This window comes from Streptococcus varani, from assembly GCF_001375655.1.
GTDB classification, from domain to species: domain Bacteria; phylum Bacillota; class Bacilli; order Lactobacillales; family Streptococcaceae; genus Streptococcus; species Streptococcus varani.
The window spans coordinates 115,344-173,014 of record NZ_CTEN01000003.1; the positions used below are offsets into that span (position 1 = coordinate 115,344).

The 57,671-nt window shown below is 39.1% G+C and carries 53 protein-coding genes, 1 pseudogene and 1 other annotated feature (1 of these 55 only partly in view); of the genes and pseudogenes, 7 read left to right on the top strand and 47 right to left on the bottom strand.

The window, feature by feature from the left end:
- The 5 genes from BN1356_RS06640 to BN1356_RS06660 form a co-directional block, all read right to left on the bottom strand.
- Positions 1-617, bottom strand: partial view of an LCP family protein gene (locus BN1356_RS06640; RefSeq protein WP_093650625.1) — the 5' end (the start) only. Its footprint begins 757 nt before the window's first position; 617 of the gene's 1,374 nt are visible here — the first part of the coding sequence; it begins with the start codon at positions 615-617; the stop codon falls past the left edge of the window.
- A gap of 15 nt (positions 618-632) precedes the next feature.
- Entirely contained in the window at positions 633-1,460 is an 828-nt protein-coding gene (pheA, locus tag BN1356_RS06645) for a prephenate dehydratase (RefSeq protein ID WP_093650626.1), read from the bottom strand.
- Positions 1,451-1,942, bottom strand: a complete 492-nt coding sequence (locus BN1356_RS06650) for a shikimate kinase (protein ID WP_093650627.1) — start codon at positions 1,940-1,942, stop codon at positions 1,451-1,453. Before BN1356_RS06650 ends, pheA begins: the two co-directional genes overlap by 10 nt.
- The gene (gene aroA / locus BN1356_RS06655) at positions 1,935-3,218 is read right to left on the bottom strand and encodes a 3-phosphoshikimate 1-carboxyvinyltransferase (RefSeq protein WP_093650628.1); all 1,284 of its coding nucleotides are present in this window, start codon (positions 3,216-3,218) and stop codon (positions 1,935-1,937) included. The genes BN1356_RS06650 and aroA overlap by 8 nt, the downstream gene beginning before the upstream one ends.
- A gap of 94 nt (positions 3,219-3,312) precedes the next feature.
- Positions 3,313-4,233 (bottom strand): L-lactate dehydrogenase, encoded by a 921-nt coding sequence (locus BN1356_RS06660; RefSeq protein WP_093650629.1) that lies wholly within the window; start codon positions 4,231-4,233, stop codon positions 3,313-3,315.
- Between the two features lie 170 nt (positions 4,234-4,403).
- Here BN1356_RS06660 and BN1356_RS06665 point away from each other — a divergent pair, with 170 nt between their 5' ends.
- The 3 genes from BN1356_RS06665 to aroB are packed head-to-tail and all read left to right on the top strand — an operon-like array spanning position 4,404 to position 7,425.
- A complete protein-coding gene (locus BN1356_RS06665; protein WP_093650630.1) occupies positions 4,404-5,429 on the top strand; it encodes a 3-deoxy-7-phosphoheptulonate synthase in 1,026 nt (341 codons plus the stop codon).
- A 31-nt stretch (positions 5,430-5,460) separates the two neighbouring features.
- Positions 5,461-6,327, top strand: coding sequence for a shikimate dehydrogenase (locus BN1356_RS06670; protein WP_093650631.1), 867 nt, complete (start codon positions 5,461-5,463; stop codon positions 6,325-6,327).
- Positions 6,328-6,357: 30 nt separating this feature from the next.
- On the top strand, positions 6,358-7,425 hold the full coding sequence (aroB, locus tag BN1356_RS06675; RefSeq protein ID WP_093650632.1) for a 3-dehydroquinate synthase: 1,068 nt from the start codon (positions 6,358-6,360) through the stop codon (positions 7,423-7,425).
- Positions 7,426-7,603: 178 nt separating this feature from the next.
- Here the strand turns inward: aroB and BN1356_RS06680 are convergent, their stop codons facing one another.
- The 9 genes and pseudogenes from BN1356_RS06680 to BN1356_RS06725 all read right to left on the bottom strand — a co-directional run bounded on the left by BN1356_RS06680 (position 7,604) and on the right by BN1356_RS06725 (position 19,820).
- Entirely contained in the window at positions 7,604-10,513 is a 2,910-nt protein-coding gene (locus BN1356_RS06680) for an NADH-dependent flavin oxidoreductase (RefSeq protein WP_093650633.1), read from the bottom strand.
- 2 nt (positions 10,514-10,515) lie between these two features.
- A complete protein-coding gene (aroD, locus tag BN1356_RS06685) occupies positions 10,516-11,283 on the bottom strand; it encodes a type I 3-dehydroquinate dehydratase (RefSeq protein ID WP_093650634.1) in 768 nt (255 codons plus the stop codon).
- Positions 11,284-11,549: 266 nt separating this feature from the next.
- Positions 11,550-12,887 carry an SLC13 family permease gene (locus tag BN1356_RS06690; RefSeq protein WP_093650635.1) on the bottom strand — a complete coding sequence of 446 codons (1,338 nt, stop codon included), beginning with the start codon at positions 12,885-12,887 and terminating at the stop codon, positions 11,550-11,552.
- Between the two features lie 30 nt (positions 12,888-12,917).
- Positions 12,918-13,874 (bottom strand): alpha/beta hydrolase, encoded by a 957-nt coding sequence (locus BN1356_RS06695; protein WP_093650981.1) that lies wholly within the window; start codon positions 13,872-13,874, stop codon positions 12,918-12,920.
- A 408-nt stretch (positions 13,875-14,282) separates the two neighbouring features.
- On the bottom strand, positions 14,283-15,167 hold the full coding sequence (locus BN1356_RS06700) for a shikimate dehydrogenase (protein ID WP_093650636.1): 885 nt from the start codon (positions 15,165-15,167) through the stop codon (positions 14,283-14,285).
- A 39-nt stretch (positions 15,168-15,206) separates the two neighbouring features.
- The gene (locus BN1356_RS06705) at positions 15,207-16,430 is read right to left on the bottom strand and encodes an MFS transporter (RefSeq protein ID WP_093650637.1); all 1,224 of its coding nucleotides are present in this window, start codon (positions 16,428-16,430) and stop codon (positions 15,207-15,209) included.
- 164 nt (positions 16,431-16,594) lie between these two features.
- Entirely contained in the window at positions 16,595-17,917 is a 1,323-nt protein-coding gene (locus BN1356_RS06710; RefSeq protein WP_093650638.1) for an MFS transporter, read from the bottom strand.
- 134 nt (positions 17,918-18,051) lie between these two features.
- Positions 18,052-18,908, bottom strand: a pseudogene (locus tag BN1356_RS06720) (SDR family NAD(P)-dependent oxidoreductase).
- Positions 18,909-18,977: 69 nt separating this feature from the next.
- Positions 18,978-19,820, bottom strand: coding sequence for a sugar phosphate isomerase/epimerase family protein (locus BN1356_RS06725; protein WP_093650641.1), 843 nt, complete (start codon positions 19,818-19,820; stop codon positions 18,978-18,980).
- Between the two features lie 155 nt (positions 19,821-19,975).
- On the opposite strand from BN1356_RS06725, the gene BN1356_RS06730 reads away from it, so the two are divergent.
- Positions 19,976-20,878 carry a LysR family transcriptional regulator gene (locus BN1356_RS06730; protein ID WP_093650642.1) on the top strand — a complete coding sequence of 301 codons (903 nt, stop codon included), beginning with the start codon at positions 19,976-19,978 and terminating at the stop codon, positions 20,876-20,878.
- Positions 20,879-20,934: 56 nt separating this feature from the next.
- Here BN1356_RS06730 and BN1356_RS13015 read toward each other — a convergent pair whose 3' ends face one another.
- The 8 genes from BN1356_RS13015 to BN1356_RS06765 form a co-directional block, all read right to left on the bottom strand.
- Positions 20,935-21,099, bottom strand: a complete 165-nt coding sequence (locus BN1356_RS13015; RefSeq protein ID WP_141651833.1) for an LPXTG cell wall anchor domain-containing protein — start codon at positions 21,097-21,099, stop codon at positions 20,935-20,937.
- A complete protein-coding gene (locus BN1356_RS06735) occupies positions 21,092-22,465 on the bottom strand; it encodes a PTS sugar transporter subunit IIC (protein ID WP_093650643.1) in 1,374 nt (457 codons plus the stop codon). The genes BN1356_RS13015 and BN1356_RS06735 overlap by 8 nt, the downstream gene beginning before the upstream one ends.
- A gap of 27 nt (positions 22,466-22,492) precedes the next feature.
- A complete protein-coding gene (locus BN1356_RS06740; RefSeq protein ID WP_093650644.1) occupies positions 22,493-22,939 on the bottom strand; it encodes a DUF3284 domain-containing protein in 447 nt (148 codons plus the stop codon).
- Positions 22,940-22,942: 3 nt separating this feature from the next.
- A complete protein-coding gene (locus BN1356_RS06745; protein ID WP_093650645.1) occupies positions 22,943-23,269 on the bottom strand; it encodes a PTS lactose/cellobiose transporter subunit IIA in 327 nt (108 codons plus the stop codon).
- Positions 23,270-23,271: 2 nt separating this feature from the next.
- The gene (locus tag BN1356_RS06750; protein WP_093650646.1) at positions 23,272-23,583 is read right to left on the bottom strand and encodes a PTS sugar transporter subunit IIB; all 312 of its coding nucleotides are present in this window, start codon (positions 23,581-23,583) and stop codon (positions 23,272-23,274) included.
- A 1-nt stretch (position 23,584) separates the two neighbouring features.
- Positions 23,585-25,597, bottom strand: coding sequence for a BglG family transcription antiterminator (locus BN1356_RS06755; RefSeq protein ID WP_093650647.1), 2,013 nt, complete (start codon positions 25,595-25,597; stop codon positions 23,585-23,587).
- Between the two features lie 98 nt (positions 25,598-25,695).
- Positions 25,696-26,787 (bottom strand): DUF871 domain-containing protein, encoded by a 1,092-nt coding sequence (locus BN1356_RS06760; RefSeq protein WP_093650982.1) that lies wholly within the window; start codon positions 26,785-26,787, stop codon positions 25,696-25,698.
- A gap of 7 nt (positions 26,788-26,794) precedes the next feature.
- Positions 26,795-28,192 carry a glycoside hydrolase family 1 protein gene (locus BN1356_RS06765; RefSeq protein WP_093650648.1) on the bottom strand — a complete coding sequence of 466 codons (1,398 nt, stop codon included), beginning with the start codon at positions 28,190-28,192 and terminating at the stop codon, positions 26,795-26,797.
- 275 nt (positions 28,193-28,467) lie between these two features.
- Here BN1356_RS06765 and BN1356_RS06770 point away from each other — a divergent pair, with 275 nt between their 5' ends.
- Positions 28,468-29,724, top strand: coding sequence for an ISL3 family transposase (locus BN1356_RS06770; RefSeq protein ID WP_176694213.1), 1,257 nt, complete (start codon positions 28,468-28,470; stop codon positions 29,722-29,724).
- Positions 29,725-29,859: 135 nt separating this feature from the next.
- Here the strand turns inward: BN1356_RS06770 and BN1356_RS06775 are convergent, their stop codons facing one another.
- From BN1356_RS06775 to BN1356_RS06815, 9 genes are all read right to left on the bottom strand, one after another.
- Positions 29,860-30,663, bottom strand: a complete 804-nt coding sequence (locus tag BN1356_RS06775) for an ABC transporter ATP-binding protein (protein WP_093650649.1) — start codon at positions 30,661-30,663, stop codon at positions 29,860-29,862.
- Positions 30,664-30,673: 10 nt separating this feature from the next.
- Entirely contained in the window at positions 30,674-31,570 is an 897-nt protein-coding gene (locus BN1356_RS06780) for an ABC transporter permease (protein ID WP_093650650.1), read from the bottom strand.
- Between the two features lie 161 nt (positions 31,571-31,731).
- Positions 31,732-32,706, bottom strand: coding sequence for an ABC transporter substrate-binding protein (locus BN1356_RS06785; RefSeq protein ID WP_093650651.1), 975 nt, complete (start codon positions 32,704-32,706; stop codon positions 31,732-31,734).
- Between the two features lie 15 nt (positions 32,707-32,721).
- Positions 32,722-33,687, bottom strand: a complete 966-nt coding sequence (locus BN1356_RS06790) for an ABC transporter substrate-binding protein (protein ID WP_093650652.1) — start codon at positions 33,685-33,687, stop codon at positions 32,722-32,724.
- A gap of 444 nt (positions 33,688-34,131) precedes the next feature.
- Positions 34,132-34,473, bottom strand: a complete 342-nt coding sequence (locus BN1356_RS06795) for a YlbF/YmcA family competence regulator (RefSeq protein ID WP_093650653.1) — start codon at positions 34,471-34,473, stop codon at positions 34,132-34,134.
- Between the two features lie 8 nt (positions 34,474-34,481).
- Entirely contained in the window at positions 34,482-35,588 is a 1,107-nt protein-coding gene (locus BN1356_RS06800) for a prephenate dehydrogenase (protein WP_093650654.1), read from the bottom strand.
- 58 nt (positions 35,589-35,646) lie between these two features.
- Complete coding sequence (gene aroC / locus BN1356_RS06805; protein WP_093650655.1) at positions 35,647-36,813, bottom strand: chorismate synthase; 1,167 nt, start codon at positions 36,811-36,813, stop codon at positions 35,647-35,649.
- A gap of 4 nt (positions 36,814-36,817) precedes the next feature.
- Entirely contained in the window at positions 36,818-37,489 is a 672-nt protein-coding gene (aroD, locus tag BN1356_RS06810) for a type I 3-dehydroquinate dehydratase (protein ID WP_093650656.1), read from the bottom strand.
- A complete protein-coding gene (locus BN1356_RS06815) occupies positions 37,486-38,649 on the bottom strand; it encodes a class I SAM-dependent rRNA methyltransferase (RefSeq protein WP_093650657.1) in 1,164 nt (387 codons plus the stop codon). Before BN1356_RS06815 ends, aroD (BN1356_RS06810) begins: the two co-directional genes overlap by 4 nt.
- 121 nt (positions 38,650-38,770) lie before the next feature.
- Between BN1356_RS06815 and BN1356_RS06820 the strand changes: the two genes are divergently transcribed.
- Positions 38,771-40,960 (top strand): LTA synthase family protein, encoded by a 2,190-nt coding sequence (locus tag BN1356_RS06820; protein WP_281175833.1) that lies wholly within the window; start codon positions 38,771-38,773, stop codon positions 40,958-40,960.
- A 347-nt stretch (positions 40,961-41,307) separates the two neighbouring features.
- Here BN1356_RS06820 and rplT read toward each other — a convergent pair whose 3' ends face one another.
- From rplT to BN1356_RS06845, 5 genes are all read right to left on the bottom strand, one after another.
- Positions 41,308-41,667 carry a 50S ribosomal protein L20 gene (rplT, locus tag BN1356_RS06825; RefSeq protein ID WP_093650659.1) on the bottom strand — a complete coding sequence of 120 codons (360 nt, stop codon included), beginning with the start codon at positions 41,665-41,667 and terminating at the stop codon, positions 41,308-41,310.
- Between the two features lie 50 nt (positions 41,668-41,717).
- Positions 41,718-41,918, bottom strand: coding sequence for a 50S ribosomal protein L35 (gene rpmI, locus BN1356_RS06830; RefSeq protein ID WP_093650660.1), 201 nt, complete (start codon positions 41,916-41,918; stop codon positions 41,718-41,720).
- Positions 41,919-41,945: 27 nt separating this feature from the next.
- Complete coding sequence (infC, locus tag BN1356_RS06835) at positions 41,946-42,476, bottom strand: translation initiation factor IF-3 (RefSeq protein WP_218054297.1); 531 nt, start codon at positions 42,474-42,476, stop codon at positions 41,946-41,948.
- 16 nt (positions 42,477-42,492) lie between these two features.
- Positions 42,493-42,617: a sequence feature (ribosomal protein L20 leader region), on the bottom strand.
- A 26-nt stretch (positions 42,618-42,643) separates the two neighbouring features.
- On the bottom strand, positions 42,644-43,321 hold the full coding sequence (gene cmk / locus BN1356_RS06840) for a (d)CMP kinase (protein WP_093650662.1): 678 nt from the start codon (positions 43,319-43,321) through the stop codon (positions 42,644-42,646).
- A gap of 11 nt (positions 43,322-43,332) precedes the next feature.
- Positions 43,333-43,803: an SAG1386/EF1546 family surface-associated protein gene (locus tag BN1356_RS06845; RefSeq protein WP_093650663.1), complete on the bottom strand. Its 471-nt coding sequence runs from the start codon at positions 43,801-43,803 to the stop codon at positions 43,333-43,335.
- Between the two features lie 50 nt (positions 43,804-43,853).
- Between BN1356_RS06845 and BN1356_RS06850 the strand changes: the two genes are divergently transcribed.
- Complete coding sequence (locus tag BN1356_RS06850) at positions 43,854-44,048, top strand: ferredoxin (RefSeq protein WP_093650664.1); 195 nt, start codon at positions 43,854-43,856, stop codon at positions 44,046-44,048.
- Here the strand turns inward: BN1356_RS06850 and BN1356_RS06855 are convergent.
- The 11 genes from BN1356_RS06855 to BN1356_RS06905 all read right to left on the bottom strand — a co-directional run bounded on the left by BN1356_RS06855 (position 44,037) and on the right by BN1356_RS06905 (position 57,459).
- Positions 44,037-44,525 (bottom strand): EbsA family protein, encoded by a 489-nt coding sequence (locus tag BN1356_RS06855; protein WP_093650665.1) that lies wholly within the window; start codon positions 44,523-44,525, stop codon positions 44,037-44,039. The two genes, BN1356_RS06850 and BN1356_RS06855, sit on opposite strands and share 12 nt — an antisense overlap.
- A gap of 565 nt (positions 44,526-45,090) precedes the next feature.
- Positions 45,091-46,056, bottom strand: a complete 966-nt coding sequence (locus BN1356_RS06860; protein ID WP_093650666.1) for an LTA synthase family protein — start codon at positions 46,054-46,056, stop codon at positions 45,091-45,093.
- Between the two features lie 27 nt (positions 46,057-46,083).
- Positions 46,084-47,733, bottom strand: a complete 1,650-nt coding sequence (locus BN1356_RS06865) for an LTA synthase family protein (protein WP_093650667.1) — start codon at positions 47,731-47,733, stop codon at positions 46,084-46,086.
- A gap of 20 nt (positions 47,734-47,753) precedes the next feature.
- A complete protein-coding gene (locus BN1356_RS06870; RefSeq protein WP_093650668.1) occupies positions 47,754-49,307 on the bottom strand; it encodes a glycosyltransferase family protein in 1,554 nt (517 codons plus the stop codon).
- Positions 49,308-49,407: 100 nt separating this feature from the next.
- The gene (locus BN1356_RS06875) at positions 49,408-51,180 is read right to left on the bottom strand and encodes a rhamnan synthesis F family protein (RefSeq protein WP_093650669.1); all 1,773 of its coding nucleotides are present in this window, start codon (positions 51,178-51,180) and stop codon (positions 49,408-49,410) included.
- On the bottom strand, positions 51,177-52,613 hold the full coding sequence (locus BN1356_RS06880) for a glycosyltransferase (protein WP_093650670.1): 1,437 nt from the start codon (positions 52,611-52,613) through the stop codon (positions 51,177-51,179). Before BN1356_RS06880 ends, BN1356_RS06875 begins: the two co-directional genes overlap by 4 nt.
- A 13-nt stretch (positions 52,614-52,626) precedes the next feature.
- Positions 52,627-53,847 (bottom strand): ABC transporter ATP-binding protein, encoded by a 1,221-nt coding sequence (locus tag BN1356_RS06885; RefSeq protein ID WP_093650671.1) that lies wholly within the window; start codon positions 53,845-53,847, stop codon positions 52,627-52,629.
- Positions 53,847-54,653, bottom strand: coding sequence for an ABC transporter permease (locus BN1356_RS06890; RefSeq protein ID WP_093650672.1), 807 nt, complete (start codon positions 54,651-54,653; stop codon positions 53,847-53,849). Before BN1356_RS06890 ends, BN1356_RS06885 begins: the two co-directional genes overlap by 1 nt.
- On the bottom strand, positions 54,654-55,586 hold the full coding sequence (locus BN1356_RS06895) for a glycosyltransferase family 2 protein (RefSeq protein WP_093650673.1): 933 nt from the start codon (positions 55,584-55,586) through the stop codon (positions 54,654-54,656). It abuts the gene before it with no gap.
- Positions 55,583-56,731 carry a beta 1-4 rhamnosyltransferase Cps2T gene (gene cps2T / locus BN1356_RS06900; RefSeq protein WP_093650674.1) on the bottom strand — a complete coding sequence of 383 codons (1,149 nt, stop codon included), beginning with the start codon at positions 56,729-56,731 and terminating at the stop codon, positions 55,583-55,585. The genes BN1356_RS06895 and cps2T overlap by 4 nt, the downstream gene beginning before the upstream one ends.
- Positions 56,732-56,844: 113 nt before the next feature.
- A complete protein-coding gene (locus BN1356_RS06905; RefSeq protein ID WP_093650675.1) occupies positions 56,845-57,459 on the bottom strand; it encodes a TVP38/TMEM64 family protein in 615 nt (204 codons plus the stop codon).
- Positions 57,460-57,671 lie beyond the last annotated feature (212 nt).

Sequence of the window (57,671 nt, forward strand, 5' to 3'; positions counted from 1 at the left end):
CGGATCCCCTCACCAGAAGTCTGCTCGCGACCATCTGTACCAAGGACCAGAATATTTACCCCATCACGAGCAGCTTGGCCTTGGAAAGTTTCCGGTTTCGCCTTATGTTCAATACTACTATAGCCCTTGATAAACATGAAAAGCAAACCAATCAAAGTTAGCAAAATTGCCCAGATGATGATTTTAAAAATCCGTTTAAACCAATTGACTTTCTTACGAGGTTTTCTGACTTTTTCTTCTTGAACTGTATCTGAAGCCAAGATTTCTCGAACAGGAAGTTGTTTCTTGACTTTCTGCTTTTTAATTTTCTCTTTCTTAGGTCCCTTTACTTTACGACGACGCTCTTCTCTTGGATAAGTAGGTAGAATATCCCCTTCATCAGGATAAGCATCATAACTTTCATATTTACGTGCATGATCTTCTCGGTAAGAAGGTAATTCCGAATAAGTTGTTTTTGGGCGGCTAGCTTTCCGTGAAGGTCGAACGAACCCTTGAAGTCTTTCCTCTAAGTAATCAAGTTCTTCTATCTCACTATCATTGAGATAATAAATATTCTTTCGTAAATAATCTAATCGCAATTCCTCATGATGACTGAGGTTGCCTCTACTTCTTGTCATATCAATTCCTTTTCTCTACTTGGCCTTATAAACCAAGTAGCTCCCTAAAATTTTATAAGAAATTCCTAAGCTTGTCAATTCTTTTAGGGCAAATTGGACTAAATCAGGCTGGTTATAATTGATATCAATGATAAAGAAATATTCACCAAGCGCTGTTTTGAGAGGGCGACTTTCAATCTTAGTCAGGTCAATCCCACGCCAAGCAAAGACCGACATGGCCTTATAGAGAGCACCAGGAAGATTGTCCGGCAAGGTTAATCCTAGGGACATCTTCTTTTCTCTACTGGACAAATTAATCTCTGGAGCAGTTTTCCCAAAAATCCAAAAACGAGTGAAATTCTCATCAATTTCTTGGATATCTTGGGCAATGACCTGTAAACCATATTCTTCTGCCGCAGCATGTGGCGCAATCGCAGCATAGGCTTCTTCTGGGTATTCAGCAACCAACCGTGCTGCATAAGCTGTACTTGCTGTGATTTCCACCTTAGCATGCGGGTAATGTTCCTGGATGTATTGTTTTCCTTGGGCGATGGCTTGAGGGTGAGAATAGATGACCTCAATCGGTCTGTCCTTGCTAAGTGCCAGCAACTGTTGGGCAATCGGCTGAACTAGTTCTGCCACCGCATGAATTTCCGCCTGATGAAAAAGATAATCTAAACTCTCATGGACTGGACCTTGGATTGAATTTTCAATAGGAATGACCGAAAAATCCACTTGGCCAGACTCATAGGCTTTGATGACTTCAGTTATGGTAGAAAATGCCAGTAAAATTGCGTCAGGAAAAGCCTGTTGAGCGACATGATGACTAAAGGAGCCTCTCGGCCCCAGATATGCTACATACATTTAATTAACCTTGCAATTTCCTCTGGAGAACGATTATCTGTGTTGATGATTAGATCTGATAACCCTTCGTATAGACCCATGCGGCGTTCGTAAATTCCATGAAAATCCTCTTTTGAATTGTTCAAGAAAAGAGGACGTTGATAGATTTCATCGTGAAGAATTCGGTCATACAACACTTCAAAAGATGCAGCCAAGAGAACATTGTACTTACGGTTTTTGCGCAAGAGTTCTCGATTTTTCTCAGAAATAACTACCCCACCACCAGTTGAAATGATATTGTCACCTTCCAAAGCAAGCAGCTCCTCCAAGGTTTCCGATTCAATCTTACGAAAGGCCGGCTCACCAAATTTGGCGAAGTATTCAGAGATAGTCATACCGATTTTTTCTTCAATAATGGTGTCCATATCATAGAAATTTCCATCCAAATGTCCTGCTACTGTCGTTTTTCCTGCTCCCATAAAGCCTAGTAAAATTTTAGTCATCTTGTAGTCCTTTCAAATCTGCGAAGAAGCTTGGATAGCTTGTGTTAATGGCTTCAGCCCTCTCTAGTTGAACCTCTCCATCCGTAACTAAGAGAGCTGCGATGGCAGCCATCATCCCGATGCGGTGATCGCCAAATGTATTGATGTTAGCACCGTGAAGGACTGTCTTACCCTTGATAATCATTCCGTCATCAGTCGGGGTAATATCTGCCCCCATAGAATTAAGAGCATCAGCCACCACTTGGATGCGATCTGTCTCCTTAACTTTGAGCTCTTCCGCATCGCGGATAATAGTGGTTCCCTCAACCTGTGTGGCTAAAAGGGCGATAATCGGCAGTTCATCAATGAGACGGGGAATGATTTCACCAGCAATTTCCATTCCATGTAAGTCCGAAGACTCCACTGTGATGGTTGCTGATTTAGCGACTTGATCCACCTGAGAAATGGTCATCTTGCCACCCATAGTCTGGATAACATCTAGAATACCTGTTCTCGTTTCGTTAATGCCGACATTTTCCAAAATGATTTTAGAATTTGGTACAATTAGTCCAGCTACTAACCAGAAGGCTGCACTGGAGATATCACCAGGAACGACCACTTCCTGACCAGTCAATTCTTGGCCACCAGAAATGCGGATTTCCTTATCATCCACATCAATTTCCCCACCAAATTGAACAATCATATCCTCAGTATGGTTACGGGTCTTTTCTTTTTCAATAATAATTGACTCCCCATCAGCTTGTAAGGCTGCAAAAATAAGAGCTGATTTGACCTGGGCTGAAGCCACAGGAAGGTGATAATGGATAGGTTTGAGATTCTTGTTGCCGTGCATTTTAAGAGGTGGAAAGTGACGATCTGTTTGTCCAGATACCTCAACTCCCATCTGACTGAGAGGTTGCGTTACACGGTCCATAGGACGCTTGGATAAACTGTCATCTCCAAACATGACCACATCAAAGTCCTGACCGGCTAAGACACCTGAAATCAAGCGAATAGAGGTCCCTGAGTTGCCCATATCCAACTCTTTATCAGGCGCTTTCAATCCATCAAAGCCAACACCTTGAATGGTGATAATCTGTCCATCATCTTCTATTTGGACACCCATATCTCGAAATACTTGCATGGTAGAAAGAACATCTTCTCCCCGTAAAATACCGTGAACTTTAGTGACACCTTTTGCCAAAGAGCCAAACATAATAGAACGATGGCTGATAGATTTGTCACCCGGCACTCGAAGATTTCCCCTTAAACCTGGGGAACTCGTTTCTAATTTCATCTGCTAGACCACACCCTTCCGACTTGATATTTTACATTATTGCAATAGTTTACCATAAAAAGGCAGAAATTTCTAACAATTTCTGCCTTTCTTTCTATTTTGATAGGGTTTCTGCGAACTTTTTCTTAATATAATTGGCAGAAGCTTCTAATTTAGCTTCTTCTTCCTCAGTCAAAGAAAGCTGAACCTGTTCAATAATCCCTTGCCGACCAACAATGGCTGGATAAGAAAGATAGGTTTGGTATTTTTCATAGTAGACGGAAACAGGTAGTTCTTCATAGCTGTCTGATACAACTGCTAGAGCTAGGCGAATAGCCGCTGAAGCAATGCCATAGCTGGTGTATTTTTTACCATAAAAAACTCTATGTCCGCCCATGATCGATTCCTTAGCCAAATCTTCTAAAAGTTCTACTGGAGCAATGTCAACAATAGACTGACCCTTAATGCGGACCTGACTCCAAGCTGTAAATTGAGAATTGCCATGTTCTCCTAAATTATAACCGTAGACACTGCGAGGGTTGACCTGAAAATGCTGTCCAACAGCCCGTTTCATACGAGCCGTATCTAAAAGTGTTCCCGTGCCAATTACGCGCTCCTTGGGTAAGCCACTATAGTGCTGGAAGAGGCTGGTAACTACATCGACCGGATTGGTGATGACAATGAGGACTCCTGCAAAGCCAACTCTTTTTAACTCTTCAGCTACAAGAGGCACTTGCTTAGCAGTAAAGATCAATTCAGCAAAACGATCGGCATCTAGATTGTCCTGAAGAGCAATATCCCCCAAGGCAGAAATAACCACGTCTGCATCTGCCAAAGCATCATAATCATTCATGATGATATTGGCATGATGGTGAATGTTCATTGCAGCATCTTGAAAATCAGTCATATCCGCTGTAACTTTTGTTTCATTGGTATCAATCAAGACATAATCGTCAAAGGCACCCTGGGCAATTAAACCATGAGCCGTTGTTGAGCCAACATGGCCCATGCCAATAATTCCTACTTTTCGTGACATAAGATATCTCCCTATCCTTATTTTTTATCCTTATTATACACCACTTTCTATTTTGTAGACCCTCTTATATATGTCATTTGTGACTTATATCCAAAATTGTTTGAATATTTTGAAAAAAGTGCTATAATATGCCCAATCTATTATGGAGAAAATTAGGAGGAAGATGACCCATGTTTAAGAAAATCAGTGAGCAAATCAATATTGAAGATGTTAAGGAACACTCAAAGCTGAGTCCAGCTGCATTCGCTCGAAAAGAGGAGCGAGACCGAGAATTAGAAGCCATTCTAAAGGGTGAAGATGACCGCCTACTCTTGGTCATAGGACCCTGTTCATCCGATAATGAAGAGGCGGTCTTGGACTACGCCCATCGTCTAGCTAAACTTCAGGAAAAGTTCAAAGACAAAATTTTCATGGTAATGCGAGTCTACACCGCTAAGCCACGAACAAATGGTGATGGCTATAAGGGACTCATGCATCAACCAGATACAGATGCTGCACCAAGTCTAATTAATGGAATTAAGGCTGTCCGCAATTTGCATTATCGCGTGATTAGTGAGACTGGCTTGACAACCGCTGATGAAATGCTTTATCCAGAAAATCTATCCCTTGTGGATGACTTGGTCTCCTACATTGCTATCGGAGCTCGTTCAGTAGAAAACCAACAACACCGCTTCGTCGCTTCTGGTATCGATGTACCTACAGGTATGAAAAATCCGACTTCTGGGAACCTCAAGGTCATGTTTAATGGAATTTTTGCTGCTCAGAAAAAGCAATCCTTCCTCTTCAATGCCTCAGAAGTAGAAACTTCTGGTAATCCGCTAGCTCATGTTATCCTCCGTGGTGCCACAAACGAAAACGGATCCTACCTCCCCAACTACTACTATGACAATCTGCTCGAAACCATTAAACTCTATCAGGATTTCGGCCTAGAGAATCCTTTTATCATTATCGACACCAACCATGATAATTCTGGTAAAAATTATCTGGAACAAATTCGCATTGTCCGCCAAACCCTCATCAACCGTGCCTGGAATGAATCCATCCACAAGTATGTCCGTGGCTTTATGATCGAGTCTTATATCGAAGATGGTCGCCAGGATAATCCAGATGTTTACGGTAAATCCATTACAGACCCATGTTTAGGTTGGGACAAAACACAGGAACTGATTGAGGAAATCTATCAGACTAGCAAATAAAAATCCAAACACCGTTCAGAGGAGAAAATCTATGCCAATTGATGGACACACACGTTTAGCTGCAGTTGTTGCCAGACCTATTAAACACTCCATTTCCCCCTTTATCCATAATTATGCCTTTGACAAGGCTGGCATCAATGGGGTTTATGTGGCCTGGGATATTCCTGAGAGTGACTTAGAAGCTACTGTTTCCAATATCAAACGCTATGATATGTTTGGTATCAACATTTCCATGCCCTATAAACGAGCCGTAATGGCCTATATGGATGAGCTGACGGATTCCGCCAAGCTGATTGGAGCAGTCAACACTGTTATCCACCAGGATGGAAAATTGACTGGCCACAACACAGATGGAATTGGCTTCTTTAGAAGTTTGGAAACCTATGCCAATTTCCAAGTCAAAGATAAAACAGTGACCATTTTGGGAGCTGGTGGTGCTGGTACAGCCATCATCGCTCAAGCTGCCTTAAACGGTGCTAAAAAAATCAACATTTTCAACCAAAGCCAATATTTGCAAGAGACAATCGAAAAAGCTCAAAAAATTGCTGCTGCAACTGGCGTCAAGCTAGAGGTATTTCCAGTTGAAGATTGGGAGCTCATTCAAGAAAAAATCATGGAGTCAGACTTATTGGTCAATGCTACTTCTGTCGGCATGAATGGAAAGTCCATGCTCTTGCGAGAAGATACGGTCTTTCCTGAGGGAATCCAAATCGCTGATGTCATCTACCAACCCTTTGAGACTCCCTTCTTACAATTTGCCCGCAGTAAGGGATTGCCAGCCATCAATGGATTGGGCATGCTTCTTTTTCAAGCGGCTGAAGCCTTTGAGGCTTGGACTGGACAAAAAATGCCAACAGACCAAATTTGGGCTGCCTTGGAAGAGAAATACAGCAAATAAAATGCATGGAAAGAGAAAGCAGGTGATTTTGTGCAATTGAAAGTTAATCTACCCCATCATCCCTATGATTTAGTTATTGAAAAAGGCAGTTTGATCAAGACCGGACAATGGGTGGCCAGCCTCTGGAAACCGCAAAAGATTGCCATTGTGACAGACGATAAGGTTGGTCCCCTCTATGCTCAAAGGGTCACATCCAGTTTGGAAGAAGCCGGTTTCCCAGTCATTCTTTTCGAATTTCCAGAAGGGGAAGCTAGCAAGAGTTTAGAAGTCAGCCAGCAAATTTATGAATTTTTGGTCAAAAATGATATGACTCGAAGCGATGCTATCATTGCACTTGGTGGCGGTGTTGTTGGAGACTTGGCTGGTTTTGTTGCCTCAACCTACATGCGGGGAATCCATTTCTTACAGATTCCAACCAGCTTGACAGCTCAGGTAGACTCCTCCATTGGTGGAAAGACTGGGGTCAACACACCATTTGCAAAGAACATGGTCGGAAGTTTCTATCAGCCCGATGGCGTCCTCATCGACCCTCTTACCCTTCATACTCTCGGACAACGAGAGCTGATCGAAGGCATGGGAGAGGTCATCAAATATGGCCTGATTGAAGACCTAGAGCTCTGGCAGGAACTTCAAGATATGGACGGTTCTCCTGAGTCAATTTTGGAGCATGCTGAAAGCCTGATTTATCGTTCCTGCGAGGTCAAGCGAAAAATTGTGGTGGCCGATGAACTGGATAAGGGCCTCCGACTCCATCTAAACTTCGGACATACAATCGGACACGCCATCGAGTCTACAGCCGGTTACGGCCAGGTCATGCACGGGGAAGCCGTGGTAATCGGGATGGTTCAGATTTCCCGAGTCGCAGAAAAAAAAGGACTCATGCCGGCAGGAATCACCGAGCAAATCATCACCATGTGCCAAAAATTTGGTCTTCCGACTTCTCATGAACCCTGGAACACGGATGACCTCTATATGGCCTTGACTCATGATAAAAAGGCTCGAGGCAAGTCTATCCAGACCATTATCGTGCCTAAATTAGGATCCGCAGCCATCAATCAAATTCCTTTAGAAGAAATGAAGGACTATTTGAAAAAATAAGAAATAAGAAAGTTAACAGAAGTAAGCAAAAAAATCCAGAACTCAAAAAAGGTATAGAATCAGCTTATCAAACAAGTTGATTCTATACCTTTTTTAGAGTATTCAATTGTCAAAGATCGGCTGGGATTTGAGTTTTTCGTTAGCCTTTTTTCATCTTGTTATTTGATCTGAGAGAAACTTACTTTTCCGCGATCTGTTCTGCAGCTAATTTACCAGAAGTTAATGCCCATGCATTATTTGCGCCGGATGGGGAGTCTGTCCCCATCACACCACCAACTACTTCACCGGCGGCATAGAGACCTTTGATGATACTGTCTTTGGTATTAACAACTTCAAGACTATCATTGACAACCAAGCTACCCATTGTGGTTGCAAAGCGTGGTTTTTGCTCAATCAAGTAATATGGACCAGCACCAACAGGCACTTGGAGGAAACGAAGTTCACGATGGAAATCTTCATCCTCACCTTTAGCGACAAAATCATTATAACGAGCAACCGTACTTTCTAAGGTTGCAGCATCAATACCAGCCACATCAGCTAGCTCTGCCAGAGTTTGGCCGTGGTAGAGGTAAGGTGTTTCACGACCGTTACTGTCCAACCATTTTTCAACTTCAGCAGATGAAATACCACCTTCGGCAATCCCTTCACGGAAACTCTCAAAATGTTTTTGGTCAAGAAGCAAGTAGAGAATTTTTGGTTCTTGTTCCAGAAGAACTTCCAGAATATCATGGTTGGAGGCCCGTTCATTGACAACACGTTTTCCTTGACCATCTAGAAGTAAGCCATTTTCTTTGAGGACACGCAGATTTCCATCAATAGTTGATTTTGCTTTACCAGGTGCCACTTCCAAACCATTTGGATAAATCTTACCAAGATTCATCATCCGTGTTGCAGCATCGATACCAGGAGCTTGTGCCATTTGCACACCTTCTCCCATTGAGGAATTGGTACCATAGAAGAGAACATCTTTTAGCTCATCTGGCAACATATCCTTATTATTACCATAGCCACCTGTTGTTAGGATAACACCTTTTGCCTTGATGCGGTGAGTTGTTCCATTTTCTTCTATGGCTACTAAACCAGTCACATTTCCTTTTCCATCTGTCAAGAGTTCTTCTGCCTTAGTTTGCAGTAAGACTTGAACATTGGAAGCAGCCATTTTTGCACGAATGGAAGCCGCAAATCCATGACCACCATGGGCGTAAGCTAGTTCCCGATCCTTGGCATATTCAGCTAGGACATGGAGTCCTGTCTCTGTATCATATTCGACACCGATATATTCATGAACCCAGTCAGTCGCTTGTCCAACATTCTCTGTCAATAGGGTCAAGAGCGAACGAACATTTTGCCCATTACCATTAGCCATAAAATCATCAAACATTGATTCTGGTGTATCGTCTGTCACACCAGCTGCTTTTTGAAGTTTTGAGCCCATAACAACCTGATTTCCACCAGAGACAGAAATGGCACCACCGATAAAGCTCAGTTTTTCAACCAAAACTGTCTTGAGACCCAGTTCATCGGCACGTAAGGATGCTGCGATACCTGCTGCACCGCCCCCGACAACAACCACATCTACTTCTTCTTCAAGCACTTGAGTTGATTTTTCCATGACTGGCTTTTGACGGGCCTTGAGAACATCGACTGCATCCTGTCCACTAGCTTTTCGAGCAGCATCAGAGACACCATCAATCACCCCTTGTGAGGTTGATGATGCTCCGGATACAGCATCAACATTGAGGGTTTGGAATTCGATGATTTGTTTTGGAATCCGTTCAAACACTAAGTCGGATAGACCTTCTGATTCATCGGCACTGTCAATTTCAATGGCAGTAATCTGATGACTATCGAAGGTTACAACCATTGGCAATTCATTATTGTGACCATGAGCTGTCACATGGTATTGACCAGCCTTAAATTCGAGTGGTTTACTCATCAACTCTTCTAAACGAGCTTCCTTGGCTTTTTCAGTTTCAACATCCTTAACCAAAAAGAAAGACTCATCCATGAAATCCCATAGAGGTTCTGGGATAAAGAGGGCTTCACGGTCCTTCACATCTGCATAAGGTTGTACTTTTTCTCCTTTTTTGACGGTAGTAGCCCAATCTGGATCCACCAAGAAACCTTTAGCGACTGCAAGCAAATCATAACCAGCTTCTAAGGCTCCTTCTGCATCCTCTTTCTGCATGATCCCACCAACACCAATGATAGGAGTTTGTGCCAATTTTCCTGATTTGACTTTATTGTATTTACTGATGAGCATCTCTGGATCACTAGCATCAACAATAGAATTACGACTATAGATCCCCATTGAAAAATGGAAATAATCTAAATCATATTCAGCCAATTCATTTAAGAGATAGATGGTATCTTCAAAGCGAATACCTGGTTCTTCCAATTCTTCTGGTGAGAAACGGTAACCGAGTACAAAGTTCCTAGAGCCTTCTTCTTCAATGACTTTCTTGGCTGCCTTGACGACTTCAATCGGAAATTTAGCCCGTTTTTCAATGGTACCACCCCAGGCATCTTGGCGACGATTTGAGTGTGGTGAGAAAAATTGTTGCAAGAGGTAAGTATTTGCTCCGTGCAATTCTACTCCATCAAAACCAGCCTTGATAGCACGGCGAACCCCTTCAGCAAAGAAGTCGACCAAATCTAAAATCTCATGGTGATTGAGTTCAGTAGGTATCGGAGCACCCGGACGAAGAGCTGCAACTGGCGATGCAGAAACTGGATTTTTCCCTTCGTTCATATTTGGGAAGCCCATACGACCAGCATGGTAAATCTGAATGATGGCTTTTGAACCCTTGTCCTGAATTGCCTTTGCAAGTTTAGCTAGACCAGGGATTTTATCGTCCTTGTCAATTCCTACTGCACCATAGAAACCGCGACCATGGTTTTCAATAAAAGCAGATTCAACGATAACTGCTCCAACCTCACCAGAACGGTGGGCGTAATAGTCAACCAACTCGTGTGGAATCTTCCCATCAAAATAAGCTGACTGGGTCGTCATTGGTGAGATAAGGATTCTGTTCTTCAGTTCAAGACCAGATTTTAAAGTGAAATTTTCAAATAATTGCTTGGACATCTTTACTCCTCGTTGCTTAATTTCAAAGTTGATAAGATAGTGCGTAATTCTGCTACGGGTACTTGACCCGGAGCTGATGCTTTAGCAGCTGCTCCGAAAGTTGCAGACGAACCAAATACTTCACCACTTACCCGGCTGACCATACCCAGAGCCCCCATTGACATAGTAATAAGTGGTCGTCTTGCTCTTGCATACATTTCAGCCGTTGCCGTCAGGAGAGTAAGAACATCGTTATTGGACTGGGGCATAACAGCAATTTTACAGATATCCGCATTTCGCTCTTCCATGAGACTCAAACGGCGGACAATCTCATCCTTAGCTGGCGTCGCATCGAAATCATGGTTACACATAATGACTTTGACATCTTTTTCATGTGCCAGTTTGATCAAGTCTTGAACAGGCTCCTCAGGCATGAAAAGTTCCACATCAATCAAATCAGCACGACCATCAGCCAAGACTGCTTTATAGATTTCAAAATAAAGGTCGTCTGAGATAGGCAAGACTCCACCTTCTTTGGCTGTACGGAAAGTTACCAAGACTGGTTTTCCAGCTGCTCCTCGAACCTTATGAGACAAGGCTGCAACAGCTGAAGGATTTTCTACATTTTCATAGAAATCAATTCGCCACTCAATAACATCACAATCCAGGTCTTTAGCCTGATGTGCACCTGCTAAGATTTCTTCTTCTGTTTGGCCAACAAGTGGAACAATAATCTTTGGTCGACCTTGACCAAAGGTAACACCTGAAACAGTTATAATTGAGTCTGTCATATGATTTCCGCCTTTATGTGATATTATTCACTAAAAAGTTTATCACAATAAAATTGATAAATCTAATGAATATATTTTTCTAAATTTATAGAAGAAATCTATGTATTTATTTGCTACTACTATAAAAAAGAGGCTGAAAAAACTCAAAATTTAGACTTTCTATTAAGATTATAATCACCAAAAATGGCTTAGAATTAACGTTTCTGACGACGTTATTCTAAGCCATTTTCTATTTTTTAGCCTTTTTTGCCCAGCCTCCTCTGATTTTAAAATTGTAAAACTCCTGCTAAAAGAGCTGTCAAAATAACAATTAGATTGGTGACAAACATAATTGGTGCTGCGTGACGTGTGTATGGCCCTACTTCTTTTTCAATTAAGGAACAGCCGACAAAGGTTGCGGAGTTCATTGGTGTAACAGAAGTTGCCAAAGCCAAATTACATACAAATGGCGCGATAATTGCAATTGGCGACAAGCCGAAGGCAGCTCCCACTGAGATAAAAAGTGGGTAGAGAGCATTGTAAAGTTGGTAGGGCACAAAGTAGATAATGGGCACTGCCAAGAGTAAGAAGATAATATGCATATAATTGAGTAGGAAGGAAGGAAAGACACTTTCCAGCAGTTGAGCAAGAGAAGCCACCATGGAAAGTTTGCTGCCATCTTCAGGTGCTGCATTGAAGATAGCCAAATAGAAACAGATGGCCAAAAGCATAATTAAGACATTAAAGAAGGTCATGCCTGCCTTATTCCAAATCTGTCCGAAATTTTTTGGATAGTTAATAAGCGCCGTTACCATTGACGCTGCAATGAAGACCAAATAGGATGGAACTTTAAAGACTGCCAAAGCTACAATGACCAAAAGAAAAATGAAGAAATTGATCCAGAATAAATCATGACGAGAAAATTCTTTTTCCTTTGCAGCTTCTACTTCAGCTTCTTGTGCCTCAATACCTTCCGGTAAACCAAGTGTACCATGTTCTTTTTTATGACGCCATGCAAAATAAACATATTGCAAGATAATGGCTGGAATAAAGCAAAGTCCCCATGGCATAGAAGCTTGTGCTAGGGTTTCTGCATTGGTACCAGCCATGGTTGCTGACATGATCACACCGATTCCCCATGGCAACCAACACATAGCTGCCACGGCGGTTTGACAGATGATAAAAGCAAAGTCACGGTTAATTTTGAATTTTCTATAAAGAGGAATAACAATCGGGAAGACAACCAGATAAGTTGTGGACATATTAGCGGTCAAATAAGCAATCCCACCCAGAACAGATGTCAAAATCATGACTCCAACCACATTGAGGCGATCACCAATAAGTTTCATTACAGCGTTAACCATGACATCAAACATACCAGTTTCAGTCAACATAACAAAGTATATCAACCCAAACAAAAGCATATAGCCCGTCTGATTCATCACCGTGCTGAGTTGATTCAAAAGGAAAGTACTGGTTTGGGGCAAATCATAACCCATGAGAAAACTGAAAATGACAGGAACTGTGAACAAAACAAAGTTCATTGGGATTTTCAATTGTTTCTCAAAAAGGATGAATACAACAATAATAGCGAGCATAATTAATGCAAGAATGGCTGGACTCATAAATCTATCTCCTAACTATTTTTCAGAATCTTATTTTTTCAAATCTTCTAACAGACCAAATTCACGCTTGAAGGACCAAGCCATCATATCATGAGTAAAATCCGTAAAGGGATGTGGGGCTGATGAGTAACAATGACCAAGACGAGGCGCTTGATAGATTTCACAGGGGACTCCAAATTGTAAGAGTCGCTGAGCATAGTCTAAACCAGAATCGCGAAGAGTATCATACTCTGCTACAATAACCATAGTAGCTCCTAAACCACCCAAATCACTACAATAACTTGGAAATGCATAATAAGATGGATTTTGTCCATTATAGCCACCAAGATAAGTTGCTTCCGCTCCAACAGTCTTATTGTCTGGACCCATCTTCAGTTCCATATATTGATGCATAGAATAACTCGCATCGATATTGAGAGCCAGGGCTGGACAGTTGAGAACTGTCAAAGCTGGTTGGATTTCATTGCGGTCACGTAAGTATAAGGCTAAACCTTCTGCAATCGTTGCTCCAGCACTGGATCCATGCAAGCCCAAACGCTCTGAATCTCCACCAAACTCCTCTGCATGCTTATGCATATATATATAAGCAGCATGACAATCTTGCATGGGTTTTGGAAAGTGGATACCATCCTGACCACTGAGTCGGTATTCGACAGAAACTACGATAGCTGGAACACGTTCTGCAATAGCGATACAACGAGCATTATCAATATCGACTGTACCAGCCACGAAACCTCCACCATGAATATCTAAAATCATAGGTGCTTTCTCTGGTAAGTTAGCTGGTTTAAAGACACGAATCTTCAATTCTTGATTCTGATCTGGACCAGGAATCCTGCGATCCTCCATAGTCATTCCTTCTGGAAGTTCATAAGCAATCATAGCCTCCACCTGCGCTTTGGCACGAGCTTGAATTTCTTGACTAGACTTATCTGCTAAATTACTGGCAATGTGATTTTCATAACCTGGAAACGGCTTAATTTTCATAACATCAGCCCCTTTCATTTCTACACTTTTACATACTCATATTTTAACATAGATTGAGAATCTTTTCACAAGTTCATTTTATGAATTTTTGAAGCGGGTTCCAATAGATTTTATCTATTAATAGATAGGGTATTTTCTTTGAAAATGCTTACTCATGATTTTGAATACTCAATAAAAAGCAAAACCAAACTAGACTAAAGAAACCAGGAGGTCATAAATAATGAAAAAAGTAGGAAAATCAATCATAGAATAGAGCTATTTTATACTAAAAATAGATAAGATGAGGCGATTCAGATATACCTAATTTTAGGCAAGGAGCTTAAACAAAGAATAATTTTGATTTTCAAAAAGTATTAGCTTATCAAATGAAAAAAGTATAACTCACAAAAGTAAGATACACCTTTTTTCTTATTTATCATCAGCAAAAAGCAAATCCTTAATATATTCAACTGGCATATCCTCGCCAGTATGAAGTTTGAAAGCTTCTGCTCCTTGGTAAAGCATCATCCCCAAACCGTTAATGGCTTTTTTAGCGCCATGTTCCTTAGCAAATTTGAGCAATTCTGTTTCAGCTGGGCTGTAAACTACGTCAAAGACAACCAAATCAGGACGAATAACAGCTGGATCATTGATCAATTTTTGATCTTCTAATGGTTTCATCCCCACACCAGTAGCATCGATATAGATAGAGCTTTCTGCAATGGATTTGTAGAAGGCCTCCGTATCAGCCAAATCATGAACACTTGCTTTACATTCTGTGCGGCTGTTCAATTTTTCAACAGATGCCAATGCGTTATCAAAACAGTTATCTTTTATATTGAAGATACGAACTTCTTTAGCCCCATCTAAACCAAGTTGAATAGCAATGGCTGTACCAGCACCACCAGCACCAGAAAGGGTAATAATTTGATCCTTAATATCCACTCCTTCTTCTGCCAAGGCACGAACAGCTCCTGTACCGTCTGTGATGTGACCAACTAGATGACCTTTGCCATCCTTGTTGACAACGGTATTAACGGCTCCAACCAATTCAGCAGCTGGCGACAATTCATCCAAAAGTGGAAGAATAGCCTGCTTGTTTGGCATGGAAACATTAGAGCCACGTATGCCCAAATCACGAATACCTTGAACTGCTCCTGGCAATTCCTTGTTACCCACTTCAAAAGCAAGATAAGCATAGTTCAAACCAAGTTTGGCATAGGCTTCATTGTGCATTTTTGGAGACAAGGAATGACGAATTGGAGTCGCGATAAGTGAAACCAAGAGAGTATGACCTGATAAACGTTCTGCCATGAGTTGACCTCTTTCTAAAATTTAAAACTTAAAATATTATTATTGATAACCCTTTTTTTGAGGGTGGAAAATTTCCTGATAGCGCCTATATACAAAATAGAGACTAAAGGTTCCTAGGAAGGCTAAGATAAGGATTAATAGGAAGACATGATTGATATTTTTTTCTGCTAAAAGTCCTGTTAAATAAGGAATTCCCATAACAGAAATCGATGTTGCCAATGAGTAGTAACTGGTAATAAGACCACGTTTGAAAGGAAAGAATTCCAAAAGAACGGCTAATCCCAACTGCCAAATTCCCCCTGCCGCAAAGAAACCGACACAGAAGGTTGCAAACAAAACACTGTAATAGTTAGGTACAATCAGCATGAGTGCCAAAGCTGTTCCTGTAACAGAAGTACAAAACATCATAAAACGAGGCACATGAATACCACGGCTAACAATGAAGGAAGTCACAAAGACCGATACGAAAGAGAAAATACTATAGATACTGACCCATGTCAGACTATCTGCCTCTTTCATTCCTAAAGCTGATTGTGTATAAGTAGGAATCCATGTGATAAAGATATTAAATAGTGAAACAGATACGAAGGAAAAGACCATGAGAGCCATCCCTTCAATCTGAAATTTAGCCCCAGTTGGTTTATATGCTTCTAATATTGTATCATTAACATCCACTGTGACCACACGTCCATTAGAAACAGTTGGAAAAGGTAAACGTAAGAGAACAAAGAGATTGATAAGCATACAAAGGGCAGAAACCAAGAAAGTCCATCCAAAGTAGATATGATTGTTAAGCATAAAGCGCACAATAATTGGGAAAACAAACTGCCCCATGGAAATGAATGCCTTGTTGAGAACACTAAGTGCACTATTTCTAGAATGATCGTCGAAGGCCTCCACTACTACTGGATAAGTTGCCGTATCTAGAAAAGCATTACCAAATCCGGCAAAGATGGAGAAGATGAAAGCTAGATGATAATTTGGAGAATAGAGCAATCCGATAAAGAAGGCAATATAGGAAATAATTCCCAGAATAACAGCTGGTTTTCTCCCCATTCTGTCAGAAATGAGACCAGCTGTATTGATAGAGAGAATACGCCCCAGACCAACTGCACTCAGAACTAAGGTTACTTGACTGAGGCTAGCCCCCCATTGACTCCTTAGAATAGACATATTTTGAGAGACAATAATAGCTGCAATCCCTTGGAAAGCATAGTTTACATACAAACTGCTAATGGTAGGAATATACTTGTTGTGTTTCACAGAATGATTCCCCTTTATCCAATAAAATTTATTTGTCTTACTTTTAATAAGGATTATTCACTGATCAATTACGAAAATAATTTTTTCTCTATTAAAAGCCGATCCCTAGAATTACAAAGGCAGACTAAGGCGAATCGCCATAGCCTACATATTGGTATTATACACTATTTAGCGCTCTTTGAGTTTGAGAAGATAGAAACTCCAAAGATATGGCTATAGCGTTTCCCAACGAATGCCATAATCACCGCAGATAAAATACCAGTTACTGCCACGAAAATCATAATCATTTCGGCCTTACCGCTAGCAATCATACTAGATGCTGCTTGAGGTACGATATAGGAACCAAGAGCCATAACAAAGTAATAAACCGTTGTATTGAAACCTTTGTTTGATGTAAAGAACTGGTTGAGAACACCATTCCCCATTTGGAGAAGACCGCCTGCCGAACAGAAACCAACTACAATACCAGCAAATGTCAAGACCGTTGGACTTGGGAAAAAGAACACTGCAAGACCTGCCAAACCAGCAAAGATCGGTGAAATAACCAAGATTGAGATATCACGGATACCACGAGCCATCAGGAAGGAGAAGAAGATTGTCGCAACCAAGCCACCAAATTGATACCAAGATGTAACTGCTGCTGCCGCTGTCGAATCCATTGCTAAGACGTTTTGAGCATAGATTTTAGAAGCTTGTTGAAAAAGATAGAAGTTTGAGTAGATAGACAAGGCAAAGAGTGACAAGACGGTACCATCAATGATGAATTTTGCACGACTACTACTATTTGACGAAGCTGAATCAGCTGCAACTGGAGGTGCTTGGCGGTTCGCCAATTCTTTGATCGCCTGTGCAGGTTTAAGTCCTTCTGATTTTTGTAAATCCAAGTCTGGGAATGGAGCAAAGACTGAACCAAGGAAGACAAGGATGCTGAGGATAAATGGAAGCCAAATTCCAATTTCAGCTGACATGCTATTTGTCGCCAAGAAAGCTACAAACAATGGATACAAGATCGAAGAGACAGAGATAAATGTCTTACCTAAAACAGATGCTGTCGATTTGTTCTCTGGATACATTTCGAAAAGAGCTGGGTTCATGGAACCATCAAAGAGTGATGTCATCGCACCACCAACAAAGGCCAAAATATTGGCCATCATGATATTGTTTGCAAATAAGAAGCCAGCAAACATGACCACATAACCAGCTAAACCAGCAACTGCAACTGGTTTACGACCAATTTTATCTGATAAAGGACCAGAAAAAGTCAAGAAAGAGATTTTACCGATACCCGTCCATGCTACAGCACCCAATACTGCTGCTGTCGCTGCAGCCAATTTTTTCGCATCTGACAAATCAGCTGCATCAATCAAGCCCCATTTTGTCGCAAAGAACTGTGAGTTTTGTGAGATGATGATTGCTTGCATACCATGACAGAAGTAAGCCATCCAAAGCAAAATTGCTGTGAAATTGTATTTGTTATTCTTAAACATTGGATCCTAAATTCCTTTCAAAAAGAAGATACACAGGCAAAAAAGATTCTGTCTAGTCGCCTGTTCATTTCATAAATACAGCTGATAGCGATTGTTTTACCAATCACTTCAACTTTTTTGGGGGTTCTTAAAACCTATTTGTTACCTTTGATCCGCTCTAAGTAAGCATCATGTTCCTTGACTGCAAATTCACGTCGTCCACCTGGTTTTGGTGTTTGGTCTCCCATCATGATACCGAAACCACCTTCAACACGTAGTTCATGACCATTTGTATAATCTGAACGATCGCTAGCAAGATACATAACCGCATTGGCAATATCCATGGTATTACCGATACGCTTGTTGGCTGTCAAAGCTTTACGGCCTTCTTCTACTACAGGATCAGCATAGAAACTTTCTGACAATGGAGTTTTGACAAACATGGTTGGATACAGTTGGAACGTACACCAAATTGCCCCCATTCTGCTGCCATCTGACGTGACATCATATTGACACCTGCTTTTGTTGAACTATAAGCTGCTGAATAGGTTTCTGGGAAAACAGATGCGATGGTTGAAATATGAACCATAGTTCCTTTTCCCTGTTTGATAAATTGACGACCAAAACGTTGCGATACCAAGAAATAACCTGTCAAGTTGATATCCACAGTTTGACGCCATTCTTCTAAAGGTAGGTCTTCCAATGGACAAGCACGAAGCATAGCTGCCGTGTTAACCAAGATATCCACACGACCAAATTTTTCAAGGGCTTGAGCTACAGCACGATCCACTTCTTCTTCAGAAACTGAATTTGTTTTTACTGCAAGTGTTTGAACACCATATTCCTTCGCAATTTCTTCAGCATATTCAATCAATGCATCTTCACGAATATCCAAGAGAAGAATATTCGCTCCCTGTTTTGCAAATTCTTGAACGATAGTACGCCCCATCCCACCAACAGCACCTGTGACAGCTGCAACTTTTCCTTCAAGACCTAACCATTTATCTGACATTATAAACTCCTTCTAAACTACTAGTATACTTAAATTTTCAGAAAATTTCAAATTTTTATGAAGTTTTCTTTACTGACCCGGCAACTGCTCCGGCCAAGCTTCTTCCAAGACTTTGATGGTGTGTTCAAAAGTATAAACCGCTGCTTGTTCTAAACCACGACTAAGAATTTCATCTGAAATGACTTCTACACCAATTACTTTTGGATCAATTCCTGCTTCTTTGACCATTCGAAGAAAACCAACCGTATCTTTGGCTCCTGTACCTGGTGCTAAACGATCGTGCATAGATTCATCACGAAGGATAGAGAAAGCATATGGCCGCTGGTAAGCATCATTGATCTGGATAGAAATAACCTTAACTGCTTCTTCAGCTGTAAGGGCCCGATAAGGCTGATCTGCTCGTACCCAATGCCAAGTATCTAAAATTAGCATAGCATTTTCTGCACCAGAAGCTTTCACGACAGCAAATGCTTTATCAAAGTTAGGAAGACCAGAGTAAGGCATTGGTTCTACACCGATGATTCGATGACCTGCCCGTTCACACAATTCTTTCAATTTTTGTGCTGTATAGTCGATAGAATAGTTTTCCATCAAGCCACAGTTAATATGTCCAACTTTGAACAAATCACACATGTGAAAACACATTTGTTCCTTGTACTTCTGTTCATAGCTGCGATTTTCTTCTGCCCATTGAACGATATATTCAACTTCAGAAACGAAAATATCATATTTATCAAGAATGGCAAGGATGTCTTGATCTGTCAGACCTTCTTGAAGTGCATCCACATAAGTTTCAGCACGAAGACCAATTGCTTCATAACCGGCTTCCTTAGCAGCTTTAACCCTGTCTTCAAATCGACATTGATCACCCAGGGTCCATGAACTAATGGTGATTGGTGAAAGTTTAGACATAACCGTCCTCCTAGTTTGTTAATTATTTCACTTTCTATATTTTTTATTATAATGCAGCCTTATAAGAAAAACAAATTAGAAAAAAATTATGAATTAATAGATTTTTTCTATGGTTTGTGCTATACTGTGGGGGATTAGAAAACGGGGTGGACACTATGAATTTACAACATCTACGCTACTTCCTAGTTCTAGCAGACTTGGAACATTACACTGATGCTGCGAAAAGATTGCATATCACGCAGCCAACCTTGAGCCACGCTATTGCTACACTTGAAGAAGAAGTTCAAGTCCCCCTCTTTAAAAAGCAAGGTCGAAATATCATTTTGACCAACCAAGGAAGAGAATTTTATGCTACTGTCCAATCTTCCTTGGCTGTCCTTGATAAGGGGATTGAGCACTTACAGAAAAAGCATTCCAACAAACCGATTATCAATTTAACATTACTGCGTGTACTCGGACGAAAAGCTGTACCAAATTTAGTTCGTAAATTTATGGAAGCCTTCCCAGAGACTAATTCACGCTTTGATTTCCACAATGATAGCGGCATGTCAACAGATATGGTTGAGGGCGTACTCAATGATCGCTATGATTTGGCTTTTTGCTCAAAAATTGAAAACTATCCGACTATCTCCTTTATCCCTATCTTTGCTCAAGATATGGTCTTGATTGTTCCCAAAAAACATCCTCTTATCGATCAAGAAAATGTAACCATATCCGACACCCTACCCTATCCTCAGGTTTGGTTTTCTCCTCGAAGTGGCATGCGCCCTCTTATCGAACAAATTTATAGTAAGGAGAAAGAGCGCCCTCAAATTGCTTTTGAAGTTAGTGAAGATGAAACAGTTGCTGGTTTAGTATCACAGGGTTTCGGCTTAGCCCTGATGCCAAAACTAGACTTTCTCAATTCCCTTGAAGATATTGAAATCATTGAATTGGATGATTTAAAAAAAGCCCGCATCTATTATGCAGTCTATCGCAATAACAAACCTCTTAGCCAGGATTTGAGCAATTTTATCGATTTTATTGCTGCCAGAACTGAGTTAAGTGATATAATTTAAGACAAAAATAAGACGGCAACAAGTTCAACTTGCTACCGTCTTTTTATAACCAATTCTCACTTATTTTTATTCTTTTTCTTTGTTAGGTAGTAACCTAATGCAATCAAACTGATCCCTGAAATGATATTAAGGTACTTCCCATTCGTTAATGGACTAATAGCAACTAGGAAAAAACCTAGTGACAGTAGAAAGGTCGGCCAAGATGTCGATCCCTTATTCACTTGCTTTCACCTTATTGGACGCAATAACAAATGGTGTCCAGATGAGAAAGGCTATGAATAAGTTAAAGAGTGAGACCAAGGCAGCCATGATATTACCACCAGTTGCTAGATAAGCGTACAAGCCTGGAGGGGTAATCCAAGGAACCGCTGCGAAGACCGGTGGAATCAATCCTGCTGCTGTAGCCAGATAAGCGATGGTTGCACAGATTGGTGGGACAATCAACCATGGAATAACAAAAGTTGGATTCAATACCATCGGAATCCCAAATGTTACTGGTTCGTTTATATTGAAAATTCCCATTGGTGCAGACAATTTGGCAACTGCTCTGTGTTCTTCACGTTTTGAGAAGAGGAAGATAGCGATAATGAGGGCTAAAGTAACACCAGAACCACCCATTTGAGCATAAGCATCAAATGAACCACGTGTCCAAAGATATGGAAGATTGGCAACACTGTGAGTCGCATTGTAAGCTGCTGTATTTTCAGTTAAGGCAACAACGTAGATACCATCCATAACTGGTGCTAAAACATTGTGACCATGGATACCAAAGAACCAGAAAAGCTGAACCAAGAAGGTTAAGAGGATAACAGAACCCAAGCCCTGTGACAAACCGAGCAATGGCATTTGGACATATTTAGAAATTAAATCACTAAGCGACATACCTGACATGACAAAAATCAGATAAGCTACTATAGAAGTCGCATAGATCGCTGCGGTCCCCGGAATAATAGACGCGAAGGCTTTATTAACAGCAGGTGGTACTGTATCCGGCATTTTAATGATAATATTGCGTTTGGTCAAGGCAGCAAAGACAAATGCCGCTAGGAAACCAACAAAGAGAGCTGTAAAGAGACCGGTTGCCCCTGCATATTTAAGAGCGATGGCCCCCCATTGACTAGCTTCCAAACTCGAAACCCCATCAACAGTTGCGACTGTCAAACCTAGATCTTTTAAACCAGAAATCAAACTAGCACTAGCTTCTGTAAGAGGTGTAGAAATAGTCAATGACTGAGGAATGGTTGAGACAAAAGCTGCAAAGGTAACCAAACCACCCGCCAAAGGATTGACCTTGTGCATCAGTGATAGATTATAACCAAAAGCAAAAGCAAAGACTAGGGCCATGATACCAATTGTACCAAAATAAACATAACCATTGATATTGATGACTGGAGCCATAGCTGTGGCAAAGTCTGGATAGCCCATATTGGTCGGAATATCCCGTAAGAAAACGTTAAGCAAAACAGCAACAGATCCCGCCATGGTAATAGGCATCATGGCGATGAAGGAATCCCGAATAGCCACTAAGTGTCTCTGAGAGCCGATTCTCCCAGAAATATCCATGAATTTTTCAGAAAATGATGACATGAAATTTCTCCTTTATTTTTTTGAAAATTAGTTAAACGTTTGTTGTTGGACATAGTTAACTAGAGCCGTTAACTGAGCCTCAATTTTTCTTTCCAAACCCTTCTTAAAAAACAATCCAGCTATAAAGTCGTTTGTTTTCTGAGCAAAGGTTCCTTGTTCAACTTTCTGGCTATAGCAAATCTGTGTTTCAGTATCTGATATAGACTCCAGCTGATAAGAAATGGTTTGCTTGCCTCGGTTTGTTGAAAACACTACTTCATACAAGTTAGGACTATCAAGAGCTGTTAGAGTCACCTTACTACTACTTTGGTTTTTATTACCAAAATATTTAATGTAGGATAAACCCGGTCTTAAATCTTCCTCCTTTAAACTTTCTTTTGTATTTTGAACATAATCATCTACCAAAGACTTGGTAATTGCCTTAAAAATTGCCCTTGCTGGTAAGGAACATAATTTAGTGATTGAAATATCCATTCATCACCCTCCAAGTTGATCCATTCTCTCGTAAACTTCGACGACTTCTTTCGCCAAATCAATGAAGGTCAGAGCTGTCATCAGATGATCTTGTCCATGTACCATGAGTAAAGAAAGTTCAACCGAATCACCCGATGCTTCTTGCGTCAGCAAACTAGTTTGTGACTTATGAGCGACATTTAAAGCCTTTCTTGCCTTATCAAGGTATTCTCTTGCCTGGTCAAATTGCCCTGCTTTGGCACAGCGAATTGCTTCTACCGCATTGCCCTTGGCGTCGCCTCCGTGCATAATCAGCCCCATAACGGCTTCAAGATTTGAAGGTGTTGACATACTTAACCTCCAATCAATTCCAGAGCTGTTTTTAAAACATTTTCTCCATTCATAGTGCCATAATCCATCATGTTAATGTCAGCGACTTTTATAGCTGGCTCATAATTTTCCTTGTACTCTTTGAGCATAAAACGAACTTGTGGACCAACCAAGATTGCATCAACAGGCTTATTGGCCACTTCATCAGCCACTTCTGATACTGGAATAGCCCAAATAGTTGTTTCGACACCTTTTGCTTCCGCTGCTTTTTGCATTTTAGTGACCAACATACTGGTTGACATACCAGCATTACAAACTAATAAAATATGTTTCATATTAATTTCCTCCTCCCCTTAATAAGGGAATAAACAATTTTTTAAATATTTCAAAATTTGGATTCTCCAATAATTTTCTTTGCAAGGAAGTATTTTCCACAAAGTCAACTAATTTCGGAGAAACTTCTTTTAAAACGTCATTACGACTCATGGATGGAGAAATCAGAAAGACAAATCGTACATGAGGTGCGCTTTCACTCCACTCCAATGGAGTTTTGAAGATACCCACCACAATTTGCTCTTGAATACTGAGAGCTTTTGCGGGATGTGGAAAAGCTAATACTTCTCCAAAAACCACTGGACTCAGACTTTCTCTTAACTGTAATTGCTGATGGAAGGCCTCGATAAAACCAGCATTTTCAGCCTCTTTTAAACGGGCAATCATGATATCCAGGACCTCTTTCTTAGCCAACTTTTCATCAAAGACAAGAAATTGATCTGCTTGAAAGATTTCTTCCAGATTCAAATCTAGTTTCTCGGTTCTGCTTGCAAGATCAGATTTTGCATCAACTGGATGATTTTTTATAACTATATTATTTAGGCTAGTCTTTATCTTCTCTATATCTTTTTGATTTAAGAGAACTCCGACTTGAACAACAGGGACTAAGAAAAGGAGGCCTGAAAGATCGATGGAAGAAATAATTAAGTCAATGTCCTTGAAGTCACGTTGGGCCAAATCAAAGTAGCTGACCACATCCTCAATTTCTATATCTCTAGAAAATTCTCTTTCCAAACGATTTTTTAGCATGCGAGCACTACCGATACCTGTTGCACAAACAACCAATACTCGCTTTTTCTGCTGCTGACTCAATTTTTCAATCGTTGCCAAGACATGAAGGGCAATATAGACCCATTCATCATCACTGATTTCATAAGAAGCTAGTTCAGGAAGTTCCATAAAATACTCTTTGACCAAATCTAGGACAGGACCATATTCCTGTTTTATTTCATCAGTCAGTGGATTAAAGAGTTGGATATGATTAACCAAGCGAGAGAGCAGAGGAGCAAAGTGAGATTTTAGATTGTTGATAAGATGGCTATCTTCCTCAAGTGGTAGAGCCAATTCCTCGCCCATCTTTCTCAGAGCTAAACCGATATGTTCTTCTAAACTATCAAAGGAGGACGACGAATCATCCGAACCCAAGAAGTTACTTCTTCCCGAGCGAAGATGGATGGTGACATAGGCCACTTCTTGTTCAGGAAAATGAATGCCCAGTGTTGCATCTAAATCATTAATCATTGCTTGAGCAACTTGATATTCCTCGGTATTCAGGAGATTCTCTAAGCCACTTAGTGATTGAATAGGATGCCCTTTTTTCAAGCGTTTAATCGCTAATGCCAAATGAAGGACTAAATTATGAAGAATGAAATCTGCTAATTTTAAACCAGCATTTCGACTATGCTTTATTACAATATGAATGATTTCTGAAAGATGAACTTTTTCTAGTAACTCATCCCCTATAAGGGAGAAGACGGAACCATTAAAACTATCTAAAAAGAAATAATCTTTAATAAAGTGACGAGTATCTTCCTCCTTACCTTTCACATGGAAATGATTGTGTTCCACCTGTAAGGATAGGTTGTAACCTGCAATCATCTCACGAATATCCGCCAACATTTGAGATATACTGGTCTTACTGATAAAGAGTTCTTGTGATAAGCTTGCTAAACTGCATTCTCCACCTTCGAAGAAGAGTTTGTTGATAATGTAGCGTTCCCTATCATCCGCTACTTCTAATTTAGTCACATCGGATACCGCTCGATGCTGGTTTTTTTGCTCAATCCAAAAGGTATCAAAGGCAATAGCATCTTTTATCAAAAATTGAGTTCCCAAACTTTGCTTGGAAAGGAGCAGAGCTCCATGTTGTTCCAAAACTTCTTCCAACTGTTTGAGGTACTTGCGCACCGTTCGATCACTAAGGCCAACTGCTTTTGCAATCTCTTGACTACTTATATAAGAGCCCTGGTATTTCAGCAGAGCGGCCAAAATACTCATTTCTTTTTTGGATAACATCTCCACCCTATACTTTCATTTCCACTTATAGTCTTATTGTACCAAAGTTTGAAGATGATTTGGTAAGTAGTTTTTCCTTATTGTTAATGAAGATTACTTTAAGATTTTCTCCTTAAAAGAAAACTTTGCCAAGGCTGAATAAAATCTAGAATCAAAAGGCTCTCATCAGTCAACTGTCCCACATGATTTGCTTTTTCACTAATCTTAAATGCCTTCAGGGCAATCTGCAGTTCCCCCTTGTAGCGAGTATACAGATCGTTGTCTATGATGATGCTACCAGGCTGAATATTTCTTTCCTGGTCTCTTGGCGGAATCGACTCTTTCCCATACTTTACGCGGGGCCAAGTCGACCGAATCAGATATTCCGAAACATCTCCTCGATAGACATGGTCATAATCTAGAATTTTTTGTTCTGTTTCTGTCAAGCATAAGCTGCTCTCATATTCCATAACAAGAGCTTCTCGTCCAATGGTTTCAGCTAAGACCGCCAATTCTTTTTCCTCAATAAATTGATTGGAAATAATAATATTATCAAAAAGGCCGGTTGCTTTTAGAACTTCTGCCTGTAGCCAGATAGGAGCATAGCGCAATTCTTCTAAGGTTGGAAGGCCTTCTGTTACAGGCCATGGACCTTCTGTTGCAGTATTGGCGCTAAGAAAAACGGAGGAAACCAACCGATGTTCCTTATAAAATCGGGACATCTCCATAAAATGAGCTCTGGATAGAGCCGTATACTCATGAGGATAAAAATTATGGCAACAAATCAAGTTTTCCATCTTAGCTCCAGCGTCAATGAGGTCTAAGAGGAGACTTTTATCCGTACTAGAGTTGAGTTCAATTTTAATTCCATGAGGATTCTCAGTCAATCTAACAATTTCTACTAGAGGTAGGGCCTCATCTAAACGAATACCCGCCAAACCAAATTCATGAGCTTTTGCTATAATCTGACCAGTCCAACGATTATTGGCTACAAAATCTGGACTAATATCAGCGACAACTTCTATTCCCTTGTCGTTTGCATAAGCAATGATCTGCTTGTAGAGTGCAACGATGGCCTGACTTTCCTCCCCAAATTGGAGCAAACTCAAAAATAAGCGCTTAGCTCCATAGCGGCTGAGTAAATCGATATAGTCTAGTGACTTATCCAGCGAATGTCTTTCAGGGTAAAGAGAAAAACCTAATTTAACCATAAGAGCCCTACTTTCTAAAGCCATTGTTCTGACTCAATTCCTTAAACCAATAACCTGATTTTTTGATAATCCGTTCTTCTGTCTCTAAGTCAAGTTCAATCAATCCATATCGATTTTTATAGGCATTTAACCAAGACCAGCAATCAATAAAGGTCCAGAGCATATACCCCTTACAATTACTTCCACCTTGAATAGCACGATGGAGCTCAATCAAGTGGTCCTGGATAAATTCAATTCGGTAATCATCTTGAATAAAACCATTCTCCCTGAATTTTTCTTCACCTTCAACACCCATACCATTTTCAGTAACTAGCCATTCGATATTGCCATAGTTTTCTTTCAGATTCATTCCGATATCATAGATGCCCTTCTCATAGATCTCCCAACCACGGTGAGGGTTGATTTTTTTACCAGGCATATCATAAGGAGCAAAGAATGATTCCAATGTTAGTTTATCTTTTGGTCCTTCATCTGGCGCTTGGACTCTCAACGGTTGATAATAATTGACGCCTAAAAAATCAACCTTATTATCATTTATAATGTCTAACTCCTCTGGAGTCCATTGAGGTAGCAAATCATGTTCTTTCAGGATTGAAATCAATTCTTCCGGATAATAGCCTAAAACGGACGGGTCTAGAAAACTCTTTGTTTGAAAGAGTTCCGCAATTTTTGCAGCCTTTTTATCCTCTTTGCTATCACTTCGTGGATATGCAGGAGTTAAATTAAGTACAACACAGATTTTATAATCAGAATGAGTTTCATGACAAGCTTTAACAGCTAAAGAACTGGCTAATTGCGTATTATAGGCCACTTGTACAGCTGCTTTCATATCCACTTTACACGGATAATGGTAATTACCCAAATAGCCACATTCGACAGGAACAATTGGTTCATTAAAGGTAATCCAACTATCTACTAAATCTCCAAAGAGTTCAAAACAGGTTTTAGCATAGGCTTCAAAGGCATAGACAATCTCCTTACTTTCCCAGCCACCAAGTTCTTGTAGACAATAGGGTAAATCAAAGTGATAGAGGTTAACAATCAATTTAACTCCCTCTTCTTTGATAGCCGAAAAAGCTTCTCTATAAAATTGAATAGCCTCTTGATTAATATTCCCTTTTCCAGATGGAATTAAGCGTGACCACTGGATAGAAGTGCGAAAAACCGTATGACCTGTATCATTTAAAAGCTTAATATCACTTTTGTAATGCTTGTAAAAAGTCGATGTATTTTCAGGGCCAATTTCAGCATAGAATCTCTCTGGTTCAATACTATACCAGTAATCCCAGTTGCTCATTCCCTTACCATCACCCTCAACAATCCCTTCAGTTTGTGGACCAGATGTTGAAGATCCCCAGAGGAATCCATCCGGAAACTGATATATCTTTTCAGTGATATCACTCATATTATTTCTCCTTTTTATTTCTTAGCTCCATTATAGGTCCAAAAATGAGAAATGTAAACTGCTTCTAAGAAAGACTTTTTCCTAATTGTTACGGAAAGAAAGGTAAGATTGACTAAAAAATCCTTACACTATAAAAGACCTAGAATCACGGGCTCTATAATTTCTGTAGTGGGTAAGACCACTATGGAGGTTATGGAGCCTTTTTGAGTGTATACAAAAAGTCCCATATGACCTATAATGAAAAGCGACAAAACCATCATTTTAGAAAGACTCATATGGAACAATTTGATTTTATCACAAACTTACTTGGAATAAAAGACCCTAATATCACCATTTCAGATTATGTGGACGCTGGAACTCATAAAGAAGTCATCGCTAAACTTGACTATCCGGCTCCTAAATGCCACAACTGTCATGGTCAGATGGCTAAATATGACCTCCAAAAAGAATCTAAAATCCCCTATCTGGAATGTGCTGGATATAAGACCTTAATTCGTTTAAGGAAACGTCGTTTTCGTTGTCAGGATTGCGGAAAAATAGCTGTCGCAGAAACTTCTCTGGTCAAGAAGAATCATCAAATACCAGCTATTGTTAACCATAAGATTGCTCAAAAGCTGATTGAGAAAGCTTCTATGACAGACATCGCTGAATGCTTGGCCGTATCCACTTCAACAGTCATTCGCAAACTCAAGGAGTTCCAATTCAAGACTGACCTAACTTGGCTCCCAGCTCACATGAGCTGGGATGAATATAGTTTCAAGAAGGGCAAAATGAGCTTCATCGCACAAGATTTTGACTCGCTTACTATCTTAGCTATTCTAGATGGACGAACACAAACGACCATTCGCAATCACTTCCTCCGCTATTCCAGACAGGTGAGAAACCGAGTCAAAGTCATCACTATGGACATGTTTAGTCCTTACTACGATATCGCTAAAAAATTATTTCCAAACGCTAAAATTGTCCTCGATCGCTTTCATATCGTCCAACATATGAGTCGGGCCATGAACCATCTGCGCATCCAAATCATGAAGCAGTTTGACAGAAAATCTCATGAATACAAGGCGCTAAAAAGCTACTGGAAACTCATTCAACAGGATAGCCGTAAACTCAGCGATAAACGCTTTTATCGCCCTACTTTTCGGATGCATTTAACCAACAAAGAGATTCTTAAAAAACTACTTTCTTACTCGCAGGAACTTCGAGAACACTATGAACTTTACCAACTATTGCTTTTTCATTTTCAAAAGAAGCAAGCTGAACATTTCTTTGACCTCATTGAGGAGCTGCTTCCCAGCGTAAATCCCATCTTTCAAACTATTTTTAAAACCTTTTTGAAGGATAAGGACAAGATCATTAACGCATTAGAACTCCCCTATTCAAACGCCAAACTAGACGCTACTAACAACCTCATCAAAGTCATTAAGCGTAATGCCTTTGGTTTCCGGAACTTTGACAACTTTAAATTAAGAATTCTCATCGCTTTGAACATCAAAAAGAAGAGAACCAAGTTGGTCCTCTCCAGGTTATGACTTTTCAGCAACCCACTACAGTTGACAAAGAGCCGAATCACGTCGTTTAAAGCGCAATTCTAAGTCTTTTTTATTCCTCTATCTGATAAGTATTGCCTCAGAGCTGAATTTTTTCTCCATCTCTAATTTATCCCACTAATTCAAAATCAACTCATCATTTGACAGTACCTGCCCACTATTTTTATGGAAAAGGTCCATCAGATGTTGAACGGTAAGATTTTTCTTTTCCTCACCTCTAACATCCACAACGATGCGGCCTTGGTGCAACATCACCAAGCGATTGCCAAATTCAATAGCATTTTCCATGTTGTGGGTTATCATTAAGGTTGTCAACTGGTGATTTTCAACAATCTTCTTGGTCAAATCCATAACCATATCAGAGGTTTTTGGGTCAAGAGCCGCTGTATGTTCATCCAAGAGCAAGAGTTTTGGTTTAACCAAAGCAGCCATCATCAGAGTCAAAGCCTGACGCTGACCACCTGATAAGAATTGTGTATCTACTTTGAGACGGTTTTCTAGACCTAGCCCCAATTCTTTCAAAGATTCCTTGAAAATCTGCCGCTCACTGTCCTTAACTCCCCAACTCAAACCGCGAGCCAAACCGCGACGATAAGCAATGGCCATATTTTCCTCAATAGTCAGGCGCGATGCTGTTCCCATTTTTGGATCTTGAAAGACACGCGCAATATCCTTGGCACGTTTGGCTGCGGGAATATTCTTGATGGACTTGCCCTCCAAGAGAATGTCTCCCTGATCAACTGTCAGAGTACCAGCTAAAGAGTTCATCAAAGTTGATTTACCCGCTCCGTTACCACCAATAATGGAGATAAAATCTCCCTCTTGCACATCCAATTCCATACCGCGAAGAACGTGGTTTTCATTAATCGTTCCGGCTTCAAATGTTTTATGAATGGATTGGATAGATAAAATTGTGTTCATAATAACCTCCCTAAGCTGTTTTGTCCGTACCAGCTAAAGGACGGATTTTGAATTTCTTCTGTAATTCTGGAACAAAAAGAACAGTTGCTAAAAGAATCGCTGAGAAAAGTTTGACCAAATCAGCATCCATACCTGGTATTTCTAAGATTGCCAAGATAATCATACGGTATAGTACAGATCCAAGGACGACAGAGGCTAAACGCCAACCGATACTGAGATTACGTAGAATAACTTCCGCAATAATAACAGATGCCAGACCAATAACGATCGTTCCTGTACCGGAGTTTAAGTCTGCGTAGCCATTGTTTTGGGTCAAGAGAGCGCCACAGAGAGCGATGAGACCGTTTGATAGCATGTAACCGTATATTTTCATATGGTCGACATTGATTCCATTGGCTTCACTCATGGGGATGTTGTCGCCGGTTGAACGAAGGGCTAAACCAACTTGCGTCTTCATCAGCAGGGTCAACAAAAGAATCACAACGACTACAAAAATAGCACCGATGACCAAAACCGCATTGGTTTTTGTCAAACCCATATCTTGCAACTGCGTTACCAAAGTTTTTTGACGTAAAAGGGCAACATTCGCCTTGCCCAAAACCTTGAGATTGATAGAATAAAGACCAGTTAGGGTCACAATACCTGTCAAAAGAGCGGGAATTTTCATTTTTGTATGCAGGAGGCCTGATACCAAACCAGCTGCCATTCCACCTACAAATCCAAGTAGAGTCGCTAGAAGGGGATTCAGACCAGATACGATACTGGTTGCACAGATAGCAGCACCAAGGGGGTAAGCCCCTTCTGCTGTCAAATCTGCAATATCTAAAATACGGTAAGTCAGGTAAACTCCAATGGCCATGATTGACCACAAGAGTCCCTGTGATAAACTTGATAAAATTAAATCCAAAATATTCTCCTTAAAGAAAGATAGAAAAAAGGGAAATGAACAGTCAAAAAATCTATTTCGCCATGTAGGCTTGCAGGAAAGATAAGCTATTTTTTGATCGAATCATTTGCTCGTCCTCCGTTCAAACAATTAGCATCTTCAAACTCTTAGAAGCTAGATGACTATTTTGTAACAGATAATTTAGAAACGTCAATTCCTAGCTTATCTGCCATTTCTTTATTGACATGCAAGCTAACAGTCTCTGGGTATTCAACTGCCAAATCAGAAGGCTTGTCACCCTCAATCACTTTAATGGCCATTTTAGCTGTTTGACGCCCCAAAGCTTCGTAGTTCGTACCGTAAGTCAAGAGACCACCAGCATCGATCATGTCTGTGGAACCGCCAATAACGGGAACCTTGTACTCAATAGAAAGTTCACCAATCAAGGTCATGGTGGAAGCCACAGTATTGTCAGTTGGTACAAAGACCGCATCTACATCTTTCATGAGACTTGTTGTAGCATCCTGAACATCATTGGTTGTTGAAATACCTTTGAGCACGATTTTGTAACCAGCTTTTTCCAAAAGTTTTTTTGCTTCTTCTACTTGCACTTCTGAATTGCGCTCACTAGTTGTGTAAAGAATCCCAACTGTTTTAGCACCTGGAACAGCCTGCCCTAGTAATTCAACTTGTTTATTGATAGGAGCTTGATCACTAGTACCCGTTAAGTTTCCACCTGGTTTTTCGAGAGAGTCAACCAAGTCAGCCGACAAGGGATCTGTTACCGCTGTAAATAAAATTGGAACTTCTGAGGAAGCAGTAGCCAAACTTTGTGCAGAGGGTGTCGCGATAGCAAGAACGAGATCATTCTTACCCACTAATTGCTCTGAAATGGTTTGAAGATTGGCTTGATCACCTTGTGCATTTTGGTAATCCACTTTGATTTTATCATCTTCTTTATAACCATTTTCTTCTAATTCAGCTAGAAAACCCTTCCGAGCTGCCATCAAGGAATCATGTTCCATATATTGTAAGATTCCCACGTGGATTGTATCACCTGTCGTATCTTTGCTAGTACTTGAACCACAAGCTACCAATGGTAAAGCAGTTAGGGTCAATAAAGAAGCTGTGATGAGTGTTTTAAGAGACTTTTTCATTTTCATTTCCTCGCTTTATTTTGTTAATTTCTGAATCGTTTCAGCCTCGATGCCGAGGGCTTTTGCCATCTCTTGGTTGACTGCAATCGCTGCGGTCTCAGGTTTTTGAACTGATAAATCAGCTGGATCTTTTCCATCCAATATTTCAAGGGCCAATTCCCCAGCTTGAACACCAATGGCATGGTAATCTACTCCGTAAGTAAAGAGAACTGCTTCCAAGACAGCTTCATCGCTTCCAATAGCTGGAACTTTCTTATCTTTCAAGATTTCACCAATGGTAGATGCTGTTGAGGCAACGGTATTATCCGTTGGCAGGTAAATGGCATCTACCTGATTAGCCAAAGATGTCATCACTTGTTGCACATCATTGGTTGAAGTTACTGTTTTAATAACAACCGTTTTTCCTAATGCCTCCAAAGCTTTTTGTGCTTCTTTGGCTTGTACCTCAGAATTGACTTCACTCGAATTGTAGAAGATTCCAATTGTTTTTGCTTCTGGAACTACCTTGACTAGCATGTCCACTTGTCCTTTGACGTCAGTAGCATCGATAGATCCCGTCATATTTCCTCCGGGTTTCTCAAGGCTATCTACCAAGCCTGCAGATACAGGATCTGTCACAGCCGTGAAAACAGCTGGCGTTTCTTGGTCCACATTAAGAAGAGCTTGAGCTGCAGGAGTCGCAATGGCAAAGTTCAAATCATTTTTGCCTGCCAATTGGTCGACCATGGTCTGCAGATTCGCTTGATCTCCTTGCGAATTTTGAAGGTCGACTTTCAAGTTTTCACCTTCAACATAACCTCCTTTCTCCAAAGCTTCTAAAAAGCCTTTGCGTGAGGAAGAAAGTGCATCGTGTTCAGCATATTGAATAATCCCTACCGAAATTGTCTCTTCATTCTTGGAAGAGGAATTGGAACCGCAGGCTACTAGAGCCAGAGTTGATAAACAGGCCAGAGAGGTCAGTGCAAACTGTTTAAACTTCATCATTATTCTCCTATTTTTTATTTCCTTAATAAACTGAACTAGATAATATCTTATACTAGACAAGACAAAATAAAGGGACCTTTTAGAATAATCTAAAGGGTCCCTTTTACTACTGTAAAATGAAAAACAGATTGAGTTTGGTGCCCTATTAGATTTTCATCTATTTTGGCACACGATGAATAACCACAGCCAAATAGATACAAACATTACGTTTCACGTGTCTGTATCCATGGTCACCATGTCTACAAACACTATCTAAAGTAGCCGTAGTAATACGCTTGATTGTTCGTAAGATCTTGACTGGTCAATAGCATACGATATCTCTCTTTCTCATTTCTTTTAAGGTTTTTTAATATGATAATCGATTTTTTTTTATTTGTCAAGACATTTTTGTTAAAAATTCATTTTTTTCAGAAAATTTCGATTTGAGAGATAATTCCATCCTTACTTCATCAAATCCTGTAAGGGTCTGAAAATAATTTTTTCCAAATCAGACATATAAATAGACAAGTGTTGCTGTTTAGCGAAATAATCCGAGACTAAAGGATTGGCTTGAACTTTTTGATGAATTTCCTCCATGCGTTTTTGCATGTCTGCGCTTGGCATTTGTCCAGTCTGCATAAGTCCTTGCAATTCAGTCTGAAAGCCCAAATAATCATCCAAGATAGCTTTTGCATCTGTATCAGAATTAAGGGATACTTTTACCGCTTCTACTGCCTTGTATTCTGGCAAAAGACGGATTGCTCGGTCCAATTCATTGGCTAAATCATAGATATTATGTGTCATTTTTTCTCCTAACTAATAGTGATTGGATAAGAAGTCTTGGTACGGATAACGGACGCAGCCCGGTCCAAATCTTCTTTATTTTTAAAGGTAATCTGTAAGATTCCATCGATATCTTCGCGATTTTCTTCATTGATGCGGATATTGACCACTGATATTCCACGAAGTAATTCCAAAATTTGGAGGATAACATCCTCCTGGTCTGGAATAGTGATGAAGATGTCAAAGAAACTATCCACTCCGGCTCGTTTATGAATTTCCATCTCTTTTCGAGTTCGCCGTCCCTTGTCAAAAAAATCCCAAATGGCATCGGTATCCCGGCTAGCAAGCAAATTAGAAATATGACTTAGGCGACTTTGAAACTCAGCAATTCGTTCCAAAACAGGCTCTGGATTGGTCATGAGAATACTGGTCCACATGCCGGGTTCACTTTCTACAATCCTAGTCATATCTCGAAAACCACCTGCTGCAAAATTGTTGGTAAAAGGATGGTCCAAAGCGTATTCACCCGCTTGGTTCATGAGACTGGAAGCGAGGATGTGAGGAAAATGAGAAACCTGACTAGTTACCCGGTCATGTTCCTGGGCATCCATTTCAATAAAGCGGGCATGGAGCCCTGAAAAGAGATCCGTTAAACGTGCAATGGCATCCTTTTGGGTCCTACTGGTTTTAGTAAAAATATAATAAGCATTCTCAAAAAGATTGATATCTGCTGAGATAGCTCCCGTCTTATGACTACCGGCCATGGGATGTCCACCGATAAAGTTGATACCAGCTGGACCTAAATACTTTTCAGCTGCCTGACAAATTGCCTCTTTTGTGGAACCAGCATCAGTTACTAATACTTTCTCTTTGAGTGGCAGCGTGGCTAATTCCTCTAAAAAAGCAATAGTCTGTTCAATCGGAACAGCCAAGATAATGATATCCGCCCGGTCAGCAAAAGCTGCAAAATCATCTGTCGCTTCATCAACGAATCCTTGCTCTAAAGCAATTCTTCTCGATTTCTCACCACGATTATAGCCTAGAATCCGATAATCAGGATGGTCTCGACGAATCCCCAAAGCTAATGAGGAACCAATCAAGCCTAAACCAACTATGTAAATCGTTTTCTGCCCCATAATTTTCCTCTTTTCTTCTTTTCAGTAAAAGGCTAAGTTGTGTCACTTAGCCCGAATATTAGAAATGTTTGACATAGTGACGATGTGACGCTACTGCTTCTTTCAACTCTTGCAAGTTATCAGAAGAGAATTTTTCCAAAATTTCATTGGCTATTACTGTCGCAACGACTGATTCCATCACAACACCTGCTGCTGGAAGAGCAGTTGGATCAGAGCGTTCGACCGTTGCTTTATAGGGTTGGTGGGTTTCAATATCAACTGACATGAGCGGTTTGTAAAGAGTTGGAATAGGTTTCATGACTCCACGAATAATGAGAGCTTGTCCATTGGTCATCCCTCCTTCAAAGCCGCCAAGATGGTTGCTACGACGGGTATAACCTTCTTCCTCATTCCAAAGGATTTCATCCATGACCTCAGAACCCTTACGATAACCAGCCTGAAAACCTGCCCCAAATTCCACTCCCTTGAAAGCATTGATGGAAACAACTGCTTGTGCTATCTTTCCATCCAATTTTTTATCCCATTGGACAAAAGAACCTAGACCAACTGGAACACCACCCACTACTGTTTCAATGACACCACCAATGGTATCTCCTTCACGCTTGATTTGATCAATATAATCTTTAATTTCTTGTTCACGTTCTTGATTAACCACAGAAATTTCAGATTTTTGGGCTAAGTCTTTGATTTCAGAAACACTCAAACCTTCTGGGACATCAATCTCTTTACCACCAAAGACAACCACATGGTTAGCAATTTCAATATCTAATTCTGTTAAAATGCGCTTGGCAATCGCCCCAACCGCTACCCGCATAGTAGTTTCTCGAGCAGATGATCGCTCTAAGGAATTGCGCAAGTCATCAAATCGGTATTTCATTCCACCAACCAAATCAGCATGACCAGGACGCGGATGAGTAATTCTGCGCTTGCTCTTGAGACGATCCTCAATATCTTCAACTGACATGATATCCAACCATTTCTGGTGGTCCTTATTGATAACATGGAGCGTAATAGGTGCTCCGGTTGTTTTTCCGTGACGAACCCCAGCAGTAATTTCGACCTGATCAGATTCAATTTTCATACGACCACCACGGCCATAACCACCTTGTCGACGTTTCAAATCCAGATTGATATCCTCAGCTCTTAAAGGGAGACCCGCCGGAATACCCTCAATAATAGCTGTTAAGCGTGGACCATGTGATTCTCCTGCTGTTAAATAGCGCATCTTCTTACTCCAATACTTCTAAAATCTTCTTAACGCTTGCCACAGAAACCTGACCAGGTGCACTAGCCTCATCCAGACACGCAAAGGTCCAGCAAGAGCCTGTAATTCCGCCCGCTAGGCGAGACAAAATTCCCAATTTCCCCATAGACATCGTCGCGTAAGCTTGTCCCATATTCAAGGTTTTAAAGCCACGCGTAAAGTTCATGACATCTAACACATCTTGTTCAGTTTTTGGCATGACAGACATTTTGACAACTGCAGGACTTAGACTGGTCAATTCAGACATAATTTCCAAGAAATTCTCTGGTGTCTCATTAAAATTATGGTAACTGAGTACGAGATTTGGAAATTCCAGCATTTGTTCGAAAACCTCCTTGTGAGAATAGTATTCGAAATCAATAAAATCTGGCTGATAAAGGACTGCAACTTCCTTGATGAGATCCACATATTCTTGGTCCGTCAGTTCGATATGACCACCCTCACGACTAGTTCGAATGGTGAAAATCAATTCTCTACCAACAAATTTTTCAAAAACGGCAGGTGCCACTTTTAATATTTCTTCTTTGGGCAAGAAATCAGCACGCCATTCAATGATATCCGCATCGGCCAATCGCTCAGGATCAATTGCTTCCACATCTGCAAGATTTTTTGGCATTACTGGAACTACAATTTTCATTTTTGCACCTGTATCGTAAAAACCTTAAGGTAATTACTACTTTCATCGTTTTTATTATAGGTAAAATCGCTTGGTAAGCGATAGCTTGCAAGGTAATCATACTTGACTCCTGACAAAGCTTTTTCAATTTCTTTTTTAAAACGGTTGGGACTTAAATTGGCAGCATTGGTGGATGCAATCATCAGACCATCTGGAGAGAGTATCTCTAGGGCTTGTGCCACTAACTTGTGGTAATCCTTTGCCACTGAAAAAGTTTCTTTCTTATTGCGGGCAAAACTTGGTGGATCTAAAATAATAACATCAAAAGATAAGTTGTGACGTTTGGCGTACTTAAAGTATGAGAAGACATCCATAACTATTAACTTATGATGCGCCATATCTAAACCATTGGCAATGAAATGAGCCTCTGATAATTCTCTGGAGCGTTTGGCCAAATCAACTGAAATTGTCTGACTAGCCCCTCCCATAGCAGCAGCAACTGAAAAAGCAGCTGTATACGAGAACATATTGAGCAGGGTTTTACCTGCAGCCAAGCCGTCAACCAAACTTCCTCGGACATCATGTTGGTCTAAGAAAATACCAGTCATCAAGCCATCATTCAAGAAGACTTGATAGGTTACTCCATTTTCTAGAATGGTGAAATACTCTGGAGCTTCTTGGCCGTAAAGATGAGCTGATTCCCATTCCAATCCCTTAAAACGAACTTTTTCATAAGCCCCTAAAACTTCAGGATAGATACTACGGAAGGCTTGGACAATCCTATCCTTTATTGAATAGACATACTCATTATACCAAGAAAAAACTGCAAAATTATTGTATACATCAACGCTAATGCCACCAAAGCCATCTCCATCTTGATTAAAAACGCGAAAAGCAGTGGTTGTAGGAGACTCATAAAAAGTTTGACGCTTGACTTTAGCCTTAGCAAATAGATCTTCAAAAGAGAACTTTTCTAATGTTTGTTCTTGATCACTAATAACCCAGCCTACCCCCTTATTCTGCTTAGAAAGATAGGCGGTTCCAAGAGCTTGTCCTTTTTCAGAAACTAATTTTACCAAACAATTGGTCACAGAAAGATTTTGGTAATCTATGCCATCTAAAACACAAATTCCTTGTTTTATTTTCTTTTCCGCAAAACGATTTACAGTGATTTTATTCATAATTCTCATTATATCAAATTTTCAGCAAGTTCTCAAAAAAAACCCTTTATCTGAAGCTTAAATTAAAAATATGGTATAATAAACTCAGATTTTATTTAGAAACATGTACGAGGAATCTATCTTGAAAAAAACAAAATTCAACCTAAAAGAGTTTCTACGAACTCGTCTAGGCTATATTCTGACACTAGTCTTTATTTACTGGCTGAAGACTTTATGGGCATATTTTATTGATTTCAACTTGGACACCAAAGGCTTCTATCAAAACTTTATCGCTCTGATTAACCCCATTCCTGTAGCCCTCCTTTTAATTGGAATAGCCCTCTATATAAAAAATTCAAAAGCATTTTATATTGTATCCAGCTTTTTGTACCTTCTTCTCTTTGTCTGGCTCTTTTCAAATTCTATCTATTATAGAGAGTTTACAGATTATATTTCCATATCTACTATTATGGCTAGTTCTAGTGTCTCTGCTGGATTGGGAGAAGCTGCCGTAAAACTATTTCGTATTACTGACCTGGTTTATTTTATCGATTTCTTTCTATTGATTTATCTATCTATTCGCAAGAAAATCCATTTTGATTCTAAAGCTTTTAATAAGCGAGCAGGTTTTGCAGTAACCGCACTATCAATCATGCTCTTCTCAGCCAATCTCTTCCTAGCTGAAATTGACCGACCTGAGTTGCTCTCCCGTGGTTTCTCAAACACTTATATCGTACGAGCTCTTGGTCTTCCAGCCTTTCTTGGTTACAACGCGAACCAAACCTATTCTGCTCACAGAGATCGATCTGAAGCCTCTGCCAAAGACTTAGAACCTGTACAGGCCTATATTGACCAAAACTATGCCGCTCCAAATAACCAATTTTACGGAAAAGCAAAAGGTCGCAATGTGATTTATGTTCACCTGGAGAGCCTGCAACAATTTATTATTGATTACAAGTTGAAAGTCGATGGGAAAGAATATGAAGTAACTCCTTTCCTTAACTCCCTTTACCACTCAAAATCCAGTCTTTCCTTTTCAAATTTTTTCCATCAAGTAAAAGCTGGTAAGACATCCGATGCAGAAACTATGCTGGAAAATTCACTCTTTGGACTTAATCAAGGATCTTTTATGGTTCAGTATGGTTCCAGTAATACCCAGCAAGCAGCCCCACATATCTTGGCAGAAAATGGCGACTATACATCCGCTGTCTTCCACGGAAATTCAGGTAGTTTTTGGAACCGAAACAACACCTATAAACAGTGGGGATATGACTACTTCTTTGATCAAAGTTATTTTTCTACGCCAACTGCAGAAAATTCCTTCCAATATGGTTTAAATGATAAGATTATGTTGGCTGATTCTATCCAGTATCTGGAAAGGATGCAACAACCTTTCTACACGAAATTATTGCTTGTTTCCCATCATTATCCATATACAACTAGTCTTTCTGGTGATGAAGTCGGCTTTCCTTTAGCGAATACTAATGACCAGACGATCAATGGTTATTTTGCTACAGCCAACTATCTAGATGCTTCTATCAAAGCTTTCTTTGACTATCTTAAAGCAACAGGAGTTTACGATAACTCAATCTTCATTCTCTATGGAGATCACTACGGTATTTCCAACTCCCGAAATCCAAACTTAGCTCCATTGCTTGGAAAATCCTCGGAAACGTGGACAGACTATGATAATGCCATGCTACAACGGGTTCCTTATATCATCTATATACCTGGTATGACAGATGGTGGTATCATTGATACTTTCGGTGGTCAGATTGATGCCTTGCCAACATTAGAACATCTGCTAGGAATAGATTCTAGACAATACCTTCAAGTTGGGCAAGATATCCTTTCTCCTGATCACAATCAAATTGTAGCGACTCGAACAAATGGTGCCTTCATCACACCAAAATATACTCGTTATGCAGGAAAGCTATACTACACAGCGACCGGGGAAGAAATTACCAATCCTGATGAATCTACACAAGCTGAAGTTGAAAAGATTATGAATGCTGCTTCAGCTCAATTAGCTGCTAGTGATGCCATACAAACAGGTGATCTTATCCGCTTCAAGAAGAATGATTTACCACCACTAGATAGTAGCAAAATCTCCTATCTTCATTCCATGAATGCATTAACAAGCATCGAAGAGGAATTGGGAGATAAATCCACAAGTATTTATAGCAAAAATGGTAAAAAATCTACTGTCGATCTTTTTCATGCTCCAAGTTACTTAGAACTTCACGGCAATAAGTCGGAGGGAGCAACTAACCCTTCTTCTGATTCAACCACTACCACTAGTACAACTACAACTGAGAAACAGACAGACTAAAATCGCAAAGAAGGGGTTTCTTTAAACTGAAATAGAGCCTTGGGAATAAAATCCCGAGGCTCTATTTCTATAATCTTTTGAATTAACTTTTCTACCATTTGTCACTATCAGCTTGCCGTACTCCAGTTGAGAGAAACTTAGTTTCTTCTATTTCCAACCTCAATTCCTAATCCTAAAGCTAATTCATTTGACTTTATCTTAGAAATCTGACACTCCAATCATCAACTCTTTGAGTAATACTCTTTGAAAATCAATGACAAGCTTCAACATTAGAAAAAAAGATTGAAGAATTTTTCTAACTTAGAAGAATTCTTCAATCTAAAAGGACCTTATAGTCTGTCTTTTGCTTATTTAGCCAATTTTGCTTTAGCTGCTTCAGCAAGTGCAGTAAATGCTGCTGCATCGTTTACTGCCAAGTCAGCAAGCATTTTACGGTTTACTTCGATTTCAGCCAATTTCAAACCGTTCATCAATTTAGAGTATGACAAACCATTCATGCGAGCAGCCGCATTGATACGAGTAATCCACAATTTGCGGAAGTCGCGTTTCTTTTGACGACGATCGCGGTATGCATAGTAGTATGAGTTCATTACTTGTTCTTTCGCAGTGCGGAACAAGAGGTGTTTTGAACCATAGTAACCTTTAGCTAATTTTAAAATACGTTTACGGCGTTTGCGTGAAACAACGCCACCTTTAACACGTGCCATTTATATTTCCTCCGAATATGTCTAATTAAATCTGTTGTAAATGCTGCTGATTAGCGCATTTGAGTAAGCATAGCTTTGATACGTTTGAAGTCACCGGCACTGACCATACCTGCTTTACGAAGGTGACGACGTTGTTTCTTAGTTTTACCGTGGAAACGGTGTGAAGTAAAAGCACGGAAGCGTTTCAAGCCACCAGAACCTGTACGTTTAAAACGTTTAGCTGATGCACGGTGTGTTTTTTGTTTTGGCATGTTTATTCTCCTTTAGCTCTCAAAAGCTTATTTTTTTTCTGAATTTGGGGAAAGTTGCATGAACATTTGACGTCCATCCATCTTGGCACGTTGCTCGATAATAGCAACATCTTGTGTTGCTTCAGCGAACTCAGCCAAGACCTTAGCTCCAACTTCTTTGTGCGTAATCATCCGACCCTTAAATCGAATAGATACTTTGACCTTGTTTCCTTTTTCAAGAAACTTACGGGCATTGCGAAGTTTTGTCTCAAAATCCCCTTTATCAATAACTGGGCTAAGACGAACTTCTTTGACAGTCACAACACTTTGTTTTTTGCGTTGTTCCTTTTGTTTTTTCTGGTACTCAAATTTGAACTTACCGTAGTCCATAATTTTCGCAACCGGTGGTTTAGCTTGCGGTTGAATCAATACTAAGTCAACATTGGCACTATCTGCTAGTGCTTGTGCTTCCGTAAGCGGTTTGATTCCTAACTGTTCACCATCGAGACCGATTAGACGAACTTCCCGCACACGAATTTCATCATTGATGAACAAATCTTGCTTTGCTATAATCTTCACCTCATTTTTTTTATTTCGAGAAAAACAAATGCGAACCTGATAATTCAGGCCCGCACACATAATCTCCCCAAAGGAAATTTAACATGTAGGGCCAGACAACCGAAGTCGCAAGGCGAGAAGTTCTCACTTCTGCTTTTCTCATTGTTACTAGTATAACAGTAGAATTCCTACTTGTCAAGAATTTCATTTGCTTTTTCTGAAATAAATGACACAACCTCTTCTATTGTAACACCGGTTGTGTCAAAAACGATTGCATCATCTGCTGCCTTGAGGGGAGAAACCTCACGGTTGCTATCTTTAAAATCGCGAGCCGCAATTTCTTCCTTGAGGGTCTCCAAGTCAGTTGGAATCCCCTTCTCTTGGTTTTCCTTGTAGCGACGCATAGCTCTTTCTTCTACAGAAGCTATCAAGAAAATTTTTAATTCTGCCTGAGGAAGAACAACCGTTCCGATGTCGCGACCATCCATGACAATACCACCAGATGCGGCAATGCGTTGTTGTTGAGCTACCAATTCTTGACGGATTTCTGGTAAAGCTGAAACCCAGGAAACATTATTGGTCACATCATTTTGGCGGATAGCCAAGGTCACATCCTTATCACCCAAAAAGACTTCTTGACTACCATCAACGGCCTTAGCAAAAGAGATAGGATGAGCTGCTAATTCTGCTAAGAGCATAGAGATATGCTCCTTGGTCAATTCACTTTTTAGGGCCAGATAGGTGGCACAACGGTACATAGCACCGGTATCTAAATAGGTATACCCTAGGTTTTTAGCAATAATTTTCGCAACTGTTGATTTCCCGCTTGAGGCCGGGCCATCAATAGCAATTTGAATAGCTTTCATAAATCCTCTTCTTATTTAATACGAACAACATCGCCTGGATTTGCCCACCAAGTTCCGCCAGGACCTGTCATTTTTTCGGGATTTAGTCGTTCTAATTCCGAAATAGAAATTCCTGCACGTGCAGCGATTGAAGCCATCCCTTCACCTGCTTCTACCGTTAAAGTAGCCCCTGGTTCAGTTTGTGGAGACTGTGGTTTCTCTTCAGTCGTTGCTGGTAAAGCTTCCGTTGTAGTTTGAACTTCTGTTGTTGATGTTTGGCTACTTTCGCTGGTATTTGAATTATAGAATTCCTTGCTAGAGTCCGTATTACTACCACCACTTGATAGATAAATAGCAGTAATCGTTATAGCTGCTATAATGATTAGGAAAACTACTGCTAGGATGGTAAACACTTTTGAAGCAGCTCCGTTCTTTCCTGCTCTACTTTTTCTACTCTTCTCATCCGACTTATAAATTTCATCATTCCATGGTTCTTGTGACATATAACTAGTTTCTCCTTGTTTTTTTATTAAATCTTGTTTAAAATGGCAATATGAAGATTCAATTAATTCCTGAAAAATGCATTGCCTGTGGTCTCTGTCAGACCTACTCTGATATTTTTGATTATGATGATGACGGAATCGTCATTTTTTCTGAAAAATCCGACCTAGAAGGCCAGTTCCCAGATGATCCTGCTATTTTATTGGCAGCTAAATCATGTCCAACGAAAGCTATCTTAGCGGACTGATTTTGAACTTTCCGCATAATATTCCTCAAAGTAATCTTGCTCAATCATATGATCGGTCAATTCAATTTCACCTTGAAAATGGCTATTACGGACCAAATCGTTGATAAAAAATTTCTTTGGCCATTTCCGCATATAGAAAATTTTACCATTGGGGAATGCTGTGGCAAAAACCTTGATAAAAAGACGGGTTACTTCAATTTTTGTGATGCTTTTTATCTGGATTTTACGACTAGCAAATGGTGTAGCTAAAGCAATATAGAGCTGGTTCTCTTCAATTCTAAAAAAACGATGAAAGCCAATTCCTATCGCAAAAATAAAGAGAAAGAACATGACAAAAATAGCCGTCGAGATTTGAGCTCTTTCGTATAAAAGTGCTAATCCAATAAACATGGGAGTCAGCGATAACGACCAATAAATGATGGCCCAAGATAGTTCTGGCTGCCAGTGATATCTTATCTTTCCAAATATTTTGATCATGATTGCCTCCTACTTCTATTCTATCATAAAAGCTATAAAATGGATATTGAAATATTATACTCTTTTTATAGGTGTATTATGGTTAGAAGTTCTAACAAAACACTAGCTAGATAAGATTGGCAATGACTGTAATAAAAGCATAAAAGACTTAGAATACGTTATCAAAACCTGTGATTCTAAGTCTTTTTTCATTAAACAATTTATAGCTATTACCCTTGATAAAGAATTACTCGCCTAAAAATAGAAAAGAAACTAACTAAATAGCTAAATGTAAAGATGCTTCTTAGTCGACATTGGCTGAAAAAAGAAGTACTAGAGACTATCAAATCCGCAGGAACTTTTGCTAAAAATTCCAATACGATTTCGTTGAAACTATCATCAATAAAAATAGAGTCAAAGTTTCGCTTATCTATTCATTCCATTTCTATCCATTGCTTGCTTTTGAGAAGAACAATATAACTTCTCCTCTATAGCGAAAAGATACTACATTGAAGGTCTATTTAAAGATTGCTTTCCTCGACCAAACTCTCAAAATAAACACCTTCCTCTAGAAAAAAGTTTTTATTTAGGGTAGAAAATACTCAGAGAGTGTCTTATCATCAATAGCATTATTGTATTCGATTTTTTGGTAATCACTCAGTAAATCTGTCAAATGTTCTGGTTCTGTGATGTATTTATCGTCTTGCCAATAGCCCCATGTTGTAACAACAGGGACACGATTTCTCGTTTCATTCAAGAATTGGTAGTAAGGAGAAATCGGTAACGGATGTTGCGATTGAGAGGCCACTTCCAACATGTAAGGCACAATATAATTGGCACTCATAACTCTATTGTCCAATTTTGGAAGTTCGAAATTGCTCCAGATGAGAAATGGTGTTTTATATTTAGCGCTTGGATCGTTTGGATCCATGTAGGAGTCATAAAAAGATTCTGAAAGAGATGGTTGATGATCACCATACATAAGGACAATAGTCGGTTCCTTATAAGATTTCAGAAAGGTAACCAATTCTTCAAACGCCTCATCCGTCTTCTTTACGGAAGTAAAATATTCATTCTCTGCAGCAAATCGATTGCCTTCTTGACTAACGATTTCTACATCCGTTGGATAATTGACATCTATATAGCCACCATGTCCCTGCATGGTCACAACAAAGTTAAAGAGTGGTTTTCCTTCTTCCTTGCTCTCATAGAGATTTTTTATTCCTTGGAAAAGAGATTTATCCGACACAAAGTTACGCTCATAGGAGAGATCAAATAAATTCAGAATGGTTGGATCAGAATCTGTAAAATAAGATGTATCAAAACCAAAAAAATCATAGACATTTTTTCTATTGTAGTTGTTTGCGGGCTGAGGGTGCATCGCAATACTAGAATAACCAAGATTTGATAAATAGTTGACTAAACTGTTTCGCTCCGAACGAATCAATTGCTGATAGGGAAATACACTTGAAGACAAGAGAGCCAAGGAATTACTGGTTAGGATCTCATATTCTGTATTGGCAGTTCCGCCTCCAAATGAAGATACCACCATTTCACCCTTGATGGCATTCTCATTTAGTTAATGTTGGAATCTCAATGGATCATTTGTCAACTGTAAACCAGGTAAATTGGAGAAGTCCGTTTGTGATTCATTCTGAATAACAATAATATTTGGAAGTTGACCTTGTGCGTTAACTTTCTGTACAGGATAAACATTGAGAAGTTGTTCAACCTTTTCGTAACTATATCCTTGTGGCTTAGCAATTTTTGAGTCTTCATAATAACTAACAAAGGAAAGTGGAAAACCATTTTTGGAATAGGTCGAATCCATTCGCCAATAACTTAGTTTGATGTCCGCAGTCTCATAGATACTTTTACTGATAAATGGCAAAGCAAAGACCGTAACCAAGAGCCCTAGGATGCTAACCACAATGCGTTTCCACCAAGCAATCTTCTTTGGTTTCATCGGGAGGAAGGTAGCTAAACTAAGGAATACACAACCTAAAATAACCGACTGAAAAATTCTCTGAGTAAAGACTGGAGCAACTTTACTAGCAACATTGAGACCATCTTGAATCTGGAATAAATTGTAATACATCAATGGTGCATCCCGGACATCAATCATGACTTTATTTAAAATCCCCAAAACAAGACCTACAGCAATAATTAAGACAATGCTAAAGCGCAATGATGTTGAAATCCAAAAAATCAATAAAAATAGGATATACATCAAAAGGAGATTATAGAAATGTGCTGATTGATCTACATTTCCAATTCTTGAATAGGAATTTTGAAGTAGAAAATAAGAAAAGAGAGGACTAAGAATCGCTACAAGGTAAATTATGTAATAAATAATTTTCTTATGGAAAAACTTGAAGAACAGTCTTACTTTATCTTTGAATGCAAACAAGCGACTTCCACTTTCCCAAGCATTACTTCTCCATAAATCGTTTTCAATGTTTTTAACAGTATAGCGTAAACTAATGACCGATATTTGAGTGAAGAAAATAGCTAGAATAACTGGTACAAATATTTTATACTGGGGATAATAACTTAAGCTGAAGATGTTAACGTAGTCTTCAGATAAATATTGGGATGTCAGGTATAGAATTAAGGCAGATCCAAAACTGGTTAAACACAGTTTAAGAAAATCCATTTTAGTAAATTCTTTATAAATGTTTAGGTAGCTAAAAAGGACAATTGCTAAGGCAAAAGTGAAGACTACAAGGTACCAGAGTGCGTTTCCTATGGAAATTCCATAATATCTTGGTGCACCAAGTGTCACATATTGCCTTTCAGCTTCATTTGAGTAAGCATCTGTTTTTGAAACCAGTCTATCCCCTATATAGACATCAAAAAATCCACGATTGACATTTTTTGAATAATAAAAGGATAGAGTCTTTATCGGTTCATTAATTTTGATTTCTAGGATTTCTCCATTTGTTCCACCAGTACTATAAAAAGGTTCAACAATATCTAAATCAGAGTAATTCCACTCGTTCTTAACGACGTCTTCTTCTTTGATACTGATACCATTTATTGTAATATCATAAATTTGTTGAGCGTAACCAAGCGATTCTTCTGCATTTTCAGCCTGTGCTTGAATTCTTAGTATTCCATCATTATCTCCAATTTTCAATTCTTCCTTGATGGAGAAGGTAAAGACGAAAAATAGACCTAATAAAAGACTAAAAATAAGGTGATTAGAATATTTTTTAAAATGTTCCAATGTGTCCAACTTTCTTGAGCTTATAACTCAGCTTTTTTTGAGAGATTAAACTTCTTTACTTGATAAAAGTAAGAAATCATTTGCTCCCATCCCAAACTGGATAAGAGGATGATGGGAGGTAAAAATTGAATGAGATAGCGTGTGCGACCTCCCTCAAAAATCATCAAGAAGAGGAAGCCGCCAAAGAGTGTAATTTGAAGCCAAAGAGCAATATGATAGGGGCTTGATTTAAATAAGAAGGAATAGATCAAAACACCTATAACGGTGACAATCCAAATCATTTGAAAAAAGATAGCTTGAATTTTAAAATTTTGACCGGTAGCATAGATGATAGTCCTAATTTTTCGAGCAAAAGCAGCATTCATAATCCCTTGAATCCAAGGCATCTGTAGAGTAGATTCCTCAGACAAGACTTGTTCTTGATACCAGCCAAACATTCCTTCGCCTGTAATCCAATAATATTTATAGTATAAATGACCAATAAAGCTCTCGGTTGTATAGTCATCTAAACGTCTCTTAATGTCTTTTTTTACCAAATCATTAAGATTATCATTTGTTGCAGCAACGATCTCTTGTGGAATTTCGTGATGGTAATTACCTCCGTAAGTTAATCCCAGATCCACATAGTAGAGTAAATTTCGACTGTAATTATCTTTGTAGAGCACGAAGTCTTGTTTTTCAAGCAAGAGATTTAGACTTTTATTGCTGACATAAAACATAGAAAAGGCAATAAGAGTCACTGTCGCAATTTTCTTGAGAGAGAATTGTGTCTTTCTTTTAACAGAAATCAGTACAACAAAAAGAGCGAGGACATAGATAACTGTTGGCGGTCGTAAATTATAACAGACACTGATGACTAAACCTAAGCCAAGACTCGTAAGGTAAAAAATCTTTTGATTTTCCCAATTTTTGACTAGATAAGACAAGACTACACAAAGTAAAACTACGAAAAATAGAGTAATCGGATCCGTATAAGTATAAATGAACTGGGGTTGTAAAGCAAAAAGCAAAATATAGAGGATAAAATAACTATTAGCAACATATTCCTGAAAATATTCTTTTACAAGCTGATAAGAGAACATTAGAGAAGCATTAACAAAGAAGATATTCAGGAGGGAAAGATTGAAAACTAAATTCTCGGGAGAAATTCTAAAAATAACTTTTAAATAAATTAAAAATAAAAAGTTATTTGGATAATTTGAAATATAAATGCTTTCTTTTGCAAAATTGGGGTCTGTCGCCAGCTGATAAAGAATAGTGGTATCCGCTCTAGCCAAACCTCCACTGGTAAATAAGATGAAAATTTGAAAAAATGTCAGTAAAGCTAAGACCCAAGCTTTATGGTCAACCATGAGCTCATATATTTTTTTTAATGTAGAAAAAACATACTGTTTAAAGGTAAAAGTCAAAAAGACCATGATAGTAACTATCACCATCATTCCAGCAGTAATTGGGGTCATAGTTACTAGGTCAATCGAGACAAACTCAAAAGCATACCTAAAAGCAAAATAAAGCCAAAAGACTGTCATCGTAAAAAAGATAGTATTCCCAAAATTTAACAATCTTTTCATCATTTCATTTATTTCTCCTGTAAATTTGTTTAGTAGCTTGTCTCTTACAACTACTCCATACTGTATCTTTTCTATCTACAGTAAATGATGTAGTTGTTAGACATCACATGTGTTTTTTACCGATTAATTTAAGATAAATTCTCTTTAAAATATATTTGGATGAATTGACAACTGAGGTGCGCATAAACTTGAGAGCGCCTTTTAGGCCACCATGTTGATTAAAATCAACATAAGCATAGGGACTGAATTGATTTTCATATCTCCTATTAATCAATTTATTATCAATAAAAGGGGTGAGATGATTTGGATTTTCGACAATTCTGAAATCGTATCCATTAGCCCAGTTAACATAAACTGGCATTCTCTCAAAGGCATGTAAAATAGTGTTTTGAGGCAGCGGTTCTTTAGGCACTTCTTCTTTTGATAGCCCAAGGTCAAATAAGGGTTTGAGTGCATCATATTTGAACCACATATAGGTTCCGTAACTCATAACAAAGACATGGGACTCAGAAAATGGCTTATTTTTTTTAATACCCATTCGACTCCACAAATCTTCCATCCAAGGCAACATACCCATCTCAACCCAAGGATCCATTTTAACAAACCGGAAGTAACTCGGGATATCCGCAATAACTAGTCCTAAATCATCTTTTTGAGATAAATTAGCAACAATTTCATTGGCAGGTTTCACAAGCATATCCATTAACTCAGTACGCCAAGATTGTCCGGCCCAATAGTCCGCTTCTTTTGATTTTTTAGTATGGAAATGACCAACATAGTCATACTTTTCTAGTTGATCCTTTAGTTCCAACATAGGCAAAACGTCTCGACCAATATTTCCCGTAACTTTTACAAATGCTGTGTTAGCATGAGTTGCTAAAATTTGCTTTATTTCAACTGCTTTTTCATCTGTGTTGGTCGTAATAAACAAATCATAGTTGAAACGATAACTTTTAAAGATGGTCAAAAAATCTTCCAGTAAATCCACATAGAAAGTATGCAAATGAATAGCAATTTTCTTATCCTGAACTAGATTTAAATCCAACTCTGCTTCTTTAAAGTATTTTCTACTTAGTAGATAATTTTCAGTTGGTCCATGAACAGCTGACATATGATTTACAATCAAATCAACTGGATAGTCAGAGACTCTTTCTATCTCGCCAAAAAGAAAGGGAGCGATGATTTGATTGCCCATGAAAGCTTTGACTTTAAGAAATGGTACTCTCTTGTTTAAAATAGCTGTTGGATTGTAGAAAGAGAAATCCGGATGAGGCATGCCACCCAAACTCTCATTAATCGTATCAAAAACGACTTTATATTTGAAACCAGCATCTGTTAGTTTGATAGTAACTGGTGCCTCGTAGGTGTAAATGACAGACTGAACATCCTCAATGGTCTGAATATTAGACCAAAATTCTTGAAAAACTTCTGATTGTACGACATTTCTTGAAAAAGAGATAAAGTAACTTTGAATGTGCTCCCCAAAAAGGTGTGTTTTGCGATTATTGGTCATACCCCAAAAATCAACGTCAGGATCTGATTCAAACTTGTCATACTCTTGCTGCAAATCCCACAGTGGTCCAAAGCAAGTATCGTTCATTAAGGTCACGGAATCATAATTTTTAAGTTCTTCAAAACCAATAAAATCCATACCGTCTCGCCAAGCAGCGAAGTCAAAACCAGTATTTTCTCTTTGGATAAAGTGATGAATCAGACCTCTATCTTGTAAATCTTGAACTGCTATTTGCGATAATTGGCTATTTGATATAAAAACTACCTTAGAAAAAAGAGGATTGATTTTTTCTAATTGATAGTAAACATGTGGACTGATGCGATCATGTTTATTAAAGTGGACATATAATAATAGGCGTCTCATTTTTTTCTCCTAAGAAAATTGATGATTTTTGTCGGTATAGTCCATCGACGAGAATGTATAACCGAGTTGTATAAATTGGTCGTTTCTTCAATTTCTTTTTGTAGTTTCAGAATTAAATCTTGTGAAATAATTTTTTCATGTTGCAAGTCTTTGATTTTAAATTTAGCATCCAAAAACTCTTGAGCGAGTACTTTCCCGATATAGGTATCCGAGTGGATATTATCTAGTTCAAGCAAATGATAGTGAAATTGTAGACTCTTACCAACCGTTTGACTTGAAACATCATAAATCAACTGAGGATCGGGATTTGGAAATACAAGAGTTTCTCCTAAAACTATTCCATTTGTGAATGTTGGTAAAATTTCTGTCTTGGAATCTGTTGAAACTAACCGAGCGTGCTGGAAGAAATTAGGGATTTCCGACAAGTCAATACGAATTCTGGAACAGTCTTCAGGTAGCTCCAAATCGATAGAATCAGCTTTTTCCAATGGAAACTGTAAAATATCTTCCTCAATAAAGCCTTTGCCTGCTCGATCGAGATAGATGGTTATCAATTCAATACCAACTTGACCTAAATTGGGATTTTTTAGACTGGCTTCCAGCTCAATAATTCTCTTGTTTAAAAAGTATATTCTTTCTTCTTGTTTCGCATCCTGTCTCACAAGAATTTCTGCAATTTTAGCCATATCCTCTTCCGGATACTTTTCTAAATACTCTAATTGAGTCTTTAACAGCCCATTGATTCGATAGATCATTTTGCTTTCTGAATCAGGTCTAGAGTCTGAATTAGAAGTCATACGATAAGCTACACATGGATCATCAACAAAAGCTAATCTTGTTTTCTTGAAAAATTCAAGTTGCATTGGGAAGCCGTCATCAACTGAATCCGGATCAATGACCTCATTGACATCTTGCATTAATTTTGTATCAACAAGCCAAGAAGAGGTCAACGTCATCCCTTTCGTTGCAATCATTTTTTCATAACTATTAGCATAAGCAATAGGCCCATTTCGAAAAACATCCTCAGCTAAAACATTATCTTTTTCATCTACTATATTAAAACTAGTATTACACCAAAGCAAGGCTTCATCTGATTCCAACATATCGTATTGCTTTTGTAATTTCAATTCGTCTATCCAATAATCATCTGCATCACACCTTGCGATGTATTTCCCTCTTGCTTCTTTACAAATTGAAATCCATGTTCTCGTTAATCCTTTATTTTTTTCGTTGAAAAACAGACGAATCAAATCTGGATATTTCTCTTTATATGCTTGTAATAATTCTCTAGAATGATCTTTTGAACAGTCATCCACAACTATAATTTCAAATGGAAAATTTGTTTTCTGATTAATGATGCTGTCTAATGCATGACCAATATATCTTTCATAGTTAAAACTTGTACATATGACTGAAATTTCAATTTTTTCCATACTTACCTCATTATTATCTAGATAGAACTTCCCAACTGCCATTTCTTTGAATGATACCAGTCGCCGAATCTAAAGCTGATAAATCATCTAGCGCAATATCATTACGGTTGATAACGATTATCGGAGAGTTTTCCGTATTAGCAAAAGCCAACATTTCTTTATCTTTACCCAAAATGGTAACAACCAATTTTAATTTAATATCATTAACATGTCCTAGTGAACACTTATATCTAAAAACTTTAGGGCCTTTTTTCTTGGTTGAAATATCCATTCCATTATCGTTGTATATCCAGATGTTTTTATCGAGATCTGTCAAAGAAAAAACTATATAGGTTTCCATATCTTTTAATACCTCATAGGATATTTCAAACTCTATAGGATCATTTGGCGTTATTTGAACTTTAGAGAGTAATTTCACTTTCAAGTTCTCAACAAATGTAATTTCTTCTTTTGTTTCTTCTTCTTCACTTTCAACTGAATCTTTCTGTACTACTGTATTTTCCAAACTATACTGGTTAGCTACATCACTTGGATCTCCAAAAGCCTTGACTAAACCATGCTCAATCAATACAGCTTTGTTACAGTACTTTTTAACAGCACTCATATCGTGAGTCACTAGAATAGTTGTTTTACCTGATTTCTTACGTTCCATGAAATAGTCATTACATTTACGTTGGAAGGCTTCGTCACCAACCGCTAGAACCTCATCCAGAATCAGGATATCCCCTTGAGCCTTGATGGCAACAGAAAAGGCTAAACGCACCTGCATACCGCTCGAATAGTTTTTAAGTTTTTGGTTCATGAAGTCTGTCAACTCCGCAAATTCAACGATATCATCGTACATATCGTCAATTTCCTTAGGAGAAAAACCAAGCATAGCTCCGTTCATATAAACATTTTCACGACCAGTCAATTCAGGATTGAAACCAACCCCCAACTCAATAAAGGAAACCAATTTCCCATTTACTGTTACACTGCCCTTTTCAGGAACATAGATTTGGGAAATAATCTTGAGAAGAGTTGATTTACCAGAACCATTTCGCCCAACAATGCCGAAGAAATCCCCTTCTTTTACTTCAAAAGAAATATCTTTTAAGACATGTTGTTCTCTGTAGCCCTTAATCCCCTTGAAGCGATTAACCATAGCAGTTCGTAAACTTTGGGTCGATTCCGTTGGTAATTTAAAGAACTTACTAACGTGGTCAACCTTAACTGCAATTTTTTTATCTGACATTATAAAATCTCCGCAAATCTCTTAGAATTTTTACTAAACACAACATAACCAATTACAAAAACAAGGAGTGGGAAAAGGTAAGGAAAAACGGCAATTGCTTTCGTGCCAATTAAATCCCATCCACGCATACTGCCTGAATAAATCATAAAGTGACGCAAATCCTGAATAATTTGAGCCATTGGATTTAACATCATGATTTTTGCAAAATTTTCTTGTCCCCGTTGCACAATAAAAGTCAATGAATAGATAATTGGTGTTGCGTACATGCCTGCCTGAAGAAAAACTTCCCAAATCGGTCCGATGTCACGATATTTTACAAAAAACGTTGCAAGCAGAAGAGAAACACCTGCAGCAAAAAGTACCAACTCGATAAATAATGGAATGATAAATAAAATCCCCAAAGAAGGTACCACACCATTGATCAAAGCGAAGACAAAAACAACCAGAAGATTAATTGAATAGTTGATAGCTGCATTAGCAACAGATGAAAAAACAATAATTTCTTTTGGGAAATTTAATTTTCGCAGAAGATCTCCTCGAGATACGATTGAAAACATCCCCATATTGGTCGCTTCTGAGAAGAAAGACCAAGTCACCATTCCTAAAAGTAAACTGACAGCATAGTGAGGAGTTCCATCATCAAAACGAAGAAACTTGACGAAAACAAGATACATAATCGTAAAAAGTAAGAGTGGTTTTAAAATGGACCACAAATGTCCAATCAAACTACCTTGGTAGCGTAATTTAAAATCAGTTTTAATCATTTCTCTCAATAAAATCCGATTTTTTGTATTGAATAAATTCATTTATTTTCTCCTGTAAGCAAATTTGCTAATAATCAGTGTTGTAAATACAAATGTGTGAAAAGCTTTATTTTTTTTGAGTCCGTACTGCTTAAGAGTTCGCCAACGTTTTAGCATGGGCTTATCTAAAACAGTCACAAAGGCTTGGACCAGTTCCCTCTTATCAGCAGATAGAGGCATCTCCAATAAAAACGAAGCTTGTTTCTGACTTTTTTCAATCAAGTCCCAGTAGAGGGAAAAAAGCAAGCTTGGCCGCAACCATTTTTTGACACGTTTAGACAGGGTACGGGCTCCTAATACGTTGTTTTCATGCTGGCGATACAATTCACCCGGCTGATCAATATATACTAATTTACCAAAAGCAGTCGCCAACAGAGCCAAATACCAATCGTGCATAATAATATCATCTGTCTGTGTCCAGAGTTGAGCAAGGGCGTGATTGATCATAGCCACTCCACCTGTCACTGTGTTTTCGGTCAACTCTTCCACCAATTCAGTGTTGGCGTGGCCTGATTGACTACGAATCATACTCTCTGCCATTACTTGCAGATCTTGGTCGACCACGGTCAAGTCCATATAAACCATGAGGGGCAAGTCTTCCGGATAGTTTATTGTTTCTGCTAAAGAGCGTTCTAACTTCTCTGGTAACCAAATGTCATCTTGATCACTGAAGAAATAGCAATCTGCCTCTTCGTGTTGCAGCAAGGCATGGAAACTCTTGATAACCCCCACATTAGTGGCATCATTTTCATTGATCCAATATATCCGACTATCCTCTGCTACAAATTTAGCAATAATGTTTTTGGTTTGATCACTAGAGCCATCATCTCGAATGAGTAACTTCCAATCCTGAACAGTCTGTTCTTGAATGCTCTGGATTTGCTGGACTAAAAAGTCTTCACCATTGTAGGTGGACATGAGTATATTTACTTTCATTTCAAAAACAAGTCCTCATACTGCTGGACAATTCCCTCCCACGTATAGTGTGTTTGCATATGCCTTTTGGCGGAAAGCCCCATTTCGATTCCTTCGTCCTTTTGATCAACTTGATCAATCAAACTGGCTAGATTTCCACTCTCCTTGGACCAGTAATGCACTGTATCCAAAGCCACCTTACGGTTAAAATCAACACCTAAAACTAGATTTTCATTTGTCTGAGCCAAGGCTTCTAAAAGGCTCGGGTTGGTTCCTCCGACTTCATGACCGTGAATATAGGCTCGTGTTTCTTTTCGTAGATACTTGAGAAGATTTTTATCGTAGACAGTTCCAACAAACTTGATGCGTTTATCCTTGTCAAAGCCCGTTTCCTGACGCAAGTCCTCAAAGTAACTAGATCCTTCATGGTTACAGACAATGACCAAATCACGTTTGGTACCTGATGTAATGAATTCACGAATGGCTGTTTCATAGTTATTTTCCGGTACGAAACGACCAATAATCAAATAATAACCCTTTTCTTCTAGCTGCCATTTGCTAAAGAAATCACCTACTTGGCTGCTTTCTCTCGTAAACTGAGTTGGTAATAAATCTGTTCCATAAGCGATAAACGTCGTCTTAGCCCACGGATAGGTCTGCTGGATATAGGTCTCAATGCCTTCGTTATCCGAAATTACTAGATCCGCATGCTTGGTCATAACTTTCTCAGAATACTTAAGATAGGTTTGGATAGGCTTACTCCACTTGGTCCGCTTCCATTCCAGACCGTCAGGATTGATCAACAATTGACCACCAATTTTATGAATCTTTTTGGCAAAAGGCGCAATGAAAGCTCCTATGGTATTCCCCAAAATGTAGAAAATCGGTTCTTTTATATTCTGATGTTTAATCAGATCAAGGGCATAGCTGATTGCCATCATATCGTAAGCAATAACGCGGGCAGGTCCAAGTTTTGGTGGATTAATGGTAAAACAATCTACTTGCTTGTATTGAAAATGATGGTGGTGACCATCATCAGACAAGCAGGCTACATGATAACGAAGCTCATCTGATTTTTGATGGGAAACCAATTCATCTACAAAAGTTTCAAAACCACCATATTTAGCTGGTAATCCACGACTACCAATGATAAAAACGTCTTTCATATTTTCCTGTTTTCTAAAATGTGTAATCAGATTATTATAACATAAATAGGCCTACAATTCATAGAAAAAGAGCGGATTTGCGTCCGCTCACTGGTTTTAAAAAGAAGGATAGTTTAGGAAAAAAGCTGATGGACCATTTGAATCCCTTGATAAGTCAAAACAGTGTAAAGATAAAGAGTTGCTGGCTTAGTGATGATGGTGATCCAGGCAAATTTCTTGAGAGACATCTTGCTCATCCCTGCCACCATACAAAGAAAATCATCTGGAAAACCCGGTAAGATAAAAGCTGTAGCTAAGAAACGCTCAAAGATTTTTCCACGATCCAGATAAGCAATATATTTGTCATAAACTTTATCAGATACAAAGGACTTAACAAAGACTTGACCATATTTACGTGCTAAGAGAAAGGCCAAAATAGATCCGATGAAAATACCGGTTGTATTGTAGACAAACCCCATTAGCGGACCAAAGAGAACATGACCAATGACGCAGGTCAATCCTCCAGGAATAACAGGATAAAGGACCTGAATAATTTGAATGGCAATAAAAATCAGTGGACCAAAAATCCCAATTTCCTTCAAGAACAATTGAAATTCACCACCAACCGCAAATACTGCTGGATTGCTTTTTATATAGAGGCCCATCCAAATCGAGAGCAAAATCCCCAAAACCGTCACCACTTGAATCCATTGTTTATTGCTTAATTTAAAAGGAAATTTTAATACCATACTGTCTTCTCCTAGTCTCAATGTTATCTTTATTGTATCATTGAACTAACACAAGAACATCGGTCTTGAGAATGACTTTCTAATACTTTTTGAAAATTAAAACGATACTTTGTTAAAATTCCTTGCTTAGCAATAGGTATTTTCACATCGCTTTCCCCCTCTATTTTTGATTTTCTCTGGGTGCAAAAAAAGGAAGGCTATCGCCCTCCATT

Bases quoted from the DNA above. Each gene is read 5' to 3' on its own strand.
- pheA (WP_093650626.1), bottom strand. From the start codon at position 1,460: ATGTATGTAGCATATCTGGGGCCGAGAGGCTCCTTTAGTCATCATGTC.
- BN1356_RS06650 (WP_093650627.1), bottom strand. From the start codon at position 1,942: ATGACTAAAATTTTACTAGGCTTTATGGGAGCAGGAAAAACGACAGTA.
- aroA (WP_093650628.1), bottom strand. From the start codon at position 3,218: ATGAAATTAGAAACGAGTTCCCCAGGTTTAAGGGGAAATCTTCGAGTG.
- BN1356_RS06660 (WP_093650629.1), bottom strand. From the start codon at position 4,233: ATGTCACGAAAAGTAGGAATTATTGGCATGGGCCATGTTGGCTCAACA.
- BN1356_RS06665 (WP_093650630.1), top strand. From the start codon at position 4,404: ATGTTTAAGAAAATCAGTGAGCAAATCAATATTGAAGATGTTAAGGAA.
- BN1356_RS06670 (WP_093650631.1), top strand. From the start codon at position 5,461: ATGCCAATTGATGGACACACACGTTTAGCTGCAGTTGTTGCCAGACCT.
- BN1356_RS06680 (WP_093650633.1), bottom strand. From the start codon at position 10,513: ATGTCCAAGCAATTATTTGAAAATTTCACTTTAAAATCTGGTCTTGAA.
- aroD (WP_093650634.1), bottom strand. From the start codon at position 11,283: ATGACAGACTCAATTATAACTGTTTCAGGTGTTACCTTTGGTCAAGGT.
- BN1356_RS06690 (WP_093650635.1), bottom strand. From the start codon at position 12,887: ATGAGTCCAGCCATTCTTGCATTAATTATGCTCGCTATTATTGTTGTA.
- BN1356_RS06695 (WP_093650981.1), bottom strand. From the start codon at position 13,874: ATGAAAATTAAGCCGTTTCCAGGTTATGAAAATCACATTGCCAGTAAT.
- BN1356_RS06700 (WP_093650636.1), bottom strand. From the start codon at position 15,167: ATGGCAGAACGTTTATCAGGTCATACTCTCTTGGTTTCACTTATCGCG.
- BN1356_RS06710 (WP_093650638.1), bottom strand. From the start codon at position 17,917: ATGTTTAAGAATAACAAATACAATTTCACAGCAATTTTGCTTTGGATG.
- BN1356_RS06725 (WP_093650641.1), bottom strand. From the start codon at position 19,820: ATGTCTAAACTTTCACCAATCACCATTAGTTCATGGACCCTGGGTGAT.
- BN1356_RS06730 (WP_093650642.1), top strand. From the start codon at position 19,976: ATGAATTTACAACATCTACGCTACTTCCTAGTTCTAGCAGACTTGGAA.
- BN1356_RS06735 (WP_093650643.1), bottom strand. From the start codon at position 22,465: ATGTCATCATTTTCTGAAAAATTCATGGATATTTCTGGGAGAATCGGC.
- BN1356_RS06740 (WP_093650644.1), bottom strand. From the start codon at position 22,939: ATGGATATTTCAATCACTAAATTATGTTCCTTACCAGCAAGGGCAATT.
- BN1356_RS06745 (WP_093650645.1), bottom strand. From the start codon at position 23,269: ATGTCAACACCTTCAAATCTTGAAGCCGTTATGGGGCTGATTATGCAC.
- BN1356_RS06750 (WP_093650646.1), bottom strand. From the start codon at position 23,583: ATGAAACATATTTTATTAGTTTGTAATGCTGGTATGTCAACCAGTATG.
- BN1356_RS06755 (WP_093650647.1), bottom strand. From the start codon at position 25,597: ATGTTATCCAAAAAAGAAATGAGTATTTTGGCCGCTCTGCTGAAATAC.
- BN1356_RS06760 (WP_093650982.1), bottom strand. From the start codon at position 26,787: ATGGTTAAATTAGGTTTTTCTCTTTACCCTGAAAGACATTCGCTGGAT.
- BN1356_RS06765 (WP_093650648.1), bottom strand. From the start codon at position 28,192: ATGAGTGATATCACTGAAAAGATATATCAGTTTCCGGATGGATTCCTC.
- BN1356_RS06770 (WP_176694213.1), top strand. From the start codon at position 28,468: ATGGAACAATTTGATTTTATCACAAACTTACTTGGAATAAAAGACCCT.
- BN1356_RS06775 (WP_093650649.1), bottom strand. From the start codon at position 30,663: ATGAACACAATTTTATCTATCCAATCCATTCATAAAACATTTGAAGCC.
- BN1356_RS06785 (WP_093650651.1), bottom strand. From the start codon at position 32,706: ATGAAAAAGTCTCTTAAAACACTCATCACAGCTTCTTTATTGACCCTA.
- BN1356_RS06790 (WP_093650652.1), bottom strand. From the start codon at position 33,687: ATGAAGTTTAAACAGTTTGCACTGACCTCTCTGGCCTGTTTATCAACT.
- BN1356_RS06795 (WP_093650653.1), bottom strand. From the start codon at position 34,473: ATGACACATAATATCTATGATTTAGCCAATGAATTGGACCGAGCAATC.
- BN1356_RS06800 (WP_093650654.1), bottom strand. From the start codon at position 35,588: ATGGGGCAGAAAACGATTTACATAGTTGGTTTAGGCTTGATTGGTTCC.
- aroC (WP_093650655.1), bottom strand. From the start codon at position 36,813: ATGCGCTATTTAACAGCAGGAGAATCACATGGTCCACGCTTAACAGCT.
- aroD (WP_093650656.1), bottom strand. From the start codon at position 37,489: ATGAAAATTGTAGTTCCAGTAATGCCAAAAAATCTTGCAGATGTGGAA.
- BN1356_RS06815 (WP_093650657.1), bottom strand. From the start codon at position 38,649: ATGAATAAAATCACTGTAAATCGTTTTGCGGAAAAGAAAATAAAACAA.
- rplT (WP_093650659.1), bottom strand. From the start codon at position 41,667: ATGGCACGTGTTAAAGGTGGCGTTGTTTCACGCAAACGCCGTAAACGT.
- rpmI (WP_093650660.1), bottom strand. From the start codon at position 41,918: ATGCCAAAACAAAAAACACACCGTGCATCAGCTAAACGTTTTAAACGT.
- cmk (WP_093650662.1), bottom strand. From the start codon at position 43,321: ATGAAAGCTATTCAAATTGCTATTGATGGCCCGGCCTCAAGCGGGAAA.
- BN1356_RS06845 (WP_093650663.1), bottom strand. From the start codon at position 43,803: ATGTCACAAGAACCATGGAATGATGAAATTTATAAGTCGGATGAGAAG.
- BN1356_RS06850 (WP_093650664.1), top strand. From the start codon at position 43,854: ATGAAGATTCAATTAATTCCTGAAAAATGCATTGCCTGTGGTCTCTGT.
- BN1356_RS06855 (WP_093650665.1), bottom strand. From the start codon at position 44,525: ATGATCAAAATATTTGGAAAGATAAGATATCACTGGCAGCCAGAACTA.
- BN1356_RS06860 (WP_093650666.1), bottom strand. From the start codon at position 46,056: ATGGTGGTATCTTCATTTGGAGGCGGAACTGCCAATACAGAATATGAG.
- BN1356_RS06870 (WP_093650668.1), bottom strand. From the start codon at position 49,307: ATGATGAAAAGATTGTTAAATTTTGGGAATACTATCTTTTTTACGATG.
- BN1356_RS06875 (WP_093650669.1), bottom strand. From the start codon at position 51,180: ATGAGACGCCTATTATTATATGTCCACTTTAATAAACATGATCGCATC.
- BN1356_RS06880 (WP_093650670.1), bottom strand. From the start codon at position 52,613: ATGGAAAAAATTGAAATTTCAGTCATATGTACAAGTTTTAACTATGAA.
- BN1356_RS06885 (WP_093650671.1), bottom strand. From the start codon at position 53,847: ATGTCAGATAAAAAAATTGCAGTTAAGGTTGACCACGTTAGTAAGTTC.
- BN1356_RS06890 (WP_093650672.1), bottom strand. From the start codon at position 54,653: ATGAATTTATTCAATACAAAAAATCGGATTTTATTGAGAGAAATGATT.
- BN1356_RS06895 (WP_093650673.1), bottom strand. From the start codon at position 55,586: ATGAAAGTAAATATACTCATGTCCACCTACAATGGTGAAGACTTTTTA.
- cps2T (WP_093650674.1), bottom strand. From the start codon at position 56,731: ATGAAAGACGTTTTTATCATTGGTAGTCGTGGATTACCAGCTAAATAT.
- BN1356_RS06905 (WP_093650675.1), bottom strand. From the start codon at position 57,459: ATGGTATTAAAATTTCCTTTTAAATTAAGCAATAAACAATGGATTCAA.